The organism is Rhizobium leguminosarum (genome assembly GCF_001679785.1).
Taxonomy (GTDB): domain Bacteria; phylum Pseudomonadota; class Alphaproteobacteria; order Rhizobiales; family Rhizobiaceae; genus Rhizobium; species Rhizobium leguminosarum_R.
The window spans coordinates 222919-278252 of the sequence record NZ_CP016286.1 but is presented as its reverse complement, the minus strand read 5'-3'; the positions used below and the strand labels follow the sequence as shown (position 1 = coordinate 278252).

58 protein-coding genes and 4 pseudogenes (1 of these 62 running past the window's edge) are annotated in these 55334 nt (G+C 60.6%); 31 read left to right on the top strand and 31 right to left on the bottom strand.

The genetic code is table 11. The annotated features are described in order from the left end of the window. The 4 genes from BA011_RS01480 to BA011_RS01465 form a co-directional block, all read right to left on the bottom strand. Positions 1-315, bottom strand: partial view of an RNA polymerase sigma factor gene (locus BA011_RS01480; RefSeq protein WP_065279176.1) — the beginning only. The gene continues 603 nt to the left of window position 1, outside the view; only the first 315 of its 918 coding nucleotides appear in the window; it begins with the start codon at positions 313-315; its stop codon lies off the left edge, out of view. Next, entirely contained in the window at positions 312-1055 is a 744-nt protein-coding gene (locus BA011_RS01475; protein WP_065279175.1) for an SDR family NAD(P)-dependent oxidoreductase, read from the bottom strand. The genes BA011_RS01480 and BA011_RS01475 overlap by 4 nt, the downstream gene beginning before the upstream one ends. Positions 1056-1142: 87 nt before the next feature. Beyond that, positions 1143-1955, bottom strand: coding sequence for a sulfite exporter TauE/SafE family protein (locus tag BA011_RS01470; RefSeq protein WP_151343371.1), 813 nt, complete (start codon positions 1953-1955; stop codon positions 1143-1145). 152 nt (positions 1956-2107) lie between these two features. Next, positions 2108-2995: a LysR substrate-binding domain-containing protein gene (locus BA011_RS01465; RefSeq protein WP_065279174.1), complete on the bottom strand. Its 888-nt coding sequence runs from the start codon at positions 2993-2995 to the stop codon at positions 2108-2110. A gap of 116 nt (positions 2996-3111) precedes the next feature. On the opposite strand from BA011_RS01465, the gene BA011_RS01460 reads away from it, so the two are divergent. Then, positions 3112-3816: an SDR family oxidoreductase gene (locus tag BA011_RS01460; protein WP_065279173.1), complete on the top strand. Its 705-nt coding sequence runs from the start codon at positions 3112-3114 to the stop codon at positions 3814-3816. Between the two features lie 8 nt (positions 3817-3824). Further along, positions 3825-3953: pseudogene (locus tag BA011_RS44910) on the top strand (kinase); the annotation flags it as partial. 27 nt (positions 3954-3980) lie between these two features. Here BA011_RS44910 and aac(3) read toward each other — a convergent pair. Continuing rightward, positions 3981-4796, bottom strand: a complete 816-nt coding sequence (gene aac(3), locus BA011_RS01455; RefSeq protein ID WP_065279172.1) for an aminoglycoside 3-N-acetyltransferase — start codon at positions 4794-4796, stop codon at positions 3981-3983. Positions 4797-5201: 405 nt separating this feature from the next. Between aac(3) and BA011_RS01450 the strand changes: the two genes are divergently transcribed. Continuing rightward, positions 5202-5390 (top strand): hypothetical protein, encoded by a 189-nt coding sequence (locus tag BA011_RS01450; protein ID WP_017959409.1) that lies wholly within the window; start codon positions 5202-5204, stop codon positions 5388-5390. Positions 5391-5544: 154 nt separating this feature from the next. On the opposite strand, the gene BA011_RS01445 is transcribed toward BA011_RS01450, so the two are convergent. From BA011_RS01445 to BA011_RS01405, 9 genes are all read right to left on the bottom strand, one after another. Then, positions 5545-6195 carry a pyridoxamine 5'-phosphate oxidase family protein gene (locus BA011_RS01445; protein ID WP_065279171.1) on the bottom strand — a complete coding sequence of 217 codons (651 nt, stop codon included), beginning with the start codon at positions 6193-6195 and terminating at the stop codon, positions 5545-5547. A 128-nt stretch (positions 6196-6323) separates the two neighbouring features. Next, the gene (locus tag BA011_RS01440) at positions 6324-7379 is read right to left on the bottom strand and encodes a Cj0069 family protein (protein ID WP_065279170.1); all 1056 of its coding nucleotides are present in this window, start codon (positions 7377-7379) and stop codon (positions 6324-6326) included. Then, a complete protein-coding gene (chrA, locus tag BA011_RS01435) occupies positions 7376-8785 on the bottom strand; it encodes a chromate efflux transporter (RefSeq protein ID WP_065279169.1) in 1410 nt (469 codons plus the stop codon). Before chrA ends, BA011_RS01440 begins: the two co-directional genes overlap by 4 nt. A gap of 1 nt (position 8786) precedes the next feature. Next, positions 8787-9602 carry a chromate resistance protein ChrB domain-containing protein gene (locus BA011_RS01430; RefSeq protein WP_065279168.1) on the bottom strand — a complete coding sequence of 272 codons (816 nt, stop codon included), beginning with the start codon at positions 9600-9602 and terminating at the stop codon, positions 8787-8789. Between the two features lie 116 nt (positions 9603-9718). Next, on the bottom strand, positions 9719-10255 hold the full coding sequence (locus tag BA011_RS01425) for a hypothetical protein (protein WP_237352547.1): 537 nt from the start codon (positions 10253-10255) through the stop codon (positions 9719-9721). Positions 10256-10279: 24 nt separating this feature from the next. Continuing rightward, complete coding sequence (locus BA011_RS01420; RefSeq protein WP_151343370.1) at positions 10280-11011, bottom strand: ABC transporter permease; 732 nt, start codon at positions 11009-11011, stop codon at positions 10280-10282. Next, complete coding sequence (locus BA011_RS01415; RefSeq protein ID WP_065279165.1) at positions 11011-11448, bottom strand: YqaA family protein; 438 nt, start codon at positions 11446-11448, stop codon at positions 11011-11013. Before BA011_RS01415 ends, BA011_RS01420 begins: the two co-directional genes overlap by 1 nt. Positions 11449-11452: 4 nt before the next feature. Further along, complete coding sequence (locus tag BA011_RS01410) at positions 11453-11740, bottom strand: metal-sensing transcriptional repressor (protein ID WP_065279164.1); 288 nt, start codon at positions 11738-11740, stop codon at positions 11453-11455. Positions 11741-11803: 63 nt separating this feature from the next. Further along, entirely contained in the window at positions 11804-13153 is a 1350-nt protein-coding gene (locus tag BA011_RS01405; RefSeq protein WP_065279163.1) for a cation diffusion facilitator family transporter, read from the bottom strand. Between the two features lie 125 nt (positions 13154-13278). Here BA011_RS01405 and BA011_RS01400 point away from each other — a divergent pair, with 125 nt between their 5' ends. Genes BA011_RS01400 through BA011_RS01390 form a run of 3 tightly spaced genes read left to right on the top strand, consistent with a single transcriptional unit; the run spans position 13279 to position 15071 of the window. Beyond that, positions 13279-13626 carry a hypothetical protein gene (locus BA011_RS01400; RefSeq protein ID WP_420493419.1) on the top strand — a complete coding sequence of 116 codons (348 nt, stop codon included), beginning with the start codon at positions 13279-13281 and terminating at the stop codon, positions 13624-13626. A gap of 57 nt (positions 13627-13683) precedes the next feature. After that, complete coding sequence (locus BA011_RS01395; protein WP_151343369.1) at positions 13684-14415, top strand: HupE/UreJ family protein; 732 nt, start codon at positions 13684-13686, stop codon at positions 14413-14415. 20 nt (positions 14416-14435) lie between these two features. Beyond that, positions 14436-15071 carry a transmembrane anchor protein gene (locus BA011_RS01390; protein WP_065279162.1) on the top strand — a complete coding sequence of 212 codons (636 nt, stop codon included), beginning with the start codon at positions 14436-14438 and terminating at the stop codon, positions 15069-15071. 525 nt (positions 15072-15596) lie between these two features. Here the strand turns inward: BA011_RS01390 and BA011_RS01385 are convergent. Then, positions 15597-15977, bottom strand: a complete 381-nt coding sequence (locus BA011_RS01385) for a hypothetical protein (RefSeq protein WP_065279161.1) — start codon at positions 15975-15977, stop codon at positions 15597-15599. 647 nt (positions 15978-16624) lie between these two features. Between BA011_RS01385 and BA011_RS01375 the strand changes: the two genes are divergently transcribed. Further along, complete coding sequence (locus tag BA011_RS01375; RefSeq protein WP_065282364.1) at positions 16625-17446, top strand: DUF1206 domain-containing protein; 822 nt, start codon at positions 16625-16627, stop codon at positions 17444-17446. 26 nt (positions 17447-17472) lie between these two features. Here BA011_RS01375 and BA011_RS01370 read toward each other — a convergent pair whose 3' ends face one another. Then, entirely contained in the window at positions 17473-18510 is a 1038-nt protein-coding gene (locus tag BA011_RS01370) for a PAS domain-containing protein (protein WP_065279159.1), read from the bottom strand. A gap of 206 nt (positions 18511-18716) precedes the next feature. Here BA011_RS01370 and BA011_RS01365 point away from each other — a divergent pair, with 206 nt between their 5' ends. From BA011_RS01365 to BA011_RS01325, 11 genes and pseudogenes are all read left to right on the top strand, one after another. After that, positions 18717-19742 carry a sensor histidine kinase gene (locus BA011_RS01365; RefSeq protein ID WP_065279158.1) on the top strand — a complete coding sequence of 342 codons (1026 nt, stop codon included), beginning with the start codon at positions 18717-18719 and terminating at the stop codon, positions 19740-19742. A 90-nt stretch (positions 19743-19832) separates the two neighbouring features. After that, positions 19833-19940 (top strand): annotated as a pseudogene (locus BA011_RS40960) (BA14K family protein); the annotation flags it as partial. A 399-nt stretch (positions 19941-20339) separates the two neighbouring features. Continuing rightward, complete coding sequence (locus BA011_RS01360; protein WP_027668898.1) at positions 20340-20627, top strand: DUF1236 domain-containing protein; 288 nt, start codon at positions 20340-20342, stop codon at positions 20625-20627. Positions 20628-21536: 909 nt separating this feature from the next. Continuing rightward, positions 21537-22871 carry an ISNCY family transposase gene (locus BA011_RS01355; RefSeq protein ID WP_065279157.1) on the top strand — a complete coding sequence of 445 codons (1335 nt, stop codon included), beginning with the start codon at positions 21537-21539 and terminating at the stop codon, positions 22869-22871. A gap of 306 nt (positions 22872-23177) precedes the next feature. Continuing rightward, positions 23178-23555 (top strand): response regulator, encoded by a 378-nt coding sequence (locus tag BA011_RS01350; protein WP_065279156.1) that lies wholly within the window; start codon positions 23178-23180, stop codon positions 23553-23555. Positions 23556-23938: 383 nt separating this feature from the next. Continuing rightward, a pseudogene (locus tag BA011_RS44900) lies at positions 23939-24049 on the top strand (transport-associated protein); the annotation flags it as partial. 179 nt (positions 24050-24228) lie between these two features. Continuing rightward, positions 24229-24891, top strand: a complete 663-nt coding sequence (locus BA011_RS01345; RefSeq protein ID WP_065279155.1) for a response regulator — start codon at positions 24229-24231, stop codon at positions 24889-24891. Between the two features lie 357 nt (positions 24892-25248). After that, positions 25249-25521: a BON domain-containing protein gene (locus BA011_RS01340; RefSeq protein ID WP_017959395.1), complete on the top strand. Its 273-nt coding sequence runs from the start codon at positions 25249-25251 to the stop codon at positions 25519-25521. A gap of 398 nt (positions 25522-25919) precedes the next feature. Continuing rightward, the gene (locus BA011_RS01335; protein WP_065279154.1) at positions 25920-26315 is read left to right on the top strand and encodes a DUF1236 domain-containing protein; all 396 of its coding nucleotides are present in this window, start codon (positions 25920-25922) and stop codon (positions 26313-26315) included. A gap of 101 nt (positions 26316-26416) precedes the next feature. Then, the gene (locus BA011_RS01330; protein WP_065279153.1) at positions 26417-27280 is read left to right on the top strand and encodes a DUF1236 domain-containing protein; all 864 of its coding nucleotides are present in this window, start codon (positions 26417-26419) and stop codon (positions 27278-27280) included. Positions 27281-27855: 575 nt separating this feature from the next. After that, the gene (locus tag BA011_RS01325; protein WP_065279152.1) at positions 27856-29298 is read left to right on the top strand and encodes a DUF1254 domain-containing protein; all 1443 of its coding nucleotides are present in this window, start codon (positions 27856-27858) and stop codon (positions 29296-29298) included. A 380-nt stretch (positions 29299-29678) separates the two neighbouring features. Here BA011_RS01325 and BA011_RS01320 read toward each other — a convergent pair whose 3' ends face one another. The 6 genes from BA011_RS01320 to BA011_RS01295 form a co-directional block, all read right to left on the bottom strand. Beyond that, complete coding sequence (locus BA011_RS01320; RefSeq protein ID WP_027668475.1) at positions 29679-29936, bottom strand: GlsB/YeaQ/YmgE family stress response membrane protein; 258 nt, start codon at positions 29934-29936, stop codon at positions 29679-29681. Positions 29937-30093: 157 nt separating this feature from the next. Beyond that, a complete protein-coding gene (locus BA011_RS01315) occupies positions 30094-30312 on the bottom strand; it encodes a hypothetical protein (protein WP_065279151.1) in 219 nt (72 codons plus the stop codon). Between the two features lie 334 nt (positions 30313-30646). Continuing rightward, positions 30647-31258: an ATP-dependent Clp protease proteolytic subunit gene (locus BA011_RS01310; RefSeq protein ID WP_065279150.1), complete on the bottom strand. Its 612-nt coding sequence runs from the start codon at positions 31256-31258 to the stop codon at positions 30647-30649. 46 nt (positions 31259-31304) lie between these two features. Next, entirely contained in the window at positions 31305-31664 is a 360-nt protein-coding gene (locus BA011_RS01305) for an SRPBCC family protein (RefSeq protein ID WP_065279149.1), read from the bottom strand. After that, a complete protein-coding gene (locus tag BA011_RS01300) occupies positions 31661-31975 on the bottom strand; it encodes an ArsR/SmtB family transcription factor (RefSeq protein ID WP_065279148.1) in 315 nt (104 codons plus the stop codon). Before BA011_RS01300 ends, BA011_RS01305 begins: the two co-directional genes overlap by 4 nt. Positions 31976-32102: 127 nt before the next feature. Beyond that, a complete protein-coding gene (locus BA011_RS01295) occupies positions 32103-32714 on the bottom strand; it encodes a TetR/AcrR family transcriptional regulator (RefSeq protein ID WP_065282363.1) in 612 nt (203 codons plus the stop codon). A gap of 137 nt (positions 32715-32851) precedes the next feature. Here BA011_RS01295 and BA011_RS01290 point away from each other — a divergent pair, with 137 nt between their 5' ends. The 3 genes and pseudogenes from BA011_RS01290 (at position 32852) to BA011_RS01280 (ending at position 34505) form a co-directional block, all read left to right on the top strand. Next, a complete protein-coding gene (locus BA011_RS01290; RefSeq protein WP_027668482.1) occupies positions 32852-33241 on the top strand; it encodes a RidA family protein in 390 nt (129 codons plus the stop codon). 338 nt (positions 33242-33579) lie between these two features. Then, positions 33580-33892, top strand: a pseudogene (locus tag BA011_RS01285) (PepSY domain-containing protein). Positions 33893-33908: 16 nt separating this feature from the next. Then, positions 33909-34505: a general stress protein gene (locus BA011_RS01280; protein WP_065279147.1), complete on the top strand. Its 597-nt coding sequence runs from the start codon at positions 33909-33911 to the stop codon at positions 34503-34505. A gap of 122 nt (positions 34506-34627) precedes the next feature. On the opposite strand, the gene BA011_RS01275 is transcribed toward BA011_RS01280, so the two are convergent. The 3 genes from BA011_RS01275 to BA011_RS01265 all read right to left on the bottom strand — a co-directional run bounded on the left by BA011_RS01275 (position 34628) and on the right by BA011_RS01265 (position 37118). Continuing rightward, positions 34628-35491: a ferritin-like domain-containing protein gene (locus BA011_RS01275; protein WP_065279146.1), complete on the bottom strand. Its 864-nt coding sequence runs from the start codon at positions 35489-35491 to the stop codon at positions 34628-34630. A gap of 303 nt (positions 35492-35794) precedes the next feature. Then, the gene (locus BA011_RS01270) at positions 35795-36517 is read right to left on the bottom strand and encodes an RNA polymerase sigma factor (RefSeq protein ID WP_065279145.1); all 723 of its coding nucleotides are present in this window, start codon (positions 36515-36517) and stop codon (positions 35795-35797) included. 331 nt (positions 36518-36848) lie between these two features. After that, positions 36849-37118, bottom strand: coding sequence for a hypothetical protein (locus BA011_RS01265; RefSeq protein ID WP_065279144.1), 270 nt, complete (start codon positions 37116-37118; stop codon positions 36849-36851). Positions 37119-37294: 176 nt separating this feature from the next. Between BA011_RS01265 and BA011_RS01260 the strand changes: the two genes are divergently transcribed. Next, entirely contained in the window at positions 37295-38344 is a 1050-nt protein-coding gene (locus BA011_RS01260) for a sensor histidine kinase (protein WP_065279143.1), read from the top strand. Positions 38345-38418: 74 nt separating this feature from the next. Next, positions 38419-38793, top strand: a complete 375-nt coding sequence (locus tag BA011_RS01255; protein WP_065279142.1) for a response regulator — start codon at positions 38419-38421, stop codon at positions 38791-38793. Positions 38794-39061: 268 nt separating this feature from the next. Here the strand turns inward: BA011_RS01255 and BA011_RS01250 are convergent, their stop codons facing one another. Further along, on the bottom strand, positions 39062-40258 hold the full coding sequence (locus tag BA011_RS01250; RefSeq protein WP_065279141.1) for an IS256 family transposase: 1197 nt from the start codon (positions 40256-40258) through the stop codon (positions 39062-39064). Between the two features lie 250 nt (positions 40259-40508). Here BA011_RS01250 and BA011_RS01245 point away from each other — a divergent pair, with 250 nt between their 5' ends. Both BA011_RS01245 and BA011_RS01240 read left to right on the top strand, forming a co-directional pair. Next, positions 40509-41192, top strand: a complete 684-nt coding sequence (locus BA011_RS01245) for a winged helix-turn-helix domain-containing protein (protein WP_065279140.1) — start codon at positions 40509-40511, stop codon at positions 41190-41192. 58 nt (positions 41193-41250) lie between these two features. Then, positions 41251-42651, top strand: a complete 1401-nt coding sequence (locus BA011_RS01240) for a HAMP domain-containing sensor histidine kinase (protein WP_065282362.1) — start codon at positions 41251-41253, stop codon at positions 42649-42651. A gap of 124 nt (positions 42652-42775) precedes the next feature. Here the strand turns inward: BA011_RS01240 and BA011_RS01235 are convergent, their stop codons facing one another. Together BA011_RS01235 and BA011_RS01230 are read right to left on the bottom strand one after the other, a co-directional pair. Continuing rightward, positions 42776-44116, bottom strand: a complete 1341-nt coding sequence (locus BA011_RS01235; RefSeq protein ID WP_065279139.1) for an FAD-binding oxidoreductase — start codon at positions 44114-44116, stop codon at positions 42776-42778. Between the two features lie 136 nt (positions 44117-44252). Continuing rightward, positions 44253-45056, bottom strand: a complete 804-nt coding sequence (locus BA011_RS01230) for a glycosyltransferase family 25 protein (protein ID WP_065279138.1) — start codon at positions 45054-45056, stop codon at positions 44253-44255. A gap of 333 nt (positions 45057-45389) precedes the next feature. Between BA011_RS01230 and BA011_RS01225 the strand changes: the two genes are divergently transcribed. The 5 genes from BA011_RS01225 to BA011_RS01195 all read left to right on the top strand — a co-directional run bounded on the left by BA011_RS01225 (position 45390) and on the right by BA011_RS01195 (position 50822). Beyond that, positions 45390-45830, top strand: coding sequence for a copper resistance protein (locus tag BA011_RS01225; RefSeq protein WP_065279137.1), 441 nt, complete (start codon positions 45390-45392; stop codon positions 45828-45830). A 411-nt stretch (positions 45831-46241) separates the two neighbouring features. Further along, positions 46242-46937 carry a class I SAM-dependent methyltransferase gene (locus tag BA011_RS01220; RefSeq protein ID WP_065282361.1) on the top strand — a complete coding sequence of 232 codons (696 nt, stop codon included), beginning with the start codon at positions 46242-46244 and terminating at the stop codon, positions 46935-46937. 431 nt (positions 46938-47368) lie between these two features. Next, complete coding sequence (locus BA011_RS01215; RefSeq protein ID WP_065279136.1) at positions 47369-48892, top strand: winged helix-turn-helix domain-containing tetratricopeptide repeat protein; 1524 nt, start codon at positions 47369-47371, stop codon at positions 48890-48892. Positions 48893-49840: 948 nt separating this feature from the next. Then, on the top strand, positions 49841-50344 hold the full coding sequence (locus BA011_RS01205; RefSeq protein WP_065279134.1) for an AAA family ATPase: 504 nt from the start codon (positions 49841-49843) through the stop codon (positions 50342-50344). Between the two features lie 241 nt (positions 50345-50585). Beyond that, a complete protein-coding gene (locus BA011_RS01195; protein ID WP_027685648.1) occupies positions 50586-50822 on the top strand; it encodes a hypothetical protein in 237 nt (78 codons plus the stop codon). 218 nt (positions 50823-51040) lie between these two features. Here BA011_RS01195 and BA011_RS40910 read toward each other — a convergent pair whose 3' ends face one another. Further along, positions 51041-51805 carry a class I SAM-dependent methyltransferase gene (locus BA011_RS40910; protein WP_237352540.1) on the bottom strand — a complete coding sequence of 255 codons (765 nt, stop codon included), beginning with the start codon at positions 51803-51805 and terminating at the stop codon, positions 51041-51043. 41 nt (positions 51806-51846) lie between these two features. On the opposite strand from BA011_RS40910, the gene BA011_RS40905 reads away from it, so the two are divergent. Next, a complete protein-coding gene (locus BA011_RS40905; RefSeq protein WP_151343366.1) occupies positions 51847-52698 on the top strand; it encodes a DUF4304 domain-containing protein in 852 nt (283 codons plus the stop codon). Here BA011_RS40905 and BA011_RS01180 read toward each other — a convergent pair. Together BA011_RS01180 and BA011_RS01175 are read right to left on the bottom strand one after the other, a co-directional pair. Next, positions 52620-54194 carry a carboxylesterase/lipase family protein gene (locus tag BA011_RS01180; protein WP_065279132.1) on the bottom strand — a complete coding sequence of 525 codons (1575 nt, stop codon included), beginning with the start codon at positions 54192-54194 and terminating at the stop codon, positions 52620-52622. The genes BA011_RS40905 and BA011_RS01180 overlap by 79 nt on opposite strands. A 753-nt stretch (positions 54195-54947) precedes the next feature. Next, positions 54948-55304 (bottom strand): hypothetical protein, encoded by a 357-nt coding sequence (locus BA011_RS01175; protein ID WP_065279131.1) that lies wholly within the window; start codon positions 55302-55304, stop codon positions 54948-54950. Between the last annotated feature and the right edge of the window lie 30 nt (positions 55305-55334).

Sequence of the window (55334 nt, the reverse complement as noted above, 5' to 3'; positions counted from 1 at the left end):
ACTGACATCAGCCAGATCAAAGGCCGTCTCCAGCGGCTCCGACCGGCGGGTACTTCGCTGGCGCAGCGCATCGATGGCGCGATTGTGAACAATGCGAAACAGCCAGGGGCGCAGCGGCGTCTCGGACGAGATAGAACCGACCATCGCGAACGCACTGACCAACGCGTCCTGTATCACGTCCTCGCCGTCGATCACCGAGCCGACCAATCGGGCGGCATAGCGATGCAGTTCCGGGCGAACCGCATCCGCCTGCTTGGCCAGCGCCGCGTAGAGTGTGTTCTTCGCTTCTGCTTCGAGGGCAGCTTCATCCATCATTCGATGACCGTCACGCCCGTATCTCCACGCACGGCGTAGATCATAGCCTCTTCCAGCGCCGTCTTGCCGATCAGTTCGGCTACCGTATCGCCAAAGCCACGCGGTGTCATGTCCGGCCAGGTAGCGGCCTGTTCGGCGAATGAGCGGCCCGCCGCCGCCGCATAGCCGGAGATTCCGGCGTTGCCCACGCCGGTTCCTGCGAACATCTGCCGGGGAACAATGACCCGGAAACGCAGGCCCAGGCCGAGCTGGGTCGACAAGCCCTCAGCATATTTTGCGATGAACCACTGCGCCCGTTTTGCTCCTGCATAGCCTCCCGATAGCGGCGAGCCTTGCACCGCGGCTCCGCTGGAAACGAGAACGACCAGCCCGCCCGACGCCATCGGCAACGTCAGAGCGGCCTGGACCCAATGCAGGGCGGCCTTCACATCGACGTTCCAGTTGGTCGTGAACGCCTCCCAGCCAACACGGTCGATACGTTCCATGGGCGGTTCCGCGCCGGCGTTCATGATGACGACATCCGGTCGTGTCTCCGACATGATCCTCTTTGCGGCGTCGGCACTGGTCGCGTCAGCAGACACAGTCGTGACGGCGAGTTGCTCTCCCAGCGTTTGCAAAGTCGTCGCGTCGCGAGCCACGACGGTCACTTTAGCTGCGCGCGCTACAAACGCCTCGGCCATTCCGAAGCCCAACCCGCGGCTACCACCGACGACAACGATCCGTTTTCCATCCAAATCCATGTTCTTTTCCTCATTCGATCCAAACCGCGCAAAGGCAGTCGCTACAAGGACGTTCGAATGAGCTGAAAAGAGTCACTATTTTCGCGCTTAGCTGTGTCGCCAAACCTTTAACGCTGAGATCAGCAGGATTGCGGCCAGGGCCGGCAGAAGGAAGGCGTTTGGCACAATGCCAAGCAGGAGGCCGCCGGCAAAGGTGCCGATGATCGAGCCCGCGGCCATGACCAGCAGGAAGGTCTTGTTGCGGCCAAGGACCGAAAAGCTCTGATCGCGGCTGTAGCGGGTGAACCCGACCAACATGGTGGGCAGGCTTACGGCGAGGGAGAGGCTTCCGGCCAGTTTGATATCCGCCCCGAAAAGCAGGACCAGCGTCGGGATCAATAGCTCTCCGCCCGCCACACCGAGCAGGGATGCCACAATCCCGATGATGAAGCCCGCCACCACGCCTGCGATCATCTGGGCGACGCCCGTTAGAAGCGCCTGGCCGGCTGCCGCGTCGTGGCCAACGACCAGGACAACGGCGATCGCGACCAGCATGGCGGCAATCACCTTGTAGAGGGTTTCCGACTTCAGGCGGGTTGCCCAACCCGCGCCAAACCATGCGCCGAGCAGACTTCCAGCGAGCAGGTTGACGACGATCGGCCAGTTCCCGGCGATCGTGCTGAAAGGCACTGTCGCAGCACGGAACGGCAGCGCAGTGGCAACAACGACCAGGCTCATGGCCTTGTTGAGGATGACCGCCTCAAGAGCCGCAAAATTGAACAATCCGATCAGGAGAGGCAACCGGAATTCCGCTCCTCCAAGACCAATCAACCCACCGAGGGCACCGATAATTCCCCCGCCGGTAAAGGCCACGGGGAGATTTTGAGACTTGGGTGGCGAGGCGGGCAAATCCTGAGACATCGATATAGTCCGTTGAAGATATCGCTATTCCTAACTGACATGATCGAATTCACCAAGATAAGGCTGGATTGCAAAGTCGGCTTAGGACTACCAACTTCGGAAAGCGCCGATAGGTGCCCATCATTTGATGATGAGGTGATCGTGGCAACTCGTCAGCTCTGCACCCTTGACCGCAGCCAGCCTTGAAGCTTTTCGACCGCTTCGGACTTCCGATATCGCGGCTTCACCAGATAGAAGTGCGACCGCGTTTTGAGGGCGCCGTCGAAGACCTGCCTCAGCCTGCCCGCCTCGATGTCGGTCGAGACGAAAGCGCGGGTTGCCGTGGCGATGCCCTGTCCGGCGATGGCAGCTTCGATCGCGTGCGATGTCTGCGAGAAGCTGATGCCCCGAAACAGCGTGGCATCACCGCCGCCGAGGAAGCGATCGATATATTCGGGCCAGGAATTATGGGCATCGTGAAGCAGCGTGTAGTTCGAGAGTTCTTCCGCGTTCTCAGGCTCGGCTCCCTTCGCGACGAGGCTCGGATTGCAGATGGCGATGATCTCCTGCTCGAACTGCAGCTCGGCGGCGAGGCCGGGACCGAAGGGAGGGCTGCCATAGCGGACGGCGAGATCGACGCCGTCTGTCTGGAAGCTGGAAATGCGGTCTGTCGCCAGGATGTGGAGATCGAGATCGGGATGCCTCGAGGTGAAGTCCGGAAGACGCGGGATCAGCCATCTCGAGGCGAAGGTCGGCGTCGTGCTGACCACCAGTTTGACCGGCTGAGGCTTCAGGTTTGCCGTCGCGTTTGCGAGCAGTTCGAAGGCGCGCCTGACGTCGGCGACGTAGCTTCGCCCCTCGCCCGTCAGCGCCAATGACTTCGGCAGGCGCTCGAACAATGCCACCCCAAGTTCCGCCTCAAGCCCGCGCACGTGCTGGGCGACGGCTCCCTGGGTGACGCCGAGCTCTTCGGCCGCAAGCCGGAAGTTCAGATGACGCGCCGCCACGTCGAAGGCCTTGAGGCCGTTGAGGGATGGAAGATTGCCGATCAGCATGGACATTCGATAGTTTTTCTACTGGGACTTTTCACGAAAACTGGTTCGCTCGCGCTTTTAGCCCATGGTATTCCATGGATCAACGCCCGGCAACGGGTGCAAATCGAGTAGGGAGAGCGACGATGGCAGTAGAAAAGGTAGCGATCATCACGGCTGGCGGCAGTGGCATGGGTGCGGAAGCCGCGAGGCGGCTGGCGGCCGATGGCTTCAAGATCGCCATCCTGTCCTCGTCAGGCAAGGGCGAGGCGCTTGCCGCCGAATTGGGCGGCATCGGCGTCACCGGCTCGAACCAGTCCAACGACGACCTCAAGCGCCTGGTCGACGCCACGATGGAGAAATGGGGCCGGATCGACGTCCTCGTCAACAGCGCCGGCCACGGCCCGCGCGCGCCGATCACCGAGGTCACCGACGAACAGTGGCACGCGGGCATGGACATTTATTTCATGAACGTGGTCCGTCCCGTGCGGCTGGTCACGCCGATCATGCAGGCGCAAAAGTCGGGCGCAATCGTCAATATCTCCACCGCCTGGGTGTCCGAACCGTCGGCGATGTTCCCGACCTCGGCCGTCTTCCGGGCCGGGCTTGCCGCCTACACCAAGATTTATGCCGATACCTATGCGGGCGACGGCATCCGCATCAACAACGTGCTGCCAGGCTGGATCGACAGCCTGCCGGCGACGGAGGAGCGCCGCGACAGCGTGCCGATGAAGCGCTACGGCACCAGCGCCGAAGTGGCGGCGACAATTTCCTTCCTCGTTTCCGAAGGGGCGGGCTATATCACCGGCCAGAGCCTCAGGATCGACGGCGGCCTTACCCGGTCCGTCTGACAGGATCGCTCTGGCTGATGGGCGAATATGCCAGCCGGGTCCAGGAATGGGGAAGCGAGACGGTCGGCTGTGTTGCAAGGCAGGCGGATTTCCTCAAGACGTGGGAGACAGCGCGATGTGTCGACCGCCTGTTTTGAAGCACGTCTGGCGCGCGGCTTAGCCGCTCAGCCTTCAAGCCGAACATGATGCTCCAGCCATCCGACAGCGAAGCTGCAGATCGCGGCCGCGTCGACCAGCACCGACTGGGCGTCTCCCACCAGGCCCTGCGTACCCTGCCCGCTTGCCAGAAACGCCCGCACGATCACGCCGAAATAATCGTCGTCAAGGCCCGGCACGACCGGCTCGCTTGTGTCGAACTCTTCCAGCATGCGCCACACCACGCCGGCCGATGTGGCAAAGGGCGCCTCGTAGCGGCGCAGGCGCTTGTTTGGAATTCGCGCCAGGTGTTCGGCATGGTGGAGCAGGGTCATGGTGTCGAGCGGGGCTCCGGCCATCAGAACCTTGCCGCCTGCCGCCACCAGCCTGCCGAGCGGCGATGTCGCTCCATAGCCGTAATCGAGCGGGTGATCGGCGGTGAGCCAATCCGCGCGCGCGCCGATCGCCGCGACCGAGGCGCCCGGATTGCCGCTGCGCCTTGCCCCCGGTGTCGTTCGAATGAATTCGGCGAGAACGCCATTATCGCGGGCAGCGCGGGAAACAGCGGGATCGAAGGGCGCGATATGGGCGCGCCATTCCGGTGGGACGCAGCCATTTTCATCCAGCAACGCATCATAGGCACCGTTCCAGTCCGTGTAGGCGACGATCGTGCCGGCCGGCCCCACGGCATCGCGAAGCGCTTCGATCAGCACATCAGGCCCATTGAGCAGCCGCCCCACCCGCTTCATGGCGGCGTGGACCATGACCATGTCGCCGGCGCGAATGCCGAGACTGTCGAGATCCCTGGCAAGCGAGAGGCGGGTGTGAATGTGCGGAACGATCATCGGCAGACGATCATAGCGTCGCGTGCCGGAGTCAAGCGGTCGGCGACCGTGCTCCGATACTCACCTTCAGCCGACGATCGCGGCGGCGGGCCTCGCAGAGTTCATGCCACGTCCGTCAACGGGCTGGAGGCTACGCACACCTTATTCTGGTAGTCCCGTGTCACGTATAGTCGCGGGGCGTGTGTCACGCTGATTTCACGCGATTTCGATGGTGGATTTTACTAGATTTCTTCACGACTTCGCCGGCACGATTTGGCGGGACGCGTTGTCTTCTGGATCGCGTTCCGGACAGCGCCGGCGCCGAAGTGGCAAAGAGTTTTCGGGCCGATCAAGCAGGTCCCTCCAGGGTGGGCGGCGGTCGGTTGTTTTCATTTGGTCATGCTGCAGTGCAGGAGGCAGCTGAAGATGCAATTTCTGGTCCATTCAAAGACGATCGCCGAACTTGAGTATGACAGCGAGACCTGCGTCTTGCGGGTGCTCTACAAAGACGGACGAGTGAGCTCTGTTCCTGATGTCGCTCCCACGCTGGTGATGAAGATCGTCGCGCGGGTTCCCGTCGAAAAATCTCCTTACCTCATGCAGACCGCGATCTGAGACTTTCTGCGAAAGGCACAACCCGTCGGAATGGGCGGGTAGCGCCGTTCTGAAGGTCAAGCGAGTTGAGGCAGCGGAGACACGGCGCCCATCCGCAATGAGTCGCCACCCTGTTTGGAGAGTCGCCATCGCCCGCTTCTGCCTGCGCCGGCAGTTAGTAAAGTGTCCTTCGGTAGGCTTGTTCCAGGTCTTCGTCCATCTTTCGCATTTCATCCCCGTCCTTCGGCGCCCCTGTCGTCTCATCCAGAATGATCTTTATCAGCGAGGGCATCTCCGTGCGGTCCTGGAAATGGTCCGGGCTCCACAAGCGGGACCGTCTGAACGCCTTGGCGCAATGCATGAAAACTTCGCTGACGTTGACGATGATCGCGAGTTTCGGGAGACGATCGGCAACGCTCATGCTCGTCAGCAGTTGAGGATCATTGGTCAGGCTTGCCCGCCCGTTGACGCGCAACGTGTCGTCGAAACCGGGGATAAGAAACAATAGCCCGACGTTCGGGTTGGCGATGATATTGCTTAAGGTATCCAGACGATTGTTGCCGGGTCGATCCGGGATCGCCAGGGTGCGTTCGTCAAGAACCTTGACGAACCCCGGAGGGTCGCCGCGAGGACTGACGTCGGCCTTTCCCTCCGAACTCTGCGTGCCGATGCAGAAGAATGGCGAGCGCCGGATGAATTCCTGCGCGTGCTCGCCAAGCGAATTCTGACACTTCACGATTGCCAGAGCGTGGGTCGGCTCGAACAGCGCCCGAAGCGACTGCTCATCCGCAATGGCAAAATCTGGATTGAGTTGCAAACCCGTCATGATCCCCTCCCGAAATCCTCTCATCGCATGGCCGAGCTGCAGCTCCGCCTGCAAGCCATGGATATGATGTACGTACCTCAGAAGATATACATGAGTTGATATGCGGGATCAATGCTCCGGCGACAGAGTTACACTGCGGACTGGCGCAGCCGCGACGCCATTGCGCGTGCAATCTCCACAGGGGCTTCGTCAGGAATGGCGAAGACGGAGCTGACGTTGATCTCGCAGAGAACGTAGGTGTCGTTGCCTGCAGAGTCTGGTGGCCCGTAGAGGAAATCGGCGTCCCAGATGATCGGCAATGACGCTTCCTCGATCCCAAGCGTCGACATCATTTCCGGCGTCCACTCACTTTCCATCCTTGTCCTCAAGGTCTGGAACGGTTCTGCGGATGCCGGATGCATGATCCGTGGACCGGGTTGAAGTGGCTCGCGACCAGGTCCCGACGGCGGCGTCACCAGCGCCTTGACCAATTGTTGTCCGAAGCCCACGACCCTGCTTCCAGACAGGTAGCAGCGGATCATGCCCTCGGGCAGACGGGACTGAAACGGCTGATCGACGATGCAGCCACCCTCGGTGAAGTAGGCTTCGCAGCGGGAAACGAAGTCGGACAGGTCTATGGTTTCAGGAACGCTGCCTGATTTCGCTTCCAGCACACTGATCAAGGTCGCACCGCCGGCGGGCGCTCCCACGAGTTCGACCTTCCAAATACCTTGCCCGGCGTTGCCGCGGTTCCGCTTCAACACGCGTGGCCCGGCGACTAGGAAGGTTGGAACGAACGCCTGGCGGAAGCCTGCCGCGGTGCGATAGAGACGTGTGTCGACGCCCCAGCCGATATGCCTGGTCTCGTAGAGCATCTCCTTGACGCCCATCTTGAGGATCACGTCCGGATGCGCGCTAACAAATCGGCCGGCTTCTGCCACCTGTCGCAGAAGCGGATCGAGGATCTTTCTCGTCTTTCCGTCATCCAGCGGGTTCACCCAGACAAGCACGGCGTCGACTGCAAGGAGCTGTTCGAGGACCTCGTCGGCGAATTCTTCGTCGAAGACTGCGGGCTCCGGCGCAAGGCCGACTGCCGCAAGTTCTTCGAAGATCCGGTGGAAGCGGTTGTTCTGCGGCGTCGCCGCGCGCCGGGCGTCCCGGTCGCCGCGCCAGACGATCGCAATCCGTGGGGGCGCGTTCGTCATGGATGCACCCCGAATGTCAGGCCATAGGCCAGCCCGGCAAGCGCGCTCGCCGCCAGAACGGTCAAGAGCCCGACCTTGAAACGGAAAACCGCGATGACGGCAGCGAGCGTCAACACGAGCGACGGCAGGTTGACGGAACTGAGAACGGGAACGTCGAGCGAGATGCCGAAGCCGCTCACCTTCCGGACATCGGCGAATAGCACGTGCAGGGCGAACCATAAGGCAAGGTTGAGGATGATGCCCACGACCGCGGCCGTGATCGCCGAAAGCGCCGCCGAAAGCGCCTTGTTGCTGCGCAACGATTCCATGAACGGCGCTCCGAGCAGGATCCAGAGAAAGCAGGGGACGAAGGTGACCCAGGTCGTCAGCAATCCTCCGAGGGTTCCGGCAAGCAGTGGCGACAGTCCGCCAGGCGCGCGGTAGGCGCCCATGAAACCGACGAACTGCGTGACCATGATCAGCGGTCCCGGAGTCGTCTCTGCGAGTCCCAGGCCGTCCAGCATCTCGCCCGGCTTCAGCCAGCCGTAGTGATTGACCGCTTCCTGGGCGACGTAGGACAGAACCGCATAGGCGCCGCCGAAGGTCACCATCGCCATCTTCGAGAAGAATATCGCAATGTCGGAAAAGACATTGTGGGAGCCGAGGAGCGCGAACAGGAGAATAATCGGTCCCCACCACGCGATCGCGCCGACAATTGCGACCTTCAGCAGCCAGGCGGCGTTCGGACGCGTGTGTGCGGGCACGCCTTCGCCAAGGAGGCTGTCGGCGTCGGCGACCTGTTTGTCGCCGATCTTTCCATGGCCTCCGTTCGTCGAGAACGCCGCCCAACCCATTTTGCCACCGATGAAGCCGATCAGCCCCGCCACGACTACCACCAGCGGAAAGGGCGCCTGAAAGAGCCACAAGGCGACAAAGGCGGCGGCCGCCAGGCCGATCATGACCTTGTTCTTCAGCGATCTGCTGCCGATCCGAAGAACGGCGCCGAGAACAATTGCGAGAACCGCGGCCTTCAGCCCGAAGAACAGCGCCTGAACTGCTCCAACATTGCCGAAGATCGCGTAGATCCAGCTTAAGCCCATGATCGCGACGGCGCCGGGCAGCACGAACAGCGTCCCTGCGACAAGACCGCCCTTGGTCTTGTGCAGCAGCCAGCCGATGTAGATTGCCAGCTGCTGCGCCTCCGGCCCGGGCAGGAGCGTGCAGTAATTGAGGGCATGGAGGAAGCGGTTCTCGCCGATCCAGCGCTTTTCCTCGACGATGATCCTGTGCATCATGGCGATCTGGCCGGCGGGTCCTCCGAAGCTGAGCGCGGCCACGCGCGCCCAGACCTTCACGGCTTCCGCAAACGGCAGTTCATGGTTGTCCGCTCCAGGGGCGCCGGCTTCTTCATTGACCACGGTCGTCATTTTACTGCCCCGCCTTTGCGTTCGGCCAATTGTGCGTCTCTCCAGTCGCATCCCGGCACCAGCGATAGAAAGCGTCGTATAGCGTCAGGCCTGCGTCCAACTGCTCGAGGTCGTCGTTGAACATACGGGACAGACCAAGCGACGCTGCGAGCAGACCCGCCACTTCCGGAGCAAGTTCCGGCCGCGCGGTGTCCGCACCCCGGACGATCGTCGCCAGATGCAGCAGAGGGGGCGAGCTCAGGCCTAGTTCATCGATCATCACGTCGAAGGTGCAGAGTTCGCCACGGTGAGACCAGAACACCTCCTCTATGTCGAACGGCGTCGCGCCGAAGCGGTCGCCGACCAGCAAAACCTCCGATGCGGGCACGAACAGGAAGACCGCGGACGGATCCACGAAACGGCGGATGAGCCATGGGCAGGCGATCCTGTCGATCTTCGGGCGGGAGCGGGTCACCCAGACGGTGCGGCCGTGTGCATCGCGCGGTGGAAGCTTGTCTTCCGGAACCAGAAGGCCTTCGGCCTGCCGCCAGGCCTCGAAGCCACCTTCCAGAACTTCGGCGTGAATTCCTGCGTACCTGAGGTGGGCGGCGATGCCTTGACTGAGCTTGCGTCCCTGCTGGCATACGACGACGGCGGGTCCGGCAAGCGACGGCCCCCATTCCCCTACCTTGCGGTAATCCCGCCGGATCGAGCCGGGCAGCAGTCTGGGATCGGCGGCGAAGTCCTCGTCAGTGCGGACGTCTATCAGCGTCTGGGCGTCTGATGTACCGACGATCCGATTCAGCTTCTCAGGTGTGATTTCAAGAAATGACGGCATGGCGCGTCCTCCGTTGGTGCGGGTTCAAGGACGCGATTCTTCGGCCGTAGCCTCGTGGGGCGATCGCTGCCCCATGACCTGAAACTCTCAAAGTAGGATCGCGCTGTCAAGCGGCTTCAGTTTTCAATCCGCTGCTCGGCGACGACGCTCGCCACGACCTCGTCGGCGCCGTTCGGATAGATTGGAAGGTCAAGCGTTAGCGCTTCCTTCACGCCCTCGCGCTCGATCGCAAAAAACTTTCGCACCCGCCCTTGTCCCTTTTGCTCTCCAGAAGGCCGCGCTGCTTCCGTCGACGCGAAACTGCTTTCGAATGCGGCCGCGTCGGTCCCGGCGAATGCCATGGTGCAACTCTCGACGGTCTTTGGACCGACCGCCCCACGTGCGACCACCACCGCCTCGAAAGGAGAAGCGCCGTCCGAATTCACGAGCCAGCCTTTGAAGGTCGCTGGTTCCCCGAGCGGCTGAATGCCCATCGTCATGTCCTCCGCCAGATCCGGCCAGCCGCTTTCCCTAGCGAGTGCGACCGTCTGGTCGTAGCGCGGCCCGTGTTCGAGGCACCGCTCGGCGAAACGCTGGAACGGCGACTTCGTCTCCTCGCACTGGGCCACGCCTGTCAATGCCAGCAGCGCTGCCGTCGCGCCAATCATGGCCATTTTTGTTCGACCCATCATTTGCCCTCATGTAAACGCCAGCCAGTTCGCTATCTCGAGCGCAGCGACTGCAACCAGCACCAGCCCCGCGAGTGCACCCGTCGCACGGGATACGGAACCCAGCAGCTGCGGCCGCGTCCTCATCAGATAGGCGATACGGTCGCGGAAAACCACCGTCAGAAGGGCGACCACGGAGAGCGTCAGCCCGACGCCTATCATCATGGTGAAGGCGAACAGCAGGCCGGTGACGACGACCTGATGGATCATGGCGAAGGTCATCACGAACAGGGTGAGCGGGCACGGCACCAGCCCGGCCGCGAACCCCATCAACAGCCCTTCGCCCTCCGCATGGGCGTGATCGTGCCGGAACAGAGCCGACGCCAGCATCCAGAGGCCGATGACGCCTAGCAAGGCGCGGCTGACGACTTCGAGGGTCGGAGACGATCCGGCGTCGACGAAGGAATGCGACACCAGCGGCAGGGCGAGAAGCGCGATGAGGACTGCCATCGTCACGTGCGTGAAGGAAAGCGCCAGCGATACAAGCAGCGCCCGGTGCGCCCTGGTGGAGGATCCGGCAAGGTAGGTGGCAAGAACGGACTTGCTGTGGCCGGGCGTCATTGCATGGACGGCGCCGAAAACGATGCCCATCGGCAGGAAGGCGAGGAACGAGGCCCAGCCGCCGCCCGCAGCAAATTCCTTTATGTGGCCGGCGAAGGCGAGGTAGATGTCCCGCTGGACGTCGACGATCTGCTGGAACATCACGCAAGCCCCGTCGTCGCTGCTGCAAGCACGATATATCGCCCTATTTTGGCGATGGCCACCAGCAGGACGAATGTCGGCAGAGGTTCGCGCATGATGCCCGCCACGACGGTTATCGGATCGCCGACGATCGGCAGCCAGCTTGCGAGCAGCGACCACTTCCCGAAGCGGCGATACCAGCCTTGTGCACGGTCGAGCGCTGTCGGGCCGATCGGAAACCATCGCTTTTCCCTGAAGCGTTCGATGCCGCGGCCGAGCAGCCAATTCGCCAGCGCGCCGAGCACGTTGCCGAGGCTCGCGACGGCGAGGAGCCAGAAGGTGGAAAACTTCTCGGATAGGAGAAGGCCGACAAGAACGGCTTCAGACTGCATCGGCATGATGGTCGCCGCCCCGAGCGCCGCGGCGAACAGTCCGAGATAGGCCAGCAGGTCGGCCATGCCGTCAAAGATACTTCGTGATCGTCTTGAACTCGTCGATGGACTGCCGCTTGTCGCGCGGCAGGGCGCCGACCGTCTCTTCGAGGCAGTGATCGAGATGATCCTGGATCAGCGTCCGTTTGGCGTTGATGATCGCCTTCTCCACCGCGGAGAGCTGCTGGGCGATGTCGAGACAGGGCTTGCCTGCCTCGATCATCGTGATGACGCTCTTCAGATGACCCTCGGCCCGCTTCAGGCGCTTGACGATCTCCGGATGGGTGGCGTGGGTGTGAGGTTCGCTCATCGTGTCCATGTTCTCGATCCTTCCGAGGAGAAGGGCGCTCGACCTTACGCCGGGGACCGCCTCCGGGACAAGTCAGTGATGATGGCCTTCCGGCTCTTCCATTCGAAACGGAAGGTCGTCGACGTCGATGCCTGCCATCAGCTTCAGCACCGCGTCGAACGCATGAGGCTCGGCCGGAGCGACGTTGCTGATCAAAGCGTGATGATCGGCCGGCGAAGGGAGCAGCGGCAGCCGCTCAACGAGACCGTCGCGGGCGATCTCAACGACGGCCTCAAGTCCCCTAGCATGTTTCGAAATGGAGAGCCGCATGCGTTCACCCTCGGGCGTGTCGACAATCTCCAGCAATCCGGTCGCCAATCGGGAACTCACCGTGAACGCAGCGGGTGCGTGGTGATGCCCGTGGCCGCGAGCGCTGGTGGGCGCTACGGCGGCTGCCTCGGCGATCTGGATGGTCGCCGTACCAAGCGCCGGAAGATGTGCGTGAAGCTCATTGCGAAGCGTGGCCACGATGACGTTGGCATCCGCGACGGGCTTGTCGCCGCTGACCGAGATCGTAACGTCGGCATGGAGCCGGTGACCGATCCAGCGTGCCTTCACGTCCGTCAGACCACCGATGCCCTCGACATGCTCTGCGGCATGACGAATCTCGTCGGTGATGCCAGGCTCGACGCCGTCGAGGCTGCGGGTGATGACGGCGCGCGCCGACTGCCAGACGATGCCGAAGATCGCGATGGTGATCAACAGGCCGATGATCGGATCGGCGAGCGGAAAGCCGAGCCAGACCCCGACGGCGCCGGCGACGACCGCCAGGCTCGTCAAACCATCGGTGCGGGCGTGGTAGCCGTCGGCAATCAGCGCGGCGCTGTTCATCTGCCTGCCGACACCGATGCGGAACACCGCCACGGCCTCGTTGCCGATGAAGCCGACGACGCCGGCGACGGCGACCGCCAGAAGTTGGGTGATCGGCTGCGGGTTCATCAGGCGGTCGATTGCCTCATAGCCGGCGACGATGGCGCTGAAGAGAATGATCAGAACGATCAGCATGCCGGCAAGGTCCTCGACCCGGCCGAGGCCATAGTTGAAGGTTTTCGTCGGCTTCCGTCTGACCAGCGTGAAGGCGATCCACAAAGGAATTGCCGTGGCGGCATCACCGATATTGTGGATGGTGTCGGCCAGCAGTGCCACGCTTCCCGAAGAGAAGACGACGACAAGCTGCAGCGCCGCGGTGATCGCCAGAATGACGAACGACCACTTGATCGCCCAGATGCCGCGCTCGGACGAGGCGATGCTGGGATCGACGACGCCGTGCGTGTGCCCGTGGCCTCCGGCATCTCCGTGGGAGTGGCCGTGCGAGCCGTGACTGTGGCCATGGGATTGACCGCCTTGGCCGAAACCGAACCATTCCCTGATGCTGGCGAACATTGCAGACCCTTGACTGGTGAAGGCGCATACCTATCCCCCCGGTAGGGATGCGTCAAGTTGGTTTCTTGTATGCGGATGCGAACAAGGTTATCGATTGCGGGATGATTCATCGCCGGAACAACAGCTTGAGCATGCTCACCGCCCTCGCGGCGGCGGTCGCCGTGCTGCTGTATTCGTTCGTTGCGTTGGGATCGCATGATCCAGGACTGCACAGGGCGTCGAACGTCATCGCGGCCGGCGACCATAGTCATGCGGACGGCGGACACTCGCACGACGACTTCGACGTCGAGCCAGAGGCAGAGGCCACCGACGCCCCCGATCATCATCATGCCGATCATACCCACGAGAAGGCCGGCCTGCTCGGCTCGACCGGATCGAGCCTGCGGTCTCTAACCGCGGTTTCCTATTCGGACCGTTTGCGCTCCCTTTCGTCCGGACCTCCCTACGGCATAGAGCGGCCGCCGCGTCCGTGACCTCGTTTTGATCGACGCCGCTCAGGCGGCTGTTTCAACGAATTCACGGAGCTTCCAATGAAGCAATCCTCTTCCGGAGGCGGAAGCCGCGCGCTCGTGCCCGGTTTCTCCGTCCTCCAACCGTTGCTTGCGCTGCTATCCGTCCTTGTGATGGCCGGTGCAGCGGCAGCCCACGCGGTCGCAGAAGGCGACAAGGGCTACATCCAGGAGATATCGGGGACCAATCTGATCCCGTTCGTCTACCTGGGCGCCAAACATATGGTGACCGGATACGACCACCTGCTGTTCCTGTTCGGCGTAATCTTCTTCCTCTACAGGCTGAAGCACATCGGCATCTATGTCAGCCTCTTCGCCGTCGGCCACTCGACGACGATGCTGCTCGGCGTCTACTACGGCTGGAACGTCAGCTCCTATCTGATCGACGCGATCATTGGCCTGTCGGTCGTCTACAAGGCACTCGACAATCTCGGGGCGTACCAACGATGGTTCGGCGTCCAGCCGAACACCAAGGTCGCCACCTTGATCTTCGGCTTCTTTCACGGCCTCGGTCTGGCGACCAAGATCCTCGAATACGACATCGCCGAGGACGGGCTGATACCGAACCTGCTCGCCTTCAATGTCGGCGTCGAGATCGGCCAGCTCATCGCCCTGACGGTCATCCTCATCGCCATGAGCTACTGGCGCAAGACGTCTAGTTTCCTGCGCCACGCCTATACAGCCAACGTCATCATGATGACCGCCGGATTCGTGCTGATCGGATATCAGCTCACCGGCTACTTCGTCGCATAATCACGAAAAGGAACCCAGACATGTTCAATTCACAGGCACCCGCTCCGGACGACCTTCCTTCGTCGAAGCAGCTCATCAAGTCGACCGTGATCGCGGCGGCGGCAGCGGCCGCCATTCTCGTCACCGTCGTGCTTCCATCGGAATACGCGATCGATCCGACCGGCGTTGGCTCGGCACTTGGGCTGACCGCGATGGGGGAGATCAAGACCCAGCTCGCCGAGGAAGCAGAGATGGATCGCGTGAAGTCTACCGGGGCAATGCCGGCGAGCCCACAGCAGGGATCCTCGCTGATCGACCGCATCATTCGTGAGTTCGGCATCTCACAGGCCCACGCCCAGGAGATGCGAAAGGATGAGATGTCGTTGACCCTGCAGCCCGGCGAAGGTGCCGAGATCAAATTGACGATGATCAAGGGCGCAAAGGCCAATTATGCCTGGAGCGCGAACGGCGGCAAGGTGAACTTCGATACCCATGGCGACGGCGGCGGCGAGAACATCAGCTACGAGAAGGGCCGCGGCGCTGCCGATGATTCGGGCGTTATCGAAGCCGCTTTCGATGGCAATCACGGCTGGTTCTGGCGCAATCGCACCAGCGAACCGGTCACGGTTACGTTGACCACGGATGGTGCCTACACTGAAATCAAGCGCATGATGTAATCTGCCGAGCCGCGTCTTCGGGCGCGGCCCATTTCTCTATTGCTGAACAATCCCATGCTTCCCGTGCAACTGGTAAAGGCAGGTTGAAAGCGTTGGATCGTGGAGGCCACGCGTCAGAAGCTGCCCGCCGCAGGCAGATCCCGAGAGCCAGGAATAAGGTCGGGCAAAGCCCGGCGTAACGTCCGACGTCCGGAACAGTTCCTCTATCTTGTCTTCGACGACGACATCCCGGTATCGGCGATCGCCGACGCCCAGGGCCGGCGCTTCCTGCGTCGTGAAGGTGTAGTCCTTTCGGGTGAGAGGCGGAACTGCCGAACCCTCAGGCGGGTTTGAAAGCAGGTCGCTCGGCTGGTTTTCACCCCGAAAACCGCTGTCTCCTGTTAAGCCGGGCGGCCGCCTCGGCTTAACAGGTCGACGGTCCTCTTGATCGATGTTGCAGATCCTTCAAGAAGGACGACAGCTCAGCTGCTTCGCCGATGCTTGCAGCGCCCGCGCCCGGTTTGCAGATCGATCACGGCCTCGAGGCTATTTCCAAGGATTTATGCCAATATTCTCTTTTCCGTTCAACACGCTAACAGACTTCGGGCCCGTATCATTCCAGGTTTTACATACCGCCTTGCCCGCGTCCCTTCCCCCCTTCCAGGTACGGCAGAACGTGTTGCCAGAAATGCGCCACACGCCGTCAATCGAGATTACATCTCCGGAATCGAGTTTAACCTGACCGTGTGCGGTGCCGTCCTTGAGTAGAGAAAGCTCCCCACTATAGCCCTCTTTTGGCCCGCCCAGCGCAATCACCTTGCCGTCTGAAAGCAGAGCCTGAAGCTCTTTCCCTATCATCGCGGTAGCAGCAACAGCTTGCGTTCCGAGAAACATCACAGATAGTCCAGTCAGTATAGTTCTATGCATTGTCCGATTTTCTCCATCTCCCTCAAGCACAGTTTCTATCCGACGCATGTGAACTACAAGTCATCTCTTGTAATTAGCTACCACCAGCCTTGCGCGATAAAGCGAAGTCGCACGACAATTTGATAGTTTTCAGCAGATATCTTGGGAAAATTAATTCATAGATTATTGTTTTATTGAAAACTTATGATTTGTGTTCGAAATGGTTTTTGCAGCGCAATTCATTCGCCAGCCCAGAAAACACCCCCTTTCCTGATCCCGCTCCAGCGGGGTTTTTCTTCTCTGAACTCAGCAAGCGTTGCGCAAGTACAGATCAATCCAAGCATTGGTGCGGAAGCGCACAGGAACCTTTTCGACCAATCGTTGTTTTGACATCAGGATCGTACAGGTGGCCCCAATCCCGGGGCCGTCCGCCATCCCTTCCTTCCTGTACGATCCGTCCTTTCCGGATTGCCCCGTTTCGGCGGGGCTCCTTTTTTGCTCCGCGGCGAGCAACGCGCAACCAACCGGTTCCGCCGAGAAATAAACCTCGGCGAGAGTTTGACGGGAAGACGCGCCGGCCAGGCCGGAGAATGTATCCCGGCTTCTCAGGAAAACTTTCAGCGGGTTGGCGCGTTAATATCGCACGCTCAAACCGACGGGGACCGCTGATGACCAAAGGATATCGATTTGATCTGCTCGCCAAAGGCGGTTATGCCGCGCGCGGCGCCGTCTTTCTCCTTGTGGCCGGGCTTGCTCTCTTCTCCGGCCTGGCCGGTGGCCGGCCGGAGACGAAATCCGCGCTTTCGGCACTGCTTGGGCAGCCTCTCGGTCGCGTTTGGGTTGGATTGATCGGGCTCGGCCTTCTCGGATTTGTCGCCTGGAGGTTGGCGCAGTCTCTAGCCGATAGCGACGGCCATGGCGGCAAGGCAAGAGGATTGGCGATCCGATCCGCACTCTTCGGCAGCGCCATCACCTATCTCGGGCTTGCCGGATATGCACTCGGCAAGGCTCTTTTCATGGGCGGCGGCAGCGGAAATTCCGGTGAAAAGGATCTGGCAGGATGGATCATGTCGCAGCCCTTCGGCTCCTACCTTGCGATCGCCGTCGGCGTTGGCTTCGTCATCGGCGGCTTCGTGACGGCCGCCAAGGGCATCACCAGGAAGTTCGAGCGCCACCTTCGGATACCTGATCAAAAGGGTATTGTGGCATTGGTATGCATCTACGGTCTTGTCGCCCGCGGCGTCGTGTTCGCGATTACCGGGGTCCTTTTCGCCTATGCGGGTTTCAGGGTGGATCCTGGACAAGCCGGCAGCATGGGCGACGCCTTGGAATGGCTCCGCCAGCTTCCGCTGGGATCCTTTCTGTACGTCGCCGTCGCCGCTGGATTGGCGGCTTTCGGAATTTATAATCTTGTTGAGGCAAGGTACCGCATCGTTCGGAGTCCTTCGCTGGCGGACGCTAAGCGTTCGATCTCGATGGCGGGTTCTTGACATCACTTTTCCTGTGCCAAGTGCCCTTATGCGGGGGTCGAGCCGGCAGATGGAACTTCAATGTCGATAAGCAGCCCTTCGTCCGACCAGGTTTTCTCCAGACGTCCTTTAAGCTGCTTTTCAACCATTGCGCCGACGATCACCGTACCAAAACCTCGCTTGGCCAATTTGGGTGGAGTGGGGGCGCCTACCTCCTGCCACCGGATGTTAAAGCCGGCCCCTGATGGTCCGGGCTTCCAACTGATCGAAAGCCTGCCCTGCGCATTGGCAAGCGCACCGTGATGGGCTGCGTTGACAGCGAGCTCATGGAGCACGAGCGCAAGGGGCTGGACGACCGGTGCCGGCATTTTGACATCCGGCCCGCTGAAAAAGGCGCGGGTGGCCGCGAACGGCGCCACCTGTTGGCGAATGAGTTCCTCAAGAGAAATGCTCGTCCATCTTCGTGCAGCAAGCAAGCTATGCGCACGGGCGAGCGCCTGCACGCGGTGTTGAATGGCGGCGGCGTAAAGCGCGGGGTCTTCGGCGTTGCTCAGGCGGACGATGCTGTCGACGATCGCCAAGACATTCTTCGATCGGTGGTCGACCTCCATGAGCAGGCGATGTTCGGAAGCCTCCAGTGCCTCAATCCGCCGGTACTCCGTCATGTCTATTTGAGACCCGAAGAAATACAGGATCCTTCCGTCATCTCCGTGGACGGGACTGAGATGCAAGCGGTTCCAGAACTGCTCTCCGCTTTTCTTGTAATTGAGAATCTCGACGCTGATCTCGCGCTCTTCGACGATAGCGGCACGAATCTCGGCAACGGCCGTCGGAGAGGTAGCAGGACCTTGCAGAAAACGACAGTTGCGGCCTAGTATCTCATGGGCCTCGTAACCTGTCAGTTCAAGGAATGCCTTGTTGGCGAGCACGATCGGCAGATCGGGCTTACGCGCGTCGGTAACGACCATCGGCATCCTGGTGCGTTCAAATGCGATCGCTGCCAACTCTTTCCGATCGGCAGAAGCTGCTTTTGAAGATGCGGAGGGCAAATCCCCGTGGAGTTTTTCTTTGGTATGGGCTGTCATGCTTGTACGCTCACAAAGTCGTCGACTGATAACGTAGCGCGTGTATCTTTGTTTCCGAGACAGTTGCGTGGCTTAAGCGATCGCTGCTCCCGAGACTTGCCGGACAACGTGTCACGGCTGCGGCCTTTGCCAACGCCATGCCGTCCGGTATAAATCAGGATGAGGCCTTTCAGCCTTGCAGGCCCTGAAAGGATCTGACGCAGCACATGATCATGAAACTCTTTTCCAGTTCCAGCCGCTCCCGGGAGCGCTTTCTCGAAGCGATCCTCCAAAGCGCGATCGAGTATGCGATCATCTCCATGGATCTCGATGGCCTGGTGACCACGTGGAATGAGGGCGCGCGCCGGATTCTCGGATGGGATGCGGATGAAATTGTCGGCCAGCCGGCAGCGGTCATTTTCACCGAGGAAGACAGGCAGGCCGGGATTCTCCAGCGGGAAACGACTGCCGCTTTGACCGAAGGTCATGGCAATGATGAGCGCTGGCACGTTCGCAAGGACGGCTCGTTGTTCTGGGCGTCCGGTCAGATGATGGCGTTGACGTCGGACGACGGCGAAGTCGAGGGTTTCGTGAAGATTCTGAGAGATCGCACCGAGCAGAGAGAGAATGAGGAACGACAGCGCATCCTGATGCACGAACTCTCTCACCGCATGAAAAACACGCTGGCCGTCGTTCAGGCCATCACCAGCCAATCCTTCCGAAATGCCAGCTCTCTGGAGGATGCGGAGCATTCGATCACGGCACGCATCAATGCTTATTCAAAGGCGCACGACATTTTGCTTCAGCAGAACTGGCTGGGCACGAGCATGGCGACAATCGTCGAGGCGACCGCGATCAATCTCGGACTTGAGACGTCAGGACGTTTCAAGGCGAGCGGTCCTGCGGTTGAATTGGGTCCACAGGCGGCCCTTTGCTTCTCCCTGGTGCTGCACGAACTCGTCACCAACGCCAGCAAGTATGGTGCGCTGTCGGTAGATACAGGGAGGATCGAAATCGAATGGTCCGTACGCGACGGGGCGGGCGACCAACGCCTGAACTTCACTTGGCAGGAGGTTGGAGGCCCGGCGGTGGAAGCGCCGAGCAAGAAGGGGTTCGGCACACGCCTCGTCAGCTCCAGCCTGTCCGCCTTTGGAGAGGTCGCACTTGATTATGCGCCGACAGGGCTCATCCTCAGGCTGGATGCGCCGCTCCAGAAGCTGCAGTATAAAAACTATTCCGACGCTGAGGAATAATTTGCTTACGAAACTAGGCCGTTGTCACGACGCTGCTGCTTTATGAGCTTGTTGCTTGATGGCGCCTAAGTGTATCTGACCAAATTCGCCCCGCAATCCTGCAATATCACCGCCTGCTCGCGCAGTTACCGCTCCTTTCGGCCGTCTGATTGCACCTATCAGCCATATTCCGGCGGCCGACGGCTCTGCGAAAAGTGATGTGGCGCGGCGGATTCGGCACGGCAAGTGACCAATGCCCCGCGAGGGGATTATGCGGTGAGTCCGTATGTGGGGCGCGCGACGAAGAACTCTGCCAATGTGGCGGAAGCGCAGGTGGCCGCACTTGTCGTTCGATTCCCATCAACTGCACCAAGGGTACCCGCGTTGCAGGTGGTCCCGGCGCTGCCGCCCCCTGACGCGGGGACCGGTCGATTTCAATCACTCCCGTATCAACCGATAGAGCCCCGTATTTTGCCGCGTTTGTGATGAGCTGTGCAGCATGAGAGAGAACGCTAACGTCGCCGTTCAAACATGCCCGCAGGCATTCCGTGTAGCGGAGGAACTATATCTTATCGGTGGCGTTTACCGGGACACTCAAAATCCTGGGAGGATAACATCATGAAAACACTGGTCATCTCTGCGGCAGCGCTGTTTCTGTCACTCGGAGGCGCGGCGGTCGCGCAGACGACGACGGTCGTCGTTCCTGGCGAGGTCAGGACCTATGTCGAAAAACAGGAAACGCCATCCGTCACCTTTGAAGGTGACGTCGCAGTCGGTACGGCATTTCCTGACACGGTCGAGATCCACACGATCCCCGATCAACCTGATTACGGTTATGTAGTCGTCAACAAAAAGCGTGTGCTCGTCAATCCGAAGACCCGCACAGTGATTGAGGTCATCAAATAAATTGAAAGCATCGCGGGCCTGCTTCCAAGGCCCGCGATTCCTCTATCATTCCTCCTCCGTCCGCATCAGGTGCCGTTCGCTCGGGGCGCGAGGGCTGAATTCAGCTTGGCATCCACCGCAGCCAGCCGCATCAGACGACGTCGTAATCGCGGGGTCTCCTTTGGGCGTTCGAGACACGAAGGAGCAATTTGATCGTCGAATTTCGACCTCCGCATTCGCGGCTGACCTTCACGGTTTGCTGTGGTCGTCCCGAGACGAAGACAGTGTTGTATTCCGCGCAGACCCTTCTGGAGTACAAGCCGAACCACGAAATACGGGTCGCTTCGTAAAATCACCCCAATGGTCGCGAGTGACAGACAGGTTCTCCGAGCTTGTCGGAATTCCCAAAACGCATATTTTTGGATGGCGTCGATTGCACTTCCGATCGCGTATCGGGGGAGCTGCGGATTTGCGGCCAGCGAACGCCTGACGACTTCCAGAGCACTTTTGCCCATTCGCAGGTGATCGGAAGACATGCTGCCTGGATGCTTTCGATATCCCACCGGCCGTTCGGGAACGACTTCGATGAAGTAGCGTACGGCGGACTTTGGTCCGACGTAGACCCTCTACTTTCGTAGAAGAGAGTAGATATGTCAGCCGCAGGTTGGTGAAAAACTGGAAGCGTTCGGGCCTGGCGTCAAGATCTGGTCCTCGGACACTTCGTTCATGCGGATCGCGGACAGGGAGCGTGCGCGATCTCAGTGAGGCATCCGGATCTCGGACCTTAGTTAGTGCCCGTCCACAAACGGTAAACCACTGAAATTATTGGAGGAATAGCGATATTGCGACGGGCAAAGCCCGGCGGTTTCAGGTATACTTTAGATCAAGCCATTGATTCTAAAGACAAACCCGCAACCGCCGGAGCCGACAATGCGCCAAGAACGCACCGTCCAAGCCAATATATTCGATCTTTTCGCCGAACACGAGATCGGCCGCGAGCTGAAAGCCATGTCGCAATGGCTGGATGAGCATCGTGATCTGCTCGGGCTGGTAGCGCAGGACCTGCGCCGCCACGGCGTCAAGGAGACCGGCCGCGAGGGCCTGCCGGCGGAGGCCGTGCTGCGTTGCGCCCTGCTCAAACAACACCGTCAGTTGAGTTATGAGGAGTTGGCCTTTCATCTGGAAGATTCCGCCTCGTTCCGGGCCTTTGCCCGGCTGCCGTGGGGGTGGAACCCGAAGAAGTCGGTCTTGCACAAGACGATCAGCGCGATCCGGGCCGGGACCTTTGAAGCGATCAATCGCGTGCTGTTGACGAGCGCCCGGCAGGACAAGGTGGAACGCGGCAAGGTCGTGCGCATCGACAGCACCGTCACTTCGGCGCTGATGCACGAACCGAGCGACAGTAGTCTTTTGTGGGACTGCGTGCGGGTGATGGTGCGGCTGTTGCAGCAGGCGGCTTCCTTGGGCAGCGCCATCTCATGGCACGATCACTGCCGCGCGGCGAAGAAGCGATCCCGGGCGATCCAATTTACCCGCGGTCGTCCGAAACGAGTTCAGCACTATCGCGCGCTGCTCAGGATCACGCGCACCACCTTGAGCTATCTCGAACAGGCGGCGGCGCAACTGCCCTTGGCGGCGGGCCCGGCGGTCGAACTCTGGCAGGCCCAACTCCGCCACTATAAGCCGCTGATCGAACGGATCATCGCCCAGACCGAGCGGCGGGTCCTGGCCGGCGAGGCGGTGCCGGCTGGCGACAAGCTGGTCAGTTTGTTCGAGCCGCATGCCGACATCATCGTCAAAGGCAGCCGCGACGTCGAGTATGGCCATAAGATCAATTTGACCACCGGCACAAGCGGGCTGATCCTCGACCTCGTCGTCGAAACCGGCAACCCGGCCGACAGCGAGCGCTTGCTGCCGATGCTGGAACGCCACATCGGCATCTGGGGCGAGGCGCCGCGTCAGGCGGCGGCCGACGGCGGCTATGCCAGCCGCGATAATTTGAGCCGAGCCAAAGCCTGGGGCATCTGCGACATGGCCTTCCACAAGAAGTGCGGCCTCAGGATCGAAGACATGGTCAAGAGCCGCTGGGTCTATCGCAAGCTGCGCAACTTCCGCGCCGGCATCGAGGCCGGCATCTCCTGCCTCAAACGCGCCTACGGCTTGGGGCGCTGCACCTGGCGTGGGCTCGACCACTTCAAGGCTTATGTCTGGTCCTCGGTGGTCGCATACAATCTCGCCCTCTTCGCCCGCCTCAGGCCGACCTGACATCCCATGTCGCCAGCCAAAACCGGACCGGCGTGACGCCGGCAGTTGCCAATGCGCGCATGTCCACCAGAAATCCTGGCCGCCGCAATTAGCACCCATGAGCCACACCGCATGGCTTCAAAGCGGCCACCAAGCGGAACCCAAGTGCGCTGCAAGCTCAAGAAAACCAGCGTTTATGGACGGAAACTAGTTTAGGGATGCTTGAGACTGAAGTCCTACACGGGGAACCGCTTGTAGCGAGGAGTGTTTTCGTTGGCGACGCCAGAAAGCGCCGCGCCGATTTTGTAGCCGCCCTGGAGACGAAACATGCGTCTGCTCATCGTCGAAGACGAACCGGGAATCGCTCTGGTGATCGAGGACGTCGCGATCGACGCCGGATTCGAAATCACTGGCATCGCGGGAAACATGTCAGAGGCTCTGGAGCTCGGCTCCGAAGCAGACATCGCCATCATCGACGTCCGGCTTGGGGATGGACTCACCGGGCCGTCCATTGCCCGCGCCCTCTTTTCCGGGTTCGGACTTGGTGTGGTGTATTTCACCCTGAACCCCGGCCTTGTCGAAAATCCGGAGGGCCGAGCTGTCGTCACCAAACCGGCGAGCCCCGAAAGAATAGTGGACGCGTTGTCTATGGCAGCCAAGAACGCAAGAACGCATCGCGTCGCGAGCGGGCCCACCTTCCACTGAACGCTTGAGGCGCGGTTGATCGGTTTCCTCGACCCGAACCCAATGCTGCCGACACTATTCCTATTGTCGATCAGGAGATGCACCTGCCCACTCCGCAATCGTATGAAGCGGCTGTGCTCGAATTTTTCAACGAAGGGTACCCTCGGGAAACTCCCCACAACGCCCAACATGGATCGACAGCGCTTCACCAGGGAGGTTCTGACTGGATACAGCAACATCGCTAAAACCTCCCTGGTGTCCTCTCAACAAGGATGAGGAAAATTTAAGCGAGATAGCGCCGAAGGGAAGACGGACCTAAGTCGGACTAGCGCTCCAGGACCTGCTTCTCATGGTAGGCTTGAAGTAATTGAAGCTCCGTGGATGGACGGAACAGGAGCACTGATATGAAGTTCGGTTCCGACAAAGCCAGCCATGAAGAGTGCTGCTCCCAAGGCCATAGTTCAGCCTCGACCATCGCGACAATCGACGCGGCCCTTTCCGGTGATCACGAGATCAGATATCTGAACCGGCATACCATGTCGTTTCGCCGAGGCCACGAACCACTCACAGTGGAACCCGCGGGCGGCAAAATCACGATATTGCACTGGCCTAACTAAAAGTGTTCAGTCGCTCCTATAGCGTCTCTCTGGACGTTTTCCACCCGCTTGCCATGTCTCTATCGAATAGCCAGCCGATGGACCGCGGATGGCTTTTCTTCAGCCCGAGGAGACGGAGCGTGCAGCTTGACGCCATTAAGATAGCGATTGTGGACGACCACCCTCTTTTTCGAGAAGGAGTGAGCCGCAGTCTGTCCGAAATCAAGGATTTCGTCGTTGTCGGAGAAGGGGCAAGCGCCGATGACGCGGCCGCGCTGGCGGCGTCGCATAGGCCTGACGTCCTTCTGCTCGATGTGTCCATGCCCGGAGGAGGAATCGACGCGATTCCCGATATCCTGGCACGAAGCCCACAGACAAAGGTCCTGATGCTGACCGCCTCGGAGGAAGTCGAACCCCTTGTCGCGGCGCTGCGGCGAGGTGCAGCGGGATACGTCGTCAAGGGTGTCGGATCACGCGAACTTGCAGAGGCCATTCGAACAGTCGTTGGAGGCTCGTGGTTCGTCTCGCCTTTCATGCGGGCCAAGATGGTCGAGAAAAGTCTCTTCGTCGAACGGACTTCAATGACTCGCCGCGAACTCGAGGTGATAGAACTCGTGGCCGAAGGACTTTCCAACAAGCATATCGCGCGCCGCCTGGACCTGCAGGAGAAAACGATCAAGCATCACATGACCGAAATACTGTCCAAGCTTGGCGCCAGCAATCGAACGGAAGCAGCAATCAGATGGCGCCAGGGCGCCTAGTCTTCCGCCTACGGCAAGCATCGGAGGAGCGAAGTCCTCGTTTTCGCTGCCCCTCCTATTACCGGCCTTTTGCATTCCTAATCGTCACCTCGACCCGCACGAGATGCATCCCGCATCCATTGCGGCGTTGGAAGTCATCAGGGAGGTTCTGACTGGAGTTGGGCAACATGCTAAAACCTCCCTGACGTCCTTGCAAGAATTACGAGCCTGACGTCCTTGCATGGATCAGGAGAGTCTAAGCCGGATCGTGCCGAGGGAAAGGCGGACTTAAGTCCGGCTGGTGATGTCAGGGCCCGATGCTCATATGTTATGCGAGGTAATGTGAAGGTCCGTGGAGGGGCGGCACAGGAGGAGAATATGAAATTCGGCCCCGATAACTACAATCACGAAGAGCGCTGCTCGCAAGGCCATAGTTCGGCATCCACGATCGCCACAATCGAAGCAGCCCTTTCGGCCGATCCGGATATCGACAGCAGTGCCATCGAGATCAGGATGCTCGGCCCTGTCGTCCTGCTCGAAGGCTTTATAACCAAAGCTGTGGACCGCGACAAAGCCATCTCGCTTGCTGCGATGATCGTCGGCTGGGAGAACGTCCAGGACCGGATGCTCAGCCGCTTTCCCACGCAATAGCCAGGTGAATCCTGCGCTAGAGCCTTTCCGGGTTAGATTGCAGCATTCTGTTGGCTCAAACGGAGTCGGATGGTCGACCGGCCGGCGCGCGTCGTAGCCCGGCTCTACGGCCAAGCCGGCCGGTCGATCAGCCGGCCCGTTTCAGCCAACCCGAAGGGCCGGGCATCTTTGCGCCAGGATCAAAGGCGATCGGCTCGGACGTACCAAGGGGTATGCCCTTCGCCAATCGCCTTTGCCCTGACGAAAATCTGCTCCGGCAGAATGCTTCAATCTAACCCGGAAAGGCTCTAGGACCAAGGTCGGAGCGGCCCCGGCCTGAAGTCCGACGTCTGGAACACTTCCTCGATCTTGCGGTTTGTCTCCTCAGCGGAACCAACCGCATCCAAGGAGGAAAACAGATGAATATCAAAGTAGTAGGAATTGCCGCGGGCATCCTGTTGGCATCGACTTCTGCCTTTGCGCAGTCGTCCACAGTGACGGGCGCTGCAGGCGGTGCTGCAACGGGTGCCATTGTCGGCGGCCCGGTCGGTGCTGCTGTCGGCGGCATCGTCGGCGGCGTGGCAGGTAGCGTCATCGATCCGCCGCCGCCAAAGGTGGTGACCTATGTTCAGCAGGCTCCCGCCCCGACCACGCGCGTCGTGGTGAAGGAGAAGGTCGTCGTCGGGCAACCCCTGCCGGAGACCGTGGTCGTCACGCCAATTCCCGACGATCCGACATATGCATACGCGATCGTCAACGACCAGCGTGTGATCGTCGAACCTTCCTCCCGGAAGGTCATCCAGGTCATTCAGTGACCACGGGCGGCTGAAGCCGCCCCTAACACCCATCAGGGCACGCATGCGACGCATGAGAATGCGGGGCGGCATCGCGTGCCCAACACCCTCGGAGATTGATCATGAAAGGCAAGCATCTCACCATGCTCGTGGCAGCGCTGTCACTCAGCGTATCGCCGCTTGCAACACTGCCCGCGGCAGCCCAGCAGGACACCAAGAGCGGCGGCCAGGCCCAATCCGGTTCCGAGACGGGCACCGATGCCGGTTCCAGCGCCAAGGGAACCGGCACGGACTGCGCCCCCGACGCTTCGGGAGCATGCCCGCAAGGCAAGGGCCAGTCATCACAGCAGAAATCGGGCCAGGGTTCGGATACCCAGAAGAGCGCCGAGCCGCCTTCACAGGGCAAGTCTTCGACGAGCGGAACGGCCTCCGGCAAGTCTTCGACAGAAGCCAAACCCGGATCGCAAGACGCCGGCGGCGCCACCACGACCGAACAGAAGCCCGCCGCCAAATCCGGCAGCACCGATGCAAGCGGCTCGGCCACCTCAGGCACGAAGAGCAGCACGCAAAATGCCAAGCCTGCAGAGGGCTCGGGCAACGCCACCACGCAGAGTGGCGACGCATCCAAACAGTCGACCGATCAGAACTCGTCGACGACGAACAAGAGCTCTTCCGAAACCACCGTCAACAACAACACCACGACGAACAATCAGACAACCAACACCAACGTCAACATTTCCGTTGAACAGCAGACCGAAATTCGCCAGGTGGTGAAGGAGGTTCGCGTCGAGCCGGTGAAGGAAGTAGACTTCACGGTCTCCGTCGGGGTGAAAATTCCGAAGAAGGTCCGGCTTGAACCGCTTCCGCCGCGCATCGTGAAGATCGTTCCGCAGTATGAAGCCTACCGCTTCTTCATCCTTGCAGACGGCCGGATCGTCATCGTCGATCCCGATGCGCTGACGATCGTCTACATCATCGAGGTTTAACAATCATGTCCCGGCGGCGCAAAGACGCCGCCGGAGCCGGGGGAGTGAGCAATGATCTACCATGAAGATAAGTCGTCCGGCGTCGCATTTCCCGTCGTCGTCATCCTGATTGCTATGGTCGCCATTGTCGGCAGTCTGGCACTATCCTCGGGCCACCAGACATCGGCTCGGGTTTGGGTTCCCGGTAGCTCGGTAGAGCCTTCATATTTATCGTCACGCTAAAGGGCAGCCGTTGCGCTCGACAATGACGTTGTCCTCCATGTCCGTGAAGACAGACTTCATGCCAAGCTTCTTCAGGGCCGCCCCGGCTTGTCGCCGACAAACCTACTGGGATTGAGATACCGTCTGTGGAAGGCAAGGCCGCTCGATCTTGCGATTGTGTGTCCGCGGCGCCCGGCACGAAACGCGTAACTTACAGTTACATACTTGCGTTTTCACAGTGTCCGGCCACGATCGCGGTCGAAGGCAGAGGATATCCTGCCGCCCGGAACAGATCGCAGCCATTACCGGTCTCAGCCTCGTAGCCGTCAATCGTCAGCAGGTCATTGGACCTGGGAAAAATCTTGGAGGAAGTCATGAATTTTACCCGTCGTACCGTATCGATCGCTGGCTTGAGTCTGTTTGCCGCCACTTCCCTCGGCTCAACTGCCGGAAAGGCCGATGGCCTGATTTCCGACCTCACGGAAGCTTCGGATGATTTCAGCCTCGCGGTCGAGGCCTACACATTCGCCTATCCGTTGGTCACTATGGAGATGACTAGGAGAATTGCAACCAACGTTGCCAAGCTCGAAGCCACTCGCGGTCCTGTGGGCCACCTGATCAAATTTCGCGAATATCCCAACGCGTCGTACCGGGACGTTACGGCCCCGAACGCTGATACGCTGTACACGCAGGCTTGGTTCGACGTCGGCAAGGAGCCTTGGGTTCTCACGATCCCCGATCTGAAGGACCGTTACGCCGTCTTCCCGATGCTGGACGGATGGACAACCGTGTTCGACGTTCCGGGGAAGCGCACCACAGGAACCGACGCGCAGACCTTTGCCATTACAGGCCCAGGCTGGGAAGGCACGCTGCCGGAGGGCGTGAGGCAGTACAAGTCGCCGACCAGCATCGTGTGGCTGCTTGGCCGCATCTACTGCACCGGCACGTCGGAGGACTATGCGGAAGTACATAAGCTTCAAGACGAAATGAAGCTCGCTCCCCTAAGTGCCTACGGGACTGATTGGGCCGCCCCGGATGGTAAGGTGGACCCCTCGATCGACATGAAGACGGCGGTTCGCGAGCAGGTCAACAAGATGGACGCGGTCGAGTACTTTAGCCTCTTCGCCGAACTGCTTAAGACCAATCCGCCAACGGACGCTGATGCGCCGATGGTCGAGCGGCTGGCCCAGATCGGCATCGTTCCGGGACAGGATTTCGACAAGACGAAGTTCGATCCTGCCTTCGCCAAGCGCGTTCCGCAGATCGCCTTCGCCCGCATCATGCTGCATTTCAAATTCAGTGACGGCGACATTCAGGACATCAACGGCTGGGGCTACACGACCAAGACCGGCATCTACGGAACGAACTACATCCAGCGTGCGCTCGTGACCGCCATCGGCCTTGGAGCCAACCGTCCACAAGACGCTATCTATCCGACGTCCATGAAGGCGGACAGCGGTCTGATCAAGAGAGCCTACAACGGTTCGGAAAAATACGTTCTGACCTTCAAGCAGGGCCTGATTCCGCCTGTTTCCGGGTTTTGGTCCCTGACCATGTACGACGCAGACTATTTCTTCGTCGATAACCCGCTAAACCGTTACTCAATCAGCGCCCGCCAGCCGCTCAAGGCCAATGCCGACGGGTCGATCGATCTATTGATCCAGAACGAAGATCCAGGCGCCGACAAGCATTCCAACTGGCTTCCGGCGCCCAAGGGCAAGTTCATCCTGATGATGCGGCTTTATTGGCCCAATGAGAGCAACCCGTCGATCATCGACGGCTCGTGGACGATACCGCCGGTCACGAAGGTGAGTTGAGTTCGGATGTCTGCGAGCGGTCATCGGCGTCTGGGCGCCGGGGCCGACGATCCAATTCAGCTTGCCAGGTGTGATTTCAAGAAATGACGGCATGGCGCGTCCTCCGTTGGTGCGGGTTAAGGACGCGATTCTTCGGCCGTAGCCTCGTGGGGCGATCGCTGCCCCATGACCTGAAACTCACAATACGGGATCGCCTATCAAGCAGGCCGGCAAGCGAAGGCGCGGCCGAGGCCTGGAGCTTGCTGCCGCGATCGATGCGCAGCAATCTGGGCGCGCTGACCTCCTCCCGCTGGGTCAATCCGTGAACGCCGGACGACCACGCGTGAGCGCTAACCAAGAACGTGAAGAAGGCGGCCGTTGCGCAGCCGCCTCCTGTTTGATCAAGCCGTCCGTCTGACCATTCTGGCAATCGCTATCAGGATGCAGGCTCCGATGAAGCCCGCGATCAGATAACCCAGCCATCCGCCAAGGGCGACGCCGAAGAGTGACAGGATAAAGTTGGCGACGATGGCGCCGACAATACCGAGAAGGACGTTCATCAGCACGCCCATGTTGCTCTTCATGAGCAATTCGGCGAGCCAGCCGGCAATGCCGCCGATGATGATGGCGGCGATCCAGCCGATACCTGCATTTTCCATAGCAATTCCCCTTGTGAATTATGAGCGGCCGGCGCGTGCTGTCACGTCTCGCAGATCGAGCTAGACCGATCGCCGAGACTATAACCTTCCGCGGCGCCAGTTGGTTCCATAAGCCCCGCCCCAACAGGTCGCGTGCCCCCTCTTGACCTCGTTCAAGTCACCTGTCGGCCGCGGGCCAGTCGTTCGCAGGCTCCTCGATGACGGCAGTGTCGTCCTCCGCAGGGTCGGGATCGCGCTCAAGGGCTGCGCGCAGATTGCCGATCTCCTTGATGATCGTATCGAAAACGTCCTGCTGCCTAGCCCCGGCCACAACGCAGTCGTCGACGAGATGCTCCAGCTTCGCGCGAAGCCCGACTTTCCAATTATCATTGTTCATGACCTTCTCCTCCACTGCTCGATCAACACGGGGCATGGTCGCTGGCCTGTCCCACCGCCTTTGATGAGCAGGCGGCGGCTTCCGCGCTCAGGAGAAAGTGATGTGTGGCCCTGGTTGGCGGTTCGATCATCGCGAAATCCTGCTGTGCGGGATGAGATCGCGGCGAACGGGTAAGGTGCTCTCCTGGCGTTTCCGCCCGCACCGAGAAATCGGAAAAACCGGTGCGTTCACCATCTCCGTCGCGTCCGATTGGCACGCCGCGACCTCGGCGGATTAACCGATAGCTGCAGCAACGGTTCCGCCCTGTCTGGACTCTTTGCGTCCGTGAAACTGTCTATGGGCTGTCCGTTTCTTCCCGAACCTTTAGAATACGGTCGATAAGACCCCATTCCAATGCTTCTTCCGCCGTCATGAATCGGTCGCGATCCATCCCGCGCTCGAAGTCTTCATAGGAGCGTCCGCAATGCTCCGCATAGAGCCGCGTCATGCGCTGCTTGGTCTTCAGAATTTCTTCGGCATGAATCAGCATGTCGGAAGCCTGCCCTTGGAAGCCACCGGATGGCTGGTGAATGAGGATACTGGCATTGGGCAAAGCAGCTCTTCCGCCGGCCTCGCCTGCCATCAGCAGGAACGATCCCATGGAACGGGCTGTGCCCATGCAAAGCGTATGAACTGGCGCGCGGATAAAGCGCATGGTGTCGTACATGGCGAAGCCGCTGGTCACGACGCCGCCCGGAGAATTGATGTAAAGATTGATCGGCTTGTTTGGATTCTCGGCCTCGAGGAACAGCAACTGTGCGCAGACCAGAGCGGAAACGGTATCGTTGACCTCGCCGTTGAGGAAGATGATGCGTTCGCGCAGAAGGCGGGAGTAAATGTCAAAAGACCGCTCGCCTCTGCTGGATTGTTCCACGACCATAGGGACGAGTTGCATCGCTTCGCGCATCGGCGAACTCCAATCTTCCAGAAATTAAAGGGGAGAGCTTGCCGCGTCAGGCGGCGAGCATGAGCGGCGGACCGTTGCTGTTCGCGGCCGTTTCCGCCGTCCGGTCAAGCCTCGCGTCGGTTAGCTCGTGGATAATGCGCAGGCGGGTGCCGCCGGTCGCGTTCGGGACGATCGTGAACGTCACCGTGCTTTCAAGGAAAGGTGGCGCGTCGTCGCGCAGGCTATAACGGACTTCCTCGCCAGGTGTGATGGTGGCCGGGGTGGGATCGGCCAGAGCGTCTTTCGGCAACCAGTTTTCCCGAAATTCCGGAATGCTGATTGCACGCCAGACCTTTTGCGGCGGTTCATCCAGATCGAATTCGAGTTCGATGCCGTCTTTCTGCTCCTTGGCCTTTCCATCGTTCATTGGTCCATATCCTTCAGCAAGACCTTGAGAGCTTCGATGCGGGCAGGCCAGTAGGCGAGATATTTCGCCAACCATTGTGCGATGAGAGCCAGCCCGTCCGGATCGACTTCGTAATTCACGAAACGCCCCTGCCGTTCTTCCCTCACGAGCTTTGCGCTCCGCAAAACCGAGAGGTGTTGCGACATTGCCGGCTGGCTGATCTCCATGCCCTCACGCAGGGCACTGGCGTTCATGCCGCCCGCCGCCAGCTTCTCGAAGATCGCGCGGCGGGTCGGGTCAGCCAAGGCTCGGAAAATCTCATTCTCGATCATGCACACACATAAGCACACACTTATGCGATTCGCAAGTCCATTTCGCGATGGCTTTTCCGTTGTAGAAGGAGCCACTTTCGCCGTTACTGCGGTGAACGTCCCTTCGCTCGACTTGGCCCTTGGCAGATCACAAAGGCTGCACAAGCAAGCCTGCCGCCAAGGCCTGAAAAGCCTCGACCGCCTTCGGCATCACGCTCTGCGGGTCTTCGCTCGCGGCGATCCAGAGGGCGGCATTGAGAGCCGCGCCGCTCAGCAATCGGGCGGCGGCCTCCGGGTCGAGCGGCTTGAGGATGCCTTGGGCGATCAGGCGCTCAACCGTGCTCTTCGTCACCTGCAGGCAATTGTTCTGGCTCGGCCACTGCGAGGGATCGCCCAGCACCGCCGGTCCGTCGAGCAGGACGATGCGCTGGACTTCGGGATTGAGCGCCATCTCGATATAGGCCGCACCCTCGGCAAGCAGGCCCTGCCAATCACTCCCTGCGCGCGCGCCGATCTCCTGAGCGCGCACCGCCATCTCCGTGTCGATCTGATCGACGACCGCCGCCAGCAGCCCGCGCTTGTCTTGGAAATTGTGGTAGAGCGCGCCCCGTGTCAGTCCGACGTCCGCCGTCAACTCATCCATCGATGCTGCCGAATAGCCCTTTTCCGCAAAGGTCTTGCGCGCCGCCGCGATCAGCTTGACGCGATTTTCCTGCATCGTTTCGCTGCGTTTCCTTGCCATCCGATCCCTCAATTTCATATACGAAGCGTATATGGGCTTGACATACGATGCGTATCTCATACATTTCACATACGAACCGTATATCAAATTGGGCGCGAGATGTGAAGCGATACGTCGCGCTCAACGGTCGTTGTCAACAATGAAGAGAGATCAGAATGACCCAACGCGAAGCAATCTTTCCGGCCGACAGGCACGCTCTTTACGAGAAGCACGGCTATTCCGCCGCGATCCGATCCGGTGATCTGCTGTTTGTATCCGGACAGGTCGGCAGCCGTTCGGACGGAACACCCGAACCCGATTTCGAAAGCCAGGTGCGGCTCGCCTTTGAAAACCTGAAGGCGACGCTCAGTGCCGCCGGCGCAACGCTGGATGATATCGTCGACGTCACCAGCTTCCACACCGATCCCGAAAATCAGTTCGGAACGATCATGGCGGTCAAGCAGGAGATGTTCAGCAAGCCACCCTACCCGAATTGGACCGCCATCGGCGTCAACTGGCTGGCCGGCTTCGACTTCGAGATCAAGGTCATCGCCCGTATTCCGTGAAGTCACTGACATTGCCGGGGCCGCATCCGTCACCGCACGACCTGCCGGCAGGAGAGCGGCCCCGCGCTGCCACCACTTGGATATGACAAAAGCACAACTCTAGGATTATAGGATGGGCCTTACACCGCGGCGCTTCCTCAAGGCGCCCGTGGGATCGTGGGTTACCCCACAACGTTACTGTCTGCTTACATTGCCCCGGCGCCGCAGAGAATAACCCGCAGCGCGCCGCTTTCCCATATATTTAGAAAAATCAACTACATAATCTCGCGGAACAAAGATCTCTCCTGCGTGTTCTGACCGCATGGATCTCATCTGATCCGGAAATGGAAGAAACACATATGAAGAAGATCGTCTTCGCGGCGGCAATTCTGGGCGCGTCTGCCATTGCAGCCTTTGCCCAAACCACACCGGCTCCATCCAAGGATGGAAATACACCTGCGGTTGCAACCCCGGACACCAAAAATCCGACCGCGCCCGTTGAGGGCGCCAACAGCTTTACCGAAGCTCAGGCGAAGGATCGCATTGCGGAAGCGGGTTACACCGACGTCAAGAACCTCAAGCTCGACGACAAGGGGATCTGGCCTCGGCATGAAGGACGGGAAAGCCGTCTCCATTGCTCTCGATTATCAGGGCAACATCGTCGCCAAGTAACCCAAGGAGAAGCATGATGAGAACTGTAACCGGACTTTTCGACGACTACTCGGACGCTCGCTCCGCCGTCACCAAATTGGAAGCGGCAGGCATTCCCTCGAACGACATCAGTATCGTCTCCAACAAGGCTGGCCGCGTCCATCGCGACTCTGACGTTGGCCAGGATGCCGCGACCGGCGCCGTCATCGGCGCTGCCGCCGGTGGCGCCGGCGGCCTGCTCACCGGACTGGGCCTGATGGCCATTCCTGGTGTCGGGCCGGTTGTTGCCGAAGGCTGGCTGGCCATGACTGCGGCCGGGGCTGTCGCCGGCGCCGTCACCGGCGGTGCGGTTGGTGGCCTGATCGGCGCCCTCACCGACTCCGGCGTCCCTGAGGACGATGCCCACTTCTATGCCGAAGGTGTCCGCCGCGGCGGCAGCCTGGTCACGGCCAAGGTCGACGACGCCCGCGCCTCCGAAGCGCAGGCCATCCTCCAGGGTTCGAACTGGGTCGACCCGATCGAACGTCGGCGTGCCTATAACGAGCAGGGGTGGACCCGGTTCGACGACGCGCTCGATCCCTATTCCCCCGAGCAGATCGCGCAAGAACGCGACCGGCATCGCCCGACGATCTAACCGGCCTTGAGTTCAACCCTCCTTGCACGTCGCAGGGAGGGTTGAAGCGTCGATCTCACGCAGAGCAACGGATACCAATCCGCTCAGTTTCCGGTGGCCAATCGTCACTCGTCGCAACTGGCTCAGGTGGTCTTGAGCGTGCCGTTCATCCCTTCCGGATAGAAGCCGCCCTTGCTCACTCCGTCCTTGTCAGTGAGGTAGACGATCCGGAGCACCTCCTGCGGCGTTCTGGTGAACGCGATCGCATCGGGCGTCGAGGGAACGATGTTGGCTTTTCCGTCCCCCTGGATCCCCTGGTCCTTATCGTCTGATCCGCCGATTTTGTCTCGGGCATCGGAGACAGCGTTGGCGGCCTTCCAGGCTTTCTCTCCCTTTCGGTATAGCGTAGATCGCGCCATTCCCATGTGATAGGCCTCGACCGCCAGGATGCCTGCGGCTGCGGCGAGGAAGTCCTTGTTTTTCAGAACTGTCGCCGCACCGGCATAGGCGGTGACGCCGACATCCTCGAACACCATCCCGCCGAGAACGAAGTTCGTCTCGTTGCCGAAGGGGTCGAAGTCCGGCCCGAGGCCCGCTGCTTCCGCGACGGCTTTGAAGCCCGCACCGAAATCGATGGCCGGCCTGTCAACCGCGTTGGAGCCAAGCGTCTTGCGGTAGAAGCGGACGTGCGCGAGTTCGTTTTCCGCGACTTCCTGCATGAATTCGCCGATGGCCGGCGTCTCGAACGAGACTTGCTTGCCACCAACGACGTCGCCGGGTTTCGAACCGGCATCGGCGGCGTCGATGCCCATTCCGGTGGTGCCGCGGAGGTAGTATTCAGCCTCCATATATTCGAGGTTGAGCGCAAAGCGGAAAATGTCCTCGTCCGATATGTCCTGTGCCGATACCGGCGAAGGCCGTGCAATTCCGCTGAGTGCCGCTCCGGCACCGAGTACGATAAGTCCCTGAAGCGACTGACGCCGGGATAGGTGAAGTGCGCCCTGCATGGCGGTCTCCTATGTTTGTTGATTCAACACCGCTGTCAGCACCGCGGCGCCGAATGCATTTGCCTGACGATTAGATGGTCCGGGCCGCCAAAATATTCCCGTGTCCCGCTACAAAAGCCCTGCGAAAGGAGCCGGCGTAATCTCGGCGTGGACGGCGTCTAGAGCCTTTCCGGGTTAGATTGAAGCATTCTGTTGGCTCAAACGGAGTCGGATGGTCGACCGGCCGGCGCGCGCCGTAGCCCAGCTCTACGGCCAAGCCGGCCGGTCGATCAGCGGGCCCGTTTCAGCTAACCCGGAAAGGCTCTAGGTGCGCTCAGTCGCCGCGTTCAACAGATGCGTAGCCTTTCGAACCAGGCGAATTGCGAGCCGATCGAGGACTGATTGCGCGAGGCGGTCACAACGAGCGCCAGCGAAGAGAAACGTATCCGTGAACACGGTGGCGAGTTGGTCCCGCAGCGCTTCGCGAAGCAGCCGGCGTGCGCGATAAAGACGGGTGCTCACTGTCTGAGGTCGCAATGCCAAAAGAAAAGCCGTTTCCTCAATGCTCATTTCCTCGACGTCCCGCATGACAAAGACGATGCGAAAGGGCTCCGGCAAGTCACCGACGGCTCGCTCCAGCAGGCCGCGGATTTCAGCGAGAGCGGCCGCCTCTTCGGGATCAGGCTTGTGTGCGCTGAACGGAGCGACCATGCCTTCGATGGCTTTCGCGTCTACGGTGGGTCGCCTTTTCCGGCGGCGTCCCAGCGCCTCGTTCAGCGCGATCCGGGTGAGCCAGGTCGACAGCCGCGCCTCCGCGCGGAATTCGGCCAGATGGGTGAAGGCGTGGATATAGGTCTCCTGAAGTACGTCCTCCGCCTCGATGTCGTCATTCAGGACGGCGCGGGCGACCCGGTGAAGCCGCAGATTGTGACGCTTGATGATTAGCCAGAATGCGGCGGGGTCAAGCTGTCGCGCGTGTTCAACCAGCCCCGCGTCGTCAAGGTCCTCGATCCTCACCGCCTCGGTGGATCCGCTCGGCTTCATCATAGGCACTCCAGATGCATCAGCTTGCTATGAGATAAGCGTTTCCCGGCTTTTCGGTCCGCGGCCAGGTGGAGACTTGGGACTCTACCGGACCAGAGGTCTGCTGACCAAGTAAATCGGACTTGTTGCGGAGCAGTTCTATCTTCCGGTTTTGGCGCAACTGAAACTTCCAGCGTGGTCGCCGGCGATGCATGCTTTCGCGGCAAAGATGATCTCTACGGCCGACATGAGGGCGCAAAGCAGGCTTATCCTTCGATAACCAAAAAAGTCCGCTCTTAGGGCTGAAGGCGGACCGACAGTTTTCGCCTCCGAGGCGCAGGCTATTCTCCAGGGGTCAAATTGGGTCGACCCGATCGAACGTCGGCGTGCCTATAACGAACAGGGCTGGACCCGGTTCGACGACACGCTCGATCCATACGGGCCCGAGCAGATCGCGCAGGAGCGCGACCGCTATCGTCGGACGATCTAACCCGCCCTTGAGTTCAACCCTCCTTGCATCTGGCGAGGAGGGCTGAGGCGTTGATCTCCCGCTCCGGTCGGCGCTTGAGATCGCCGTGGGCAAAACCCTTTCGACTTCCTGCTCGATGGCCTCGCTGCCAGACAATCAATATTCGTTATCATCGGCCCATCGCGCCGACATGGCAGTCGCGATATTTAATATGAAGGGATTACCTCTCAGGCGTGTTAAGGTCTCTTTGTCGGGCCGAGCCTTCTGGCCGGTTGGCATTGTTGCCGAGTGATGACTTGCTCCGTGAGTCTCCGGCCCATGAGGGCCTCCCTATGCAAACGATCCCCATCGTGCATTTCGAAGCTGCGAGCACTCTTGCCGTGGTGGTATCATCCAACGAGCCGCTGCTGTTCCTATCCGAGGACCTGAAGGTCATCGCGGCGAGCGCGTCGTTCTGCCGGGCCTTCGACATCGACCCCAAGACCGTTTGCGGCCAACGCCTCAGCGAAATTGGCAACGGCGAATGGGCGATGCCCAAGCTTGCATCACTGCTGAGGGCTACCGCCTCTGGAAGTGCCAACATCGAAGCCTACGAAATCGACTTTCAACGGCCAAACCAGAAAACACGGCACTTGGTCGTCAATGCGCGGACGCTCGATGACGGCGATATCGATCATATTCGCCTGCTTCTGGCCATCACCGACGTGACCGATGTGCGCGCCGAGGCTCGGCTGAAAGATGATCTCGTTCGCGATAATGCGATCCTGCTGCAGGAGGTCCAGCACAGGGTGGCAAACAGCCTCCAGATCATTGCCAGCGTACTCATGCAGAGCGCCCGCCGGGTCCAGTCGGAGGAAGCGCGCGGGCACCTCCACAACGCCCATCACCGGGTCATGTCGATTGCAACCCTGCAACGGCAACTCTCGACGTCCAGCGGCGGCAAGGTCGAACTCCGCACCTATTTCACTCAGCTTTGCCAAAGCCTCGGCGCATCGATGATCGCTGACCCGGACAGGCTCTCGATTCAGGTGACGGCCGACGACAGCGCCGTGGACGCGGACGTTTCCGTTCGCTTGGGGCTTATTGTGACCGAGCTTGCAATCAACGCCCTCAAACACGCCTTTCCCGATGAGCGAACGGGCACAATCATCATCGACTATCGATCATCCGGCGACGACTGGGCCCTCTCCGTTACCGACAACGGCATCGGCATGCCTGCGGGTCGCGAAGCACCAAAGGCCGGGCTGGGGACTGGCATTGTGGAGGCGCTGGTAAAGACCCTGAATGGCGAAATTCAGCTGAGCGATGCGGGTCCCGGCACCGCCGTCACCATCAGCAACCAGGAAAGCGCCGGTTCCCGCGACATTTCTACGGCCGCGTAGGAACCGAATGGCTTCCTACGCGCTATCCCATCGGAGCCTGCGATGGCTCACACCTCCAATTGACCGAGTGAGCGATGAGAAATGGCAAGGCGGTCGTCCTGGTCGTCGAAGACAGCACGATCATCCGGATGGGTGCGGTCGATCTGGTGGTATCTGCGGGATACGAAGCGCTGGAGGCCTGCGATGCGGACGAGGCAATCGGCATCCTTGAATCCCGAGACGATGTCGATCTGGTGTTCACCGATGTTCAGATGCCTGGCACGATGGACGGCATCAAGCTCTCCCATTACATCAACGATCGGTGGCCGCCTGTGAGGTTGATTGTTGCGTCGGGCGCAGCAATCCTCGAAGAGAGCAGTCTCCCCACCGGAAGCAGGTTCTTCTCCAAACCCTACGACAGCCACGCGATTACTGATGCAATGGCTCATCTGCTGTCGATCCGGAATTAGACTGGCTGGGAAGTTAAGTCGGCAAACAATGATCATGACGTCGTCGACATCAATCGTCGAGTTCGTGACAAATACGATCCGCATCGCAGGCCAGCCCCCTCCTTCAGGCTGAGGCTGGAGAGAGGTTGCAGCCTGGTTCAATGGGAAGCGCAGCGGCAAGATGCGCCGGTAGCCCGAGGCAAGCACCACGATCAGCCCTCATCTGAGGTGCGGAGGCCAAAGGGGTTATGTGCGTCAAGTTCAGCAAAAAGGGCGGTCATGAGACTGGTCATGCGGCATTGCGGAGAGCGAGTTTCTTATGCTCTCTGAGATCGTCCATGTTGATGTATCGATTGGCCTCCATCCAGTTTTCGTGGGTTTCGACGGCAAGCGCCCTGACCAGGCGCAGGCAGCTTTCGGTGTTGGGAAAGATGCGCACGACGTAGGTTCTACGACGGATTTCCTCGTTGAGGCGCTCGAGCATGTTGGTGCTCTTGAGATGCTTGTGGTGAGTGCGCGGTAGCCGGAAGAAAGTGAGCGTCTGCTCGATGGCTTCCTCGACCCAGCCGGTCAGCCGTGGATATTTTCCCGACCATTTGCCAAGCCAGGCGGAAAGATCGGTTTTCGCCTCGGCGAGATCGCGCCGGTCGTAGATCCATCGCAGTTCCTGCAGGCAATCGTCGCCGTGCTTGCGTGGCAGATGGTCGAGCGCATTGCGCAGGAAGTGCACATAGCAGCGCTGCCAGGCGGCTTCCGGAATGACTTCGCCGATCGCCGCGACGAGGCCGGCATGATCGTCGGAGACGACGAACTCGACACCCTTGAGGCCGCGGGCTTTCAATCCCAACAGGAAGTCCTTCCAGGCCGAGCGGCTCTCGCGGCCGGCCATCTCGACGGACAGGATTTGCCGCCGGCCGTCCCAGTCGATGCCGACGGCGATCAGCACCGCCTGGCTCCTGACGACGCCGCCCTCTCTGACCTTCTCATAACGGGCATCGAGGATGAGATAGGGAAAGGGCTCTTGAAGCGGGCGGCAGGCAAAGGCCTTTAGGCTTTCATCGAGCCGCTTGTTGATCGCCGAGATCGATGAGGCCGAGAACGCATGCCCGCACAGTTCTTCGGTGATCGCCTTGACCTTGCGCGTCGACACCCCCTGCACATACATCTCGGCCAGCGTGGCGACCAGCGCCCGCTCCGAGCGCTGGTAGCGTTCGAACAGCTCGGTGGAGAAGTGTCCCGAGCGGTCCTGCGGCACCCTGAGTTCCAACTTGCCCACCCGCGTTATCAGCGTGCGGCCGTAATGGCCGGAGCGGTAGCCGAGCCGCTCGGGCGTGCGTTCGCCTTTCGCGGCTCCCAAAGCCTCGTCCATCTCGGCTTCAAGGACCTCCTGCATCACCGCGCGCAGCACCTCGTGCAGCCCATCGGGGTTCGAAAGCAGAATGTCTTTGACGGTAGCAACAGCAGTCTTATCTTCTGTCTTGGTCATGGTGGCGTTCCTTCCAGGGAATCAGGTGACGTTGAACATCACCAGCCTGCCATGACCGCCCCTCTCAGTGAATTTGCAGAACCTTCCGCACACTACCGCCAAAGCCGGAGCCTCGAAGGACGAGGGCGGGTGACGACACGGTTGCGTCTGAAGCCGCTCCCCCACCCTGCACCTTACCAATCCGTAAGTTGTGGCCAAGCCCTCCTCTCGGCTAGATCTCGTCCCCAGGCATTCGGGAACGATCGGGCTGATGCGAATCCTGCTTATCGAGGACGATACCAAGACGTCCGATTATATCGCCAAGGGCTTCTCCGAGGCCGGGCATGTCTGTGACGTGGTTGGCGACGGCCGCGATGGGCTGTTTCAGGCGCAGCGCGAGGCCTATGACGTCATCGTCGTCGATCGCATGCTTCCGGGCCTCGACGGTCTGGCGATCGTGCGTTCACTGAGGGCTGCCAAGGTCGGCACATCGGCGCTGTTCCTGACGTCGATCGGCGGCGTTGACGATCGGGTCGAGGGGCTGGAGGCGGGCGGCGACGATTATCTCGTCAAACCCTTTGCCTTTTCCGAGCTGATGGCGCGCGTCAATGCGCTTGGCCGGCGGCCGCCGGTGCAGGAGCAGAGGACGGTGCTGAAGGTTGCCGATCTCGAGCTCGATCTGATCCGGCGGGAGGCCCGCCGCGCCGGCCAGGTGATCGAGCTGCAGCCGCGCGAATTCACCCTGCTCGAAGTGCTGATGCGCGGCGAAGGCCGGGTCATCACCAAGACGATGCTGCTGGAGCGGGTCTGGGATTTCCACTTCGATCCGAAGACCAGCGTCGTCGAGACCCATATCAGCCGCCTCAGGGCAAAAGTCGACAAGCCGTTCCAGGTCCAGCTTCTGCATACGGTCCGCAACACCGGATACAGCCTGCATGCGCCTCGAACAGGATGATTTCAGGCCCATCGGCCTGAAAATCTCAAATCCTGTTCGCAATTTAAAGAGTAAGAGCATGATGTCGTCCGAAAACCGCGCACACTTTTCGGCATCATGCTCCAGCCTGCGCAGGAGCACGCCGTTCCGCCTTGCCGTCACCTTCGGCGTGCTCTTCGTCGTCACCTTCATCTTGAGCGGCGCGATCATCTATCACATGCTGCGCCTCGGCCTTGAGCGCGATCTCGAACAGTCGCTGAAAGAGATGAATTCGCTTGTTGTCTCGACCTACGAGCCCAATGACACCCAGGACCTGGTCAACACGCTGAACAATTATGCGAGCTTCCAGTCGACCTCCGACGGGCTTTATTCGCTGACGGATACAGGCGGGCGCAAACTTGCCGGCAATTTCGCCGCACCCCGCATCCCGAACGGCGTCTATACCGTCACCTCCAGGGATGTCGGGCTGAAGGGGCATGAACGCTACCGGATGCAGGTCTCGACCATCGGCCCCTATAGCCTGGTGGTGGCGGAAAACTTCAACGATGTCGACGAGATGTTGCGCATCGTGCTGGTCAGCTTCGAATGGGCCGCCGCGATCGTCGTCGCGACCGCGATCGGCGGCGGCGTCTTTCTCGCCGTTCGCGCCCAGGCGCGGCTGGATAGGGTCGCCCTCACCATGAACGACGTCTCCCACGGCGCGCTCGACGCCCGCATTGCCATCACCGGCAACGGCGACGATCTCGATACGGTGGCGATCCAGATCAACGCGGCGCTGGAGCGGCTGCAGAGATTGGTCGAGAGCATGCGGCAGGTGAGCGCCGATATCGCCCACGACCTGAAGACGCCGCTCAACAGGCTGCGCCTGACGCTGGATGCCGCGGCGGCCGGAAACGACCAGCAGGCGGATGTTTCGGCCCTGCTTGACGAAGCCAGACACGAGAGCGACCGGATCAACGCCACCTTCGAGGCGCTGCTGCGCATTTCGCAGATCGAGGCCGGCGCCCGCAAGGCGCGTTTCCAGGCGACCGATCTCGACGCCGTGCTTGCGGTGATTTCCGAGGTCTATGTCGATGTCGCGGAAGACGCGCTGATGGCGCTTGATATCGCGGAGCGCTGTCCCGCGCTCATCCGCGGCGACCGTGATCTGTTGACGCAGATGATCGCCAACCTGGTGGAAAACGCCATCAACCACTGCCCGGCCGGAACCGAGATCACCGTTTCGCTGCGCTGTCAGGGCGGCCGCGCCATCGTTGCGGTCGCCGATACCGGTCCGGGTATTCCCGCCGATGAAAGGGACAAGGTCTTCCGGCGTCTCTACCGGCTCGACAAGAGCCGCGCGACGCCGGGAAGCGGGCTCGGGCTCAGCCTCGTCAAGGCGATCGCCGACCTGCATTCGGCTGACATCACCATGGCGGACAATCATCCCGGCCTCATCGTTTCGATCGGCTTCCCGTTGATGCCGGCGGAGAGGTCCTAAAGCGCGTCGCGATCTTTCAGATTCACGCTATTCGGCAGCAACTGCCACCAACTTTGCTCTGTTGAAAAACCTAACGTCGGGTTCCGGGCAGCCTGGGCCGGCCTCGCACCCTTGCGGATAGGACTCAAGCCAGCGGCGTGATGTTCTGATTGAGACGGAACATATTGTGCGGATCGAACCTCGTCTTCAGGCACGCAAGCCGCTGGTACTTCTCCGGGCCATACGCATCTAAAGCTACGACCGTCCCGGCATCAGCCTGCTCGTTGACGTAGTTCCCGGCCATCGAGAGCTTCGAAAGCGATTTGCCCGTGATCCGTCCCCAAGCAATGCATCGGTCGTCATCGGCAGCGACGTCCCAGACCGGCTCTGCAATCCAGTAGTAGCTTGCACCTCTTCCCGTATACGCAGTTGCCTCGTCCGGTACATCGGAGACCGCTCCGCCAAGCTGCAACACGTAAATTTCGGAATCCGGCGTTGGCGCATCGGCGATTGCCAGCATGATAGCGTCTATGACTTCATCGGTGATTTCCGACCAGAATCCTCCCTTGCAATAATATCGTCGTGACCATGCGAAGTGCTCGTCGTTACGGCTCTGCAGGCTGAGATAGGGCAGCTTGTCGACGCTCCCTATGCCGCCATCGGTAAGCGCCCCGAACGGTGACAGAACCGAGTGAGTGAGGGCAGCATCCCCTGACCAAACCGCTGTCACGCTGAGACCCGTGGCTGTCGCGGTGAAGTTGAGCGTAAAGTCGCGCGGTTGGCCATGCGCGCGGTCGCGCAGCGCCTGTAGGGCTTGCCTCATGTTGGCCGCAGGATAGCTCCATTGGCCGACTACGATGGAACCAAGCGGATGCATCCTGAACCTAAATCGGGTGACTACGCCGAAGTTGCCACCGCCGCCGCGGATGCCCCAGAAGAGTTCAGGTTCAGACGTTGCGCTTGCCCAAACGACGTCGCCAGCCGCGGTCACGATCTCCGCGCCCAGCAAGCTGTCGATGGTAAGGCCGTATCTCCTGCTGGCCCATCCCATGCCGCCACCCAGGGTCAGACCTGCCACACCCGTATGCGAAATCACGCCTGCCGGTACCACGAAACCTTCGGGAACGGTCGCGCGATCGAGATCGCCAAGTAGTGCCCCGCCGCCGACCTCGATCGTGTGCGTATCTCGATCGATGGCAATGGCAGTTAGGTCCGATAGATCGAGAACAAGTCCCCCATCGCAGGTCGAAAATCCCGGAAGGCTGTGGCCGCCGCCGCGCACCGCAAGCAGGGCGTGAGATGCCGCCGCTGCATGCACGACCTTGCGGACATCATCTACACTTTGCGGGCGGACAATCGCAGCAGGCCGTCGATCGGCGACACCGTTCCATACTTTGCGATAGCGCTCATAATCCCGATGGTCCGCCGTGATGATAGGGCAGCGGGGTCCTACCAAAGAAAGTTCTCTCAGCAGTAAATTGGACATGTCGTGTCCCCCGACGCTCGCACGACTTCTAGCACACAGTGATCGGATCCGGAATATCCTTCGATGGAGTAAACGTCAGGTGGCAGTTGCTACCGAACAGCGCAGAAAACCGCTGAGCAGTTTTGCGCGACATGCTCTAACCTCCCATCCGCCAAGCCGCGAGCCGGCGGAAGCGGCGAGCAAAGCGGCGCACCTCAGTCGCCGTGCGATAGGGCAGGACGCTCCACGGCCGGCGGCGGCCAAGCCGGTATGCCGACAGCCCTGCCTGGATCTGGGAACAGGGATCGGCCCTTTGGCTCACCGGCGCCGGATCGACGAAACAGGCGCTCAGCCCATCATCGAACTCCAGATCGAAGGCGAGATCATAGGGCAGGCGCATGGGGACAAGCGCACCGGCGATCCACTCCGCTGCCTTGCGGTTGATCAGATAAGCGCCGGACCCCTTCTCGCGGGTCAGCGCAATGGCGAGCGAGCGCGACGCGGTCAGCGGCTCCACCTTGTGCTTTCGCCCGGAATTGACGGTCGACAGCCGCAGGATGTCCCAGCGCGCCTGGTGCTCGAGGGCGGCATCGAGCAGCTCGGCCAGATCGTCATCGAAATCGAGATCGTCTTCCAGAATGAGCGCGAACTCGGCATTGCTGGCAAGGAAGCGCTTGGCGCATTCGACATGGCTGAGATAACAGCCGATCTCGAAAGGGTTCGGCCGGCGGCCGTGCCGGCTGAGATAGGCTGCTTCGTCGAAGCCCGGATGCGGCAGGCTCAGCCCCGCGCCATCGACCGCCGCCACCCGCTCGAAGGCAAGGCCGAAGCTTGCCAGCAGGCGTTCCATTCGAAACCGGCGCAATGGCGCCCGGTCGAGATTGATCAGGTAGGTGTTGACCCGCAGGCTGACCGGATGGATCGCCGGCATAAGGGCGGCAGGTGTGGTGCGCATGTTCATGAGAGCTGGCCTCGACTTGACAATGATGGCGCCAAGCCTGCGCTCCAAACCTCACGGGGACCTCGCTGGAACTATACATTTTGGTAAAGTGCGGAGGTCGAACGGCCGGGGCTGCATTTCTTACGGATTGGTATGATCCCGGCAAAGTGCGCGCAAGAATGGCGCGCTACCAGCTCTCGTGCGGCACGCAGTGGACGCCTCCCTTCCCGCGATCGAAACCGACAACCAGCGAGCCTTCGATGACGACAGCGACCACTGCGTGCCACGCCGGATGACCCTTGGCTTGAGCAACCTTCTCAGCGCCCCACTCTTAAACCCCGACGGAGACCAATGATGAAACCACGTGCCAGACTGCTGCCCCTTTTCGCCGGAGCTGCCATTCTCGCCTGTTTGCCCGGAGCAAGCTTTGCGGCCGCCACCGTGATCAATGTCACGGAAGATGGAGAGGGCGGCGGTGCAATGTCGCTGAAGCTCGACCCGCCAACGGTGAAAGCCGGGCCCGCGACCTTCGCAGTCCATAATGATGCGATGACGGAGCAGCATGAAATGCTCGTCGTTCGCCTGAAATCTCCGGACCTGCCTATTCCGGTCAACGCTGCCAAAAACCGCGTCGATGAATCAAAGCTGAAAAGCCTTGGGGAGGTTTCCGATCTGAAACCGGGGGCCAGCGGCAAACTGAATGCCAGGCTGGTGCCTGGGACCTACCTGCTCTTTTGCAATATGAAGGGACACTACGAAGCCGGGATGGAAGCCAGGCTGACGGTTACGCCGTAGGCGTGGCAAGGGCTTGCCAGCAGGACCGCTTCCGGCCCAGTTGTGTCGGCAACGTTTATCGTAAAAAGTTGCGACATGAGTGAACACATCAAGATCGACATTCGCGCCCTCCCCAAAATTGGGTGGGATCATTGGGATTCTATCGGAATTCGTCAGCTCGATGATCCGGCTTGGCGAAGCAACGCAGCCGATGAATACGACACCTATCTCCTTCAGGCTGCCAACATGATCCTGCAGGGCGCGACATGCGAAACGGTTGCTGCCTATGTCTATGGCGCTCGGACCTCCAAGCGAGGCCGTTCATCGCGCTTCCCTGCTTACGGCCGAAGCGATCTCGGCCTATTTGCAGGTCGATCGAGCAAGCTTCTGACACACAGGCGTCTTCGAACAGTCTTCGGAAAGGGGAAAATCTTGGCCGAGAATGATTATGATGCCTTCGCGGCGGCTTATGACGCCGATAACGAGGTCAATGCCTGGAATGCCTATTACGAGCGGCCGGCTATTCTTGCCCTGGTTGGCAATGTCGCCGGGCTTTCCGTGCTCGATGCGGGATGCGGCGGCGGGGCGCATTCAGCAGCGCTCATCGAGCGCGGGGCTGTTGTGACCGGGATCGACGCCAGTGCGGGCATGCTTGAGATCGCGCAACGTCGGCTGGAAGGGCGCGCGCGCCTGCTAACGGCTGATCTGAACGAAGCATTGCCGTTTGCGGACAGAGCTTTCGATCTGATCCTTGCCTCGCTCGTCATGCATTATCTGCCCGACTGGTCGAAGCCGCTTTCGGAATTCAACCGGCTGCTGCCCGAAGGCGGCCGCCTGGTCTTTTCCACCCACCATCCCTTCATGGATCACGCCTCGACCGGCCGCGACAATTATTTCGAGACCTACAGCTTCGATGAGACCTGGCAGCGCGGCGGCAAGGATATCGCCATGCGCTTCTGGCACCGGCCGCTGCATGCCATGTTCGACGCGCTGAAGTCGGCCGGATTTCAGATCGATATCGTCAGCGAGCCCCAGCCCGACCCGCGCGCCCGGACGCTTTTTCCGCAGGCCTATCAGAGCCTGACGACCAAGCCGCGGTTTCTGTTTTTCTCGGCGGTGAAAGCGTGACGACGGGTGCTCGCGTTGGGGTCTCTTGACCCTATCGGGCGTGGTGTTCCGAGGTGCCGGAGCATGAGACGGTCGCGGAGCTGTTCCTGCCGTTGAAATAGCACAGCCGGATGGCAGCTTGTCCCTTCTGGTCGCCAGAAGCGGACAAGCCGTTGTCCACCCCGGTGAAGGTTTTTCGTCATCGAAGGATAAGGCTGCTTTGCGCCCCAGGAGGGTCACGGAGCGACCGGACAAGATTGGGCGGTAGACTTCGTTTTTCGCTCCTGCGCGGTCGTGCTTCATTGCGACCACACACCACGCCGCGTCCGAGTAACGAGCGAGTTCCGGTCATTTGCCAAAATTGCGCCGGCCAGACCCCTGAAAGAATGAAGAGCCGTCGGCGAAGACCTGGTGTATGCTAGGCGACGGATCCGTCACACCTGAGGATCGTCATGGTCGGTTCGCCAGCAACTGCCACCCTTATCCTCAACAAGGTTGTCGTCGACCTGGAAGGCGAGACGCTCCGGCCTGAGAACGGCGATGCAATCGCCCTCAGGCCGCAGGCCTTTGCGGTCCTTCGCCACCTCGTCCAGAACGCGAACAGGCTGGTCAGCAAGGCCGAGCTGCTTGAAGCCGTCTGGGGAGGCGCCGCCGTTACCGACGACAGTCTCGTTCAATGCATCCACGAGATCCGGCGAGCGCTCGGCGACGACCGGTATGCGGTCTTGGCCACCGTCTCGCGGCGGGGCTACCGCCTGTCGCTGGAGCGTAGCGACGAGAGTGCGCTCGGCGGCCCTTCGATCGCCGTGCTGCCGTTCGCCACCATGCGCGGCGACGAGCCCAATGACTACTTCGCCGATGGGCTGGTCGAGGACATCATCACCAACCTCTCGAAGATCCCGGGTCTGTTCGTCATCGCACGCAATTCCTCCTTCGGCTTCAGGGGCGAGAAAGCCGATCTGCGCACAATTGCCGCCGAACTACGCGTTCGCTACCTGCTGCAGGGCAGCTTGCGGCAGTCCGGGGGGAGGCTGAGGATCAATGCCCAGCTTGTCGACGGCGCATCGGCCACTAATGTCTGGGCCGACAGGTTCGAGGGCGCGGCAACGGACGTGTTCGATCTCCAGGATCAGTTGACTGAGCAGATCGTGGGTTCGATCGAACCGAGTGTCCGCCGTGCGGAGATCGAGCGTGCGCACCGCAAGCGGCCCGAAAGTCTGGACGCGTACGATCTCTACCTTCGGGCGCTGCCGCACGCCCACGCGAACACGCCCGTCGAGACGGACAAGGCCCTGCAATTGCTGGCGCGCTCGATCGAGCTTCAGCCCGACTATGTCGCTGCGCATGGCTATGCCGCATGGTGTTACGAGCAGCGCTACCTGCGCAACGGGTTGGATCCCGCAGACAAGGCGACCGCACTCAGCCACGCCGACATTGCGTTAGGCATCAACAGCGACGACCCGCAGGCGATGAGCATCGGCGCGTTCGTCCGCGCCAACCTCACCCGGGACTACGACGCCGCCGTCGAGGTGCTCGACCGGGCTCTCGCATTGAACAACAATTCGGCCCTGGCCTTTGGCTTCAGCGCTTTGGTCAGTGCCCACAGCGAGCGACACCAGCGGGCGGTGGAACATGCGCACAAGGCGCTGCGGCTGAGCCCGCTCGACGATCCGCTGAGCTACCATCCCTACTGCGCACTCGCCCTGACCCACCTCTTTGCCGGCGCCTTCGCCGACGCAGCCAGATACGCCGCTCTGGCGGTCCGGGCAAATCCCGGCTTCAGCATCCCGTACGCCTATCTGGCGGCCAGCCACGTCGGCCTTGGCAATGTCGAAGCCGCGCACTCTGCGGCACGACGACTGATCGAGGTGGCGCCGAATTTCTCGGTCGGCGGCTACGTGCGAACGAACCTGTTTCAGCCGTACTTGATGGACGCGCTGGCAGCGGCCTTGCGAACGGCAGGGCTTCCCGAATGACGCCGGCCAGCGGCGGCCAAACCGCGCGTCAGATGCGGCGCTGTCACAAGCCGCCGGTCCCCAGATCATATCCGTTGGACGGATAGACCAGTCGAGCCGCGATGCGAACAACATCTGCGTCATGAAACGTCCATGACGCATCTCCTGCCTTGGTCGGCGTCGAGGAATTCGCGGGCGACCATATCAGCAAATGCCTTTCTAATTCGAAACGGGGTCGGGCAAAGATGCCGATCGGGGAAATATCGTCATTTGATCGGAGTCCGTTCGTTACATGCGGCAGGACCTCGCTCACAATTGCCGGCAGATTTGCGACCTGCCGCCCCCGGAACACAAAAGATGAATCGCGCTTTGTATTTCTCAGCTATCCTATCGACGCTGTCTTGCTGGAATGGCGCTACCGCCCACGACACCGAGTCGGGATGGATCTATCCACCCGCTTGCTGCCGAGGGGACAAAGAACGAGGCGATTGCCACGAAATTCCGAGTACCAGCGTGAGCACCGGTTCTGACGGTTTCAGAGTGCTGCTCAATCCGGGCGACCATCACCTCGTCACAAAGCAACACTTCTTCCGAATTCCGTATGGTGACACCATTCCGTCCGGAGACAGTCATTTTCACATTTGCTTGCACCCAACCGAAGACCACGCGAACTGCTTCTTTGCCCCTCCTTACGGATCTTGATTTGCGAGGCATCGAAGGCGCCGCCTGCGGGCGGGATGCTGACAGTCAGCTTATTGTTGGAGGCACCACAAAGCAGCCAGTGGGTTGGACGACCTCACCGGTGAGCTCACCCATGCGCTCCGTCTTGACCCTCGAGCAGAGCGGTCCTACAAGACAGACCATGGCAACACACCTCTGATTGGCCGCGCCTTGCGGCCTCGAAAGCACAGTCCTGCACGTCACCGCGGGGCCACTTCCCCTTGCCAAGCCCAAATCAGAGATTTTCCAATGCCCACGCTCTACCTCACTTGCGGTCTTCCCGGTTCGGGGAAGACGTCGCTCGCCAAGATCATCGAACATGAAGCATCTGCCCTCCGTCTGACCGGAGACGATTGGATGCACAGGCTTTACCCCGGCATCTCTACGCCGGAAGCCGAAACTGGTCCCTGCCGTGGTAGAGTCGAGAGCCGACAATGGCAGATCGCTCTGCGTGCCATCAGGCTTCAGTGTAACGTCGTCGTGGATTGGGGAGTGTGGTCACGGGCAGAACGCGACACCTGCCGGGAGGAAGCTCGCGCAGCTGGTGCCCGCGTCGTCCTCTGCTTCCTCGACGTTCCCTTTGATGCGCTTTGGGACCGGGTCTGCCGGCGAAACGCCGCGCTTCCTGCCGGCACGTTCGACATTTCGCGGGCGGACCTGCTTAGGTGGTCAAAGCTGTTCGAGCCGCCAACCGCCGAGGAGTTGTCGCTTTACGATCGGCAAACCCATCCAGCCATCACCGCCCTTGAATGAAACGCCACAGCGCCGGGGGTATTCTCAGTCTGCGTCGTCGGCGGGTCCGGGCCAGCTCGCTCGTGAGGACGGCCGCCTTCTTCCCCGAGGCGCCGGAGCATGAGACGGTGGCGGAGCTGTTCCTGCCGTTGAGTGATTCATCTTCGAAAGCGGATGAAATGATCCAATCCATTGTCACCCATTGACGTGAACAAGTTTCACCCCAATACGGTCAGGCCAGCCAGACGACAACAGGAGTGTAATCGTGAGCGAACCGACCGTAGCAGATGCAACAAACCGCATTTATGAGTCGCTCCAGGCGGACAACGCCGACATCGATGTGCATATCGCGGCCCTCAAGGCAGCGTTGACGCGGGCGGGTTTGAAAGAGGCCGTATTCGACCCGGCTAGACTCGTGCAGAATAACCGTTCCGGCAGGAAGCGAATGGAGGCCTACTTTCGCCAGCGCGGTGTCATGGTGAAATTCTCAGCCTCGTGAAGCCTTGCTATGAAGGCAGACGGCTGTAATCATCCTCAGTGGGGGCTGACACCACGCATTGGCGTCGGACGCGAATGAATGTCGCGTCGAAGTAACCCGGCTCGTATCGGCCCTTGGTGGCCGAGAGGGGGCTGCTTGCCCTTTCCCGGCGCTCGGCGAGCGGGTGGGCGATGAGAGTTGACCGAATGTGGACTCGCTGGAATACAGGGCTGCCGACGTCAGAGGGGCCGAATCCCTTCCGCCCATGACATGCCGAACCACACCGCCGAATCTGGCGCCTTGCTCCACTCGATCAAGGTGTCGAGACCTGCCGTCACCGCGTCTCGTGAAAGCCCGGTCGCCACGATGTCGTCGATCGCTTCGTCGACGATGCTCGCAATGTTGCGAACCACATCCTCGAAATCGGGATCACCCGCGCAACCGCCGAAGAAGACAAGCGTGTTACGGCGAGGCCGCAGATCCGCCTGGTGAAGCAACTGCACGAGGCGACGCCCGATGATAGGGTCGTTGCGATGCCTGTCATAGGTGCGCTGATAAGCGTTCCAGATCGACGAGAACCCCGGGGGTTCTGGCCATAGCCGCAGACCGTCGTAATCGTCATCGGACAGGATCACACGACCACCCGGCCGCACCGCGCGCGCCATGTTGCGGACGACCTGCAGCGGGTCGGGTATGTGCTCAAGGACGAAGCGAGCATGAGCGACATCGAACTGACCCAGTTCGTCGTCGCGAAGGGGCGGATCGAGGACATCGCCCTGCCTCATCTCGATCTTTGCGGTCTCGTCGTCGGCCGCCGCCTGGCGCAACGCCTCGGCGATCTGTTCGGGACTTCGCTCCAGCCCGAGCACCGGGACGCCGGTGACCCGTGCCATCATCCGCGAGTACTGACCAAGGCCGGCTCCGAAATCAACAACGCGTTCACCGGCGGCGAGCTGTGCGGCATCGATACACCGCTCGTTGAGCCGCCTGTTCAGTGCGGTCAACCGCTGTTGCTCTGCCTCGCTCGATCCATGCGTATAGTGGGATGATGACATTCGCTGCCCCCGCTGAATGGCGCGACAACGGTGCCAGAATTCATGCGGGAGTCAATGAGGTCGACTGGAGGTACCACAAAGCAGCCAGTGGGTTGGACGACCTCACCCGTGAGCTCACCCGCCGGAAGCCGATCGATGAAGTTATCAAGCTTGGATTTGCGAACCTGCTGAAGGCGCATGGTTTCAAGAAGTCGGGACGCAATTGGCACCGAGCCGATGGGGAAAACTGGCTGGTCGTGAATGTCCAAGCGAGCAGTTCGAATTCCGGCGAAAATGGAAAGTTTACTGTCAATCTCGGAGTCTACGCGGCGGCTGTTGCAGCGCTTGCAGGACAGGTCGCAATCAATGGAAAACCCAAAGAATATGACTCGACAATTCGGGAACGGCTAGGGAGCCTCGCCTATGGCCAGGATCATTGGTGGGCGATTGAGTCAGGCTCAAACTTGAATTTGATATCCGCTGATCTCGTCGAAAAAATGCGGTCCTTCGGCATCCCATGGCTAGACTCGCATCGTGACATGCAGCATCTCGCTGCCGCCCTCCGGAATCGCCCGTCTCTGCTGTCAATCAGCGCAGCTTGGCTGGTAGGGGATAAAGACGAAGCAATTCGGCGATTGCGAGAGGCGATAGAGCGCAGACCTGCCGCCAAAGAGCATTTCGTACTTGGGCAATCAACAATGGTGTTGCGCTCTGACCGAATCTGGACACGTGGTCGTCTCTTTGGGAACCCTGACATGGGGCTCAGCGACGGGCACCGACCCCGTCACTGCTTTTCCTGCCAATACCTTTGCCAGAGGTCGAGCCTCAGCTTCAGCGGATCTGCTCCGAACGTCACGCCGTGATTGGTGAAGTCGATGACCCTATGGACGAAGGGGTCGTGGTGAGGCCATTTTGGCCGTGAGCCTCCATTGGGGTCACCGCTCGTTGCAAATTGGACCCAGTAGGCACTCGCCAATGTGGCCATGGCCCAGTCGGCAGGCGTCACCTTGTCTTTCACCAGTGCGTCTGGAATGTTGAGCGTATACGGAATTTCAAAGCCGTGCAGAGCGCCTTTCCATGCCGGATCGTTGCGGAGAGCCTCGGCGACATAGGAGAAACGATACCACCACGTCGGCTGACCAGCGCGGATCATCTCGTCAGCGAGGTGGCGGGATGGTTCGACAAGTGTTTTGTCGGCCAGAACCTGCTGCTTCAGCTCATCGAGCGTCTGTTGGCCGGTCGGATCGTAGAGGGTGCGGGCTTCGGCAGCATGCTTCCCGAACAGCGCGAAGAGATCGTCTTTCGTCGCGGCCTGACCGAGACCGAGATCTCGATTATTTGCCCCGACGATGACGGGAACCGGCGCCTGACGGCCTGCCGCAAAAGCCGCTTCCGGCGTTTCGAGCAAAAACTTTCCGTCAATAATCGGGCCTGAGACGCCGATGACGGGCTTGCCGGTCGACATTCCCGCCAGCACGTCATGTGCCGATGCACCTTCGGTCAGCTTTTCCGCAGGCAGCGCCCGAAGGGCCGTGAGAGCGTCGGCATCGCTGCCATTGATTCCGAGAGAAGCCGCATAGTCCAACGCGGTTTTCTCTGCTTCTTTCAACGTTGACAAAGGCGTACTCTCAGCACGCGCGGTAGGCAGGCCCGGTGACTGTAGGATGGCGCCGCGGAAAAATCCCCGTGACAACGGCGATATCATGTGCGCCATCACCGAGCCGCCACCGGCCGACTCTCCGAATAGGGTCACTTTCTTCGGATCGCCGCCGAAGGCTTCGATATTTTGCCGGACCCATTTCAAGGCTGCAAGCTGGTCCATGTAACCATAATTGCCGACGGGCTCGTCAGGGGATTCCTTCATCAGCGCCGGATGGGCAAAGTACCCCAATCGGCCTACACGGTAGTTCATGCTGACGAACACAACTCTCCGGGCGGCCAGCTGGTCACCGGGATACTGAAGGGTGTTTCCCTGGGCAAGAGCGCCGCCATAAATCCAAACCATCACCGGCAGGGGTGTCCGAGAACGCTTGGCGGGTGTCCAGACATTGAGGGTCAAACAATCTTCTGACTTCGGCAGGTCATCGGTCTGCATGCAGGACGGACCGAAATCGCGGGCATCCTTGATACCGCTCCATGTCTCCGCCGGTCTCGGATTGCGCCATCTCAGATCGCCCACCGGCGGTGCCGCATAGGGTATGCCCTTGAAGCCGACGACCGTGCCCGACCTCTCACCTTTCAGCATTCCGCTGTCGATTGTAACGGTGTCGTCTGCCGCACCCAATTGTGGCGCCAACGTCAGTAGACACGATGCGACGGCCAAAAAGAGCAGAAACGTGCGACGGCCGTCCGCAAACACTGCACTCTCCAGCGCCAAGTTGAGACAGTTTGGGAGCAAAATACTCCCATGGAGCGGCAACGAAAAGGGTCCGTCAGACGTCGATCAGAGTCTGCTATTGCTCCACGGCGGGTTCCGGCTCAACCCGCTGGGAGATTGGCGAAAACGGATCCCCAACCTCCGTCATCCCAGGCCTTGAGCCTGGGATCCATGCCCGTTGCTGATGGAGGCCGAGGTGGATCCTCGGGTCAAGCCCGAGGAAGACGGAGCGTGGGGTGAGCTTTGCGGCAAGTACACCGCCAACAACTGTGAAAATCCACCTATCTTTCGGGCTGGTCTCTACCGTCCTGAGGCCGATGGGAACGGAGAGGCTGCCGCAAGTCTCTTCTCCCCTCGGGGAGAAGGTGCCGGCAGGCGGATGGGGGGCCGCCCGGCACACCCTCCCGTAGAACCTGACCTGCAACGCCGTGCCCCATCACACAGTAGAGACAATGCCGCAGCGGCCGAAGCCCGCATGGACGTTGTTGAAAGACCGGCTTCCGCGGCCCCCTCATCCGCCCTACGGGCACCTTCTCCCCGCTGGGGAGAAGAGGGAATCGAGATGTCGCAGCATGCCCCTCGCCCGTTTCCGCCCGTGTCTCCAGGCCGCGGCACGCAGGCCGGCGTGGATCCTCGGGTCAAGCCCGAGGAAGACGGAGGGTGGGGTGAGCTCTGGGGCAATACAGCAATGGCGACGGGTAATGGGCGAATTTTCGCTTCCGTCGCTGTATCGCGTCAGTCGAAGTCTAAGACCTCGCCGTAGGGCTTGCCGCCTAACCCCTTGGCAACATACCATTCCAGCCACGCGGGCTCATCAATCGCACCGTGCTTTTTCAGGGCTTCAAACAAAATCCCGGCAAGCCGCTCGGGCTTGGGAACCAGCCTTTTGTCGACCACGAAACAGTCGAGTCTCTTGTGGGGGAAAAAGCCTTCCGCAGGAATCCTGGCGTCAGTGATGAAAAAACGTGCGACACGCGCAGAGACCTGACCACCCGCCTTGTGCCGTGTGACATGGTAGATGCTGCCGGAATCAGAGCCTCCTCCGCGAGAAAATTCGACGTAAAGTTCCGGCGACAGGTCGATGTCGTTCATTTGCAAATCCTACAGCAGAAGCGAAGCGCA

Excerpts from the sequence above, each read along its gene's own strand:
- BA011_RS01255 (WP_065279142.1), top strand. The coding sequence starts at position 38,419 with ATGAGAAATGGCAAGGCGGTCGTCCTGGTCGTCGAAGACAGCACGATC.
- BA011_RS01310 (WP_065279150.1), bottom strand. The coding sequence starts at position 31,258 with ATGCGCGAAGCGATGCAACTCGTCCCTATGGTCGTGGAACAATCCAGC.
- BA011_RS01405 (WP_065279163.1), bottom strand. The coding sequence starts at position 13,153 with ATGTTCGCCAGCATCAGGGAATGGTTCGGTTTCGGCCAAGGCGGTCAA.
- BA011_RS01340 (WP_017959395.1), top strand. The coding sequence starts at position 25,249 with ATGAAATTCGGCCCCGATAACTACAATCACGAAGAGCGCTGCTCGCAA.
- BA011_RS01325 (WP_065279152.1), top strand. The coding sequence starts at position 27,856 with ATGAATTTTACCCGTCGTACCGTATCGATCGCTGGCTTGAGTCTGTTT.
- BA011_RS40905 (WP_151343366.1), top strand. The coding sequence starts at position 51,847 with ATGATGACATTCGCTGCCCCCGCTGAATGGCGCGACAACGGTGCCAGA.
- BA011_RS01295 (WP_065282363.1), bottom strand. The coding sequence starts at position 32,714 with ATGAAATTGAGGGATCGGATGGCAAGGAAACGCAGCGAAACGATGCAG.
- BA011_RS01225 (WP_065279137.1), top strand. The coding sequence starts at position 45,390 with ATGAAACCACGTGCCAGACTGCTGCCCCTTTTCGCCGGAGCTGCCATT.
- BA011_RS01460 (WP_065279173.1), top strand. The coding sequence starts at position 3,112 with ATGGCAGTAGAAAAGGTAGCGATCATCACGGCTGGCGGCAGTGGCATG.
- BA011_RS01260 (WP_065279143.1), top strand. The coding sequence starts at position 37,295 with ATGCAAACGATCCCCATCGTGCATTTCGAAGCTGCGAGCACTCTTGCC.
- BA011_RS01280 (WP_065279147.1), top strand. The coding sequence starts at position 33,909 with ATGAGAACTGTAACCGGACTTTTCGACGACTACTCGGACGCTCGCTCC.
- BA011_RS01300 (WP_065279148.1), bottom strand. The coding sequence starts at position 31,975 with ATGATCGAGAATGAGATTTTCCGAGCCTTGGCTGACCCGACCCGCCGC.
- BA011_RS01215 (WP_065279136.1), top strand. The coding sequence starts at position 47,369 with ATGGTCGGTTCGCCAGCAACTGCCACCCTTATCCTCAACAAGGTTGTC.
- BA011_RS01250 (WP_065279141.1), bottom strand. The coding sequence starts at position 40,258 with ATGACCAAGACAGAAGATAAGACTGCTGTTGCTACCGTCAAAGACATT.
- BA011_RS01240 (WP_065282362.1), top strand. The coding sequence starts at position 41,251 with ATGATGTCGTCCGAAAACCGCGCACACTTTTCGGCATCATGCTCCAGC.
- BA011_RS01410 (WP_065279164.1), bottom strand. The coding sequence starts at position 11,740 with ATGGACACGATGAGCGAACCTCACACCCACGCCACCCATCCGGAGATC.
- BA011_RS01375 (WP_065282364.1), top strand. The coding sequence starts at position 16,625 with ATGACCAAAGGATATCGATTTGATCTGCTCGCCAAAGGCGGTTATGCC.
- BA011_RS01360 (WP_027668898.1), top strand. The coding sequence starts at position 20,340 with ATGAAAACACTGGTCATCTCTGCGGCAGCGCTGTTTCTGTCACTCGGA.
- BA011_RS01245 (WP_065279140.1), top strand. The coding sequence starts at position 40,509 with ATGCGAATCCTGCTTATCGAGGACGATACCAAGACGTCCGATTATATC.
- BA011_RS01370 (WP_065279159.1), bottom strand. The coding sequence starts at position 18,510 with ATGACAGCCCATACCAAAGAAAAACTCCACGGGGATTTGCCCTCCGCA.
- BA011_RS01475 (WP_065279175.1), bottom strand. The coding sequence starts at position 1,055 with ATGGATTTGGATGGAAAACGGATCGTTGTCGTCGGTGGTAGCCGCGGG.
- BA011_RS01235 (WP_065279139.1), bottom strand. The coding sequence starts at position 44,116 with ATGTCCAATTTACTGCTGAGAGAACTTTCTTTGGTAGGACCCCGCTGC.
- BA011_RS01450 (WP_017959409.1), top strand. The coding sequence starts at position 5,202 with ATGCAATTTCTGGTCCATTCAAAGACGATCGCCGAACTTGAGTATGAC.
- BA011_RS01205 (WP_065279134.1), top strand. The coding sequence starts at position 49,841 with ATGCCCACGCTCTACCTCACTTGCGGTCTTCCCGGTTCGGGGAAGACG.
- BA011_RS01350 (WP_065279156.1), top strand. The coding sequence starts at position 23,178 with ATGCGTCTGCTCATCGTCGAAGACGAACCGGGAATCGCTCTGGTGATC.
- BA011_RS01315 (WP_065279151.1), bottom strand. The coding sequence starts at position 30,312 with ATGAACAATGATAATTGGAAAGTCGGGCTTCGCGCGAAGCTGGAGCAT.
- BA011_RS01415 (WP_065279165.1), bottom strand. The coding sequence starts at position 11,448 with ATGGCCGACCTGCTGGCCTATCTCGGACTGTTCGCCGCGGCGCTCGGG.
- BA011_RS01440 (WP_065279170.1), bottom strand. The coding sequence starts at position 7,379 with ATGACGAACGCGCCCCCACGGATTGCGATCGTCTGGCGCGGCGACCGG.
- BA011_RS01420 (WP_151343370.1), bottom strand. The coding sequence starts at position 11,011 with ATGTTCCAGCAGATCGTCGACGTCCAGCGGGACATCTACCTCGCCTTC.
- BA011_RS01230 (WP_065279138.1), bottom strand. The coding sequence starts at position 45,056 with ATGAACATGCGCACCACACCTGCCGCCCTTATGCCGGCGATCCATCCG.
- BA011_RS01305 (WP_065279149.1), bottom strand. The coding sequence starts at position 31,664 with ATGAACGATGGAAAGGCCAAGGAGCAGAAAGACGGCATCGAACTCGAA.
- BA011_RS01335 (WP_065279154.1), top strand. The coding sequence starts at position 25,920 with ATGAATATCAAAGTAGTAGGAATTGCCGCGGGCATCCTGTTGGCATCG.
- BA011_RS01290 (WP_027668482.1), top strand. The coding sequence starts at position 32,852 with ATGACCCAACGCGAAGCAATCTTTCCGGCCGACAGGCACGCTCTTTAC.
- BA011_RS01425 (WP_237352547.1), bottom strand. The coding sequence starts at position 10,255 with ATGGCCATGATTGGCGCGACGGCAGCGCTGCTGGCATTGACAGGCGTG.
- BA011_RS01175 (WP_065279131.1), bottom strand. The coding sequence starts at position 55,304 with ATGAACGACATCGACCTGTCGCCGGAACTTTACGTCGAATTTTCTCGC.
- BA011_RS01390 (WP_065279162.1), top strand. The coding sequence starts at position 14,436 with ATGTTCAATTCACAGGCACCCGCTCCGGACGACCTTCCTTCGTCGAAG.
- BA011_RS01345 (WP_065279155.1), top strand. The coding sequence starts at position 24,229 with ATGGACCGCGGATGGCTTTTCTTCAGCCCGAGGAGACGGAGCGTGCAG.
- BA011_RS01365 (WP_065279158.1), top strand. The coding sequence starts at position 18,717 with ATGATCATGAAACTCTTTTCCAGTTCCAGCCGCTCCCGGGAGCGCTTT.
- BA011_RS01330 (WP_065279153.1), top strand. The coding sequence starts at position 26,417 with ATGAAAGGCAAGCATCTCACCATGCTCGTGGCAGCGCTGTCACTCAGC.
- BA011_RS01275 (WP_065279146.1), bottom strand. The coding sequence starts at position 35,491 with ATGCAGGGCGCACTTCACCTATCCCGGCGTCAGTCGCTTCAGGGACTT.
- BA011_RS01395 (WP_151343369.1), top strand. The coding sequence starts at position 13,684 with ATGAAGCAATCCTCTTCCGGAGGCGGAAGCCGCGCGCTCGTGCCCGGT.
- BA011_RS01385 (WP_065279161.1), bottom strand. The coding sequence starts at position 15,977 with ATGCATAGAACTATACTGACTGGACTATCTGTGATGTTTCTCGGAACG.
- BA011_RS01320 (WP_027668475.1), bottom strand. The coding sequence starts at position 29,936 with ATGGAAAATGCAGGTATCGGCTGGATCGCCGCCATCATCATCGGCGGC.
- BA011_RS01355 (WP_065279157.1), top strand. The coding sequence starts at position 21,537 with ATGCGCCAAGAACGCACCGTCCAAGCCAATATATTCGATCTTTTCGCC.
- BA011_RS01445 (WP_065279171.1), bottom strand. The coding sequence starts at position 6,195 with ATGACGGGTTTGCAACTCAATCCAGATTTTGCCATTGCGGATGAGCAG.
- BA011_RS01270 (WP_065279145.1), bottom strand. The coding sequence starts at position 36,517 with ATGATGAAGCCGAGCGGATCCACCGAGGCGGTGAGGATCGAGGACCTT.
- BA011_RS01470 (WP_151343371.1), bottom strand. The coding sequence starts at position 1,955 with ATGTCTCAGGATTTGCCCGCCTCGCCACCCAAGTCTCAAAATCTCCCC.
- BA011_RS01430 (WP_065279168.1), bottom strand. The coding sequence starts at position 9,602 with ATGCCGTCATTTCTTGAAATCACACCTGAGAAGCTGAATCGGATCGTC.
- BA011_RS01465 (WP_065279174.1), bottom strand. The coding sequence starts at position 2,995 with ATGTCCATGCTGATCGGCAATCTTCCATCCCTCAACGGCCTCAAGGCC.
- chrA (WP_065279169.1), bottom strand. The coding sequence starts at position 8,785 with ATGACGACCGTGGTCAATGAAGAAGCCGGCGCCCCTGGAGCGGACAAC.